This window comes from Pseudomonas sp. NFACC37-1 (genome assembly GCF_900101575.1).
GTDB classification, from domain to species: domain Bacteria; phylum Pseudomonadota; class Gammaproteobacteria; order Pseudomonadales; family Pseudomonadaceae; genus Aquipseudomonas; species Aquipseudomonas fluorescens_AA.
In genome coordinates this window covers 111,791-161,998 of the sequence record NZ_FMUZ01000010.1, presented here as the reverse complement: position 1 = coordinate 161,998, position 50,208 = coordinate 111,791, and the positions used below count along the sequence as shown (strand labels likewise).

General features: G+C 60.9%; 54 protein-coding genes and 1 pseudogene (1 of these 55 running past the window's edge). 28 read left to right on the top strand and 27 right to left on the bottom strand.

Features of this window, described 5'->3' with window-relative positions:
* The first annotated feature begins 597 nt into the window (after positions 1-597).
* Both rhtA and BLP82_RS14030 read left to right on the top strand, forming a co-directional pair.
* Positions 598-1,488, top strand: a complete 891-nt coding sequence (rhtA, locus tag BLP82_RS14035; RefSeq protein WP_092168732.1) for a threonine/homoserine exporter RhtA — start codon at positions 598-600, stop codon at positions 1,486-1,488.
* Between the two features lie 168 nt (positions 1,489-1,656).
* Positions 1,657-1,938, top strand: coding sequence for a hypothetical protein (locus tag BLP82_RS14030; protein ID WP_060741372.1), 282 nt, complete (start codon positions 1,657-1,659; stop codon positions 1,936-1,938).
* A 6-nt stretch (positions 1,939-1,944) separates the two neighbouring features.
* On the opposite strand, the gene BLP82_RS14025 is transcribed toward BLP82_RS14030, so the two are convergent.
* Complete coding sequence (locus BLP82_RS14025; protein ID WP_092168729.1) at positions 1,945-2,514, bottom strand: TetR/AcrR family transcriptional regulator; 570 nt, start codon at positions 2,512-2,514, stop codon at positions 1,945-1,947.
* A gap of 89 nt (positions 2,515-2,603) precedes the next feature.
* On the opposite strand from BLP82_RS14025, the gene BLP82_RS14020 reads away from it, so the two are divergent.
* On the top strand, positions 2,604-3,332 hold the full coding sequence (locus tag BLP82_RS14020) for an SDR family oxidoreductase (RefSeq protein WP_092168726.1): 729 nt from the start codon (positions 2,604-2,606) through the stop codon (positions 3,330-3,332).
* Positions 3,333-3,363: 31 nt separating this feature from the next.
* The gene (locus BLP82_RS14015; RefSeq protein ID WP_092168723.1) at positions 3,364-3,954 is read left to right on the top strand and encodes a 2-hydroxychromene-2-carboxylate isomerase; all 591 of its coding nucleotides are present in this window, start codon (positions 3,364-3,366) and stop codon (positions 3,952-3,954) included.
* 9 nt (positions 3,955-3,963) lie between these two features.
* Here BLP82_RS14015 and BLP82_RS14010 read toward each other — a convergent pair whose 3' ends face one another.
* The 5 genes from BLP82_RS14010 to BLP82_RS13990 all read right to left on the bottom strand — a co-directional run bounded on the left by BLP82_RS14010 (position 3,964) and on the right by BLP82_RS13990 (position 8,610).
* Positions 3,964-5,772, bottom strand: a complete 1,809-nt coding sequence (locus BLP82_RS14010) for an aminopeptidase P family protein (RefSeq protein ID WP_092168719.1) — start codon at positions 5,770-5,772, stop codon at positions 3,964-3,966.
* 45 nt (positions 5,773-5,817) lie between these two features.
* Positions 5,818-6,984, bottom strand: a complete 1,167-nt coding sequence (locus tag BLP82_RS14005; RefSeq protein ID WP_092168715.1) for a cysteine desulfurase family protein — start codon at positions 6,982-6,984, stop codon at positions 5,818-5,820.
* Between the two features lie 159 nt (positions 6,985-7,143).
* Positions 7,144-7,758 carry a LysE family translocator gene (locus BLP82_RS14000; RefSeq protein WP_092168712.1) on the bottom strand — a complete coding sequence of 205 codons (615 nt, stop codon included), beginning with the start codon at positions 7,756-7,758 and terminating at the stop codon, positions 7,144-7,146.
* Between the two features lie 103 nt (positions 7,759-7,861).
* Positions 7,862-8,128, bottom strand: coding sequence for a hypothetical protein (locus BLP82_RS13995; protein ID WP_053123631.1), 267 nt, complete (start codon positions 8,126-8,128; stop codon positions 7,862-7,864).
* Between the two features lie 116 nt (positions 8,129-8,244).
* Positions 8,245-8,610, bottom strand: a complete 366-nt coding sequence (locus BLP82_RS13990; RefSeq protein WP_060741364.1) for an antibiotic biosynthesis monooxygenase — start codon at positions 8,608-8,610, stop codon at positions 8,245-8,247.
* 96 nt (positions 8,611-8,706) lie between these two features.
* Here BLP82_RS13990 and soxR point away from each other — a divergent pair, with 96 nt between their 5' ends.
* The 10 genes from soxR (at position 8,707) to BLP82_RS13940 (ending at position 16,157) form a co-directional block, all read left to right on the top strand.
* The gene (gene soxR / locus BLP82_RS13985; protein WP_060741363.1) at positions 8,707-9,153 is read left to right on the top strand and encodes a redox-sensitive transcriptional activator SoxR; all 447 of its coding nucleotides are present in this window, start codon (positions 8,707-8,709) and stop codon (positions 9,151-9,153) included.
* Between the two features lie 109 nt (positions 9,154-9,262).
* Positions 9,263-9,724, top strand: a complete 462-nt coding sequence (locus BLP82_RS13980; RefSeq protein ID WP_092168709.1) for a VOC family protein — start codon at positions 9,263-9,265, stop codon at positions 9,722-9,724.
* A gap of 292 nt (positions 9,725-10,016) precedes the next feature.
* Complete coding sequence (locus BLP82_RS13975) at positions 10,017-11,213, top strand: PepSY-associated TM helix domain-containing protein (RefSeq protein WP_092168706.1); 1,197 nt, start codon at positions 10,017-10,019, stop codon at positions 11,211-11,213.
* Entirely contained in the window at positions 11,210-11,752 is a 543-nt protein-coding gene (locus tag BLP82_RS13970) for a thiamine pyrophosphate-binding protein (RefSeq protein ID WP_092168703.1), read from the top strand. Before BLP82_RS13975 ends, BLP82_RS13970 begins: the two co-directional genes overlap by 4 nt.
* Positions 11,749-12,075: a hypothetical protein gene (locus tag BLP82_RS13965; RefSeq protein WP_092168700.1), complete on the top strand. Its 327-nt coding sequence runs from the start codon at positions 11,749-11,751 to the stop codon at positions 12,073-12,075. The genes BLP82_RS13970 and BLP82_RS13965 overlap by 4 nt, the downstream gene beginning before the upstream one ends.
* A complete protein-coding gene (locus BLP82_RS13960) occupies positions 12,072-12,647 on the top strand; it encodes a DUF6162 family protein (protein ID WP_092168698.1) in 576 nt (191 codons plus the stop codon). Before BLP82_RS13965 ends, BLP82_RS13960 begins: the two co-directional genes overlap by 4 nt.
* A 35-nt stretch (positions 12,648-12,682) precedes the next feature.
* Positions 12,683-13,612 (top strand): metal ABC transporter solute-binding protein, Zn/Mn family, encoded by a 930-nt coding sequence (locus BLP82_RS13955; RefSeq protein WP_060741357.1) that lies wholly within the window; start codon positions 12,683-12,685, stop codon positions 13,610-13,612.
* On the top strand, positions 13,609-14,361 hold the full coding sequence (locus tag BLP82_RS13950) for a metal ABC transporter ATP-binding protein (RefSeq protein ID WP_092168695.1): 753 nt from the start codon (positions 13,609-13,611) through the stop codon (positions 14,359-14,361). Before BLP82_RS13955 ends, BLP82_RS13950 begins: the two co-directional genes overlap by 4 nt.
* Positions 14,361-15,260: a metal ABC transporter permease gene (locus BLP82_RS13945; protein ID WP_014339414.1), complete on the top strand. Its 900-nt coding sequence runs from the start codon at positions 14,361-14,363 to the stop codon at positions 15,258-15,260. Before BLP82_RS13950 ends, BLP82_RS13945 begins: the two co-directional genes overlap by 1 nt.
* Positions 15,261-16,157, top strand: a complete 897-nt coding sequence (locus tag BLP82_RS13940; protein ID WP_092168692.1) for a metal ABC transporter solute-binding protein, Zn/Mn family — start codon at positions 15,261-15,263, stop codon at positions 16,155-16,157.
* A gap of 131 nt (positions 16,158-16,288) precedes the next feature.
* Here BLP82_RS13940 and prpF read toward each other — a convergent pair whose 3' ends face one another.
* From prpF to BLP82_RS13915, 5 genes are all read right to left on the bottom strand, one after another.
* Complete coding sequence (prpF, locus tag BLP82_RS13935; protein ID WP_092168689.1) at positions 16,289-17,482, bottom strand: 2-methylaconitate cis-trans isomerase PrpF; 1,194 nt, start codon at positions 17,480-17,482, stop codon at positions 16,289-16,291.
* Positions 17,483-17,534: 52 nt separating this feature from the next.
* Positions 17,535-20,126, bottom strand: a complete 2,592-nt coding sequence (gene acnD, locus BLP82_RS13930) for a Fe/S-dependent 2-methylisocitrate dehydratase AcnD (RefSeq protein WP_092168686.1) — start codon at positions 20,124-20,126, stop codon at positions 17,535-17,537.
* A 180-nt stretch (positions 20,127-20,306) separates the two neighbouring features.
* Positions 20,307-21,434: a bifunctional 2-methylcitrate synthase/citrate synthase gene (prpC, locus tag BLP82_RS13925; protein WP_063325004.1), complete on the bottom strand. Its 1,128-nt coding sequence runs from the start codon at positions 21,432-21,434 to the stop codon at positions 20,307-20,309.
* A 136-nt stretch (positions 21,435-21,570) separates the two neighbouring features.
* Positions 21,571-22,455, bottom strand: coding sequence for a methylisocitrate lyase (prpB, locus tag BLP82_RS13920; protein WP_030137801.1), 885 nt, complete (start codon positions 22,453-22,455; stop codon positions 21,571-21,573).
* Positions 22,452-23,165 (bottom strand): GntR family transcriptional regulator, encoded by a 714-nt coding sequence (locus BLP82_RS13915; protein WP_053186063.1) that lies wholly within the window; start codon positions 23,163-23,165, stop codon positions 22,452-22,454. The genes prpB and BLP82_RS13915 overlap by 4 nt, the downstream gene beginning before the upstream one ends.
* A 283-nt stretch (positions 23,166-23,448) precedes the next feature.
* On the opposite strand from BLP82_RS13915, the gene BLP82_RS13910 reads away from it, so the two are divergent.
* The 4 genes from BLP82_RS13910 to pabB all read left to right on the top strand — a co-directional run bounded on the left by BLP82_RS13910 (position 23,449) and on the right by pabB (position 28,196).
* The gene (locus BLP82_RS13910) at positions 23,449-23,985 is read left to right on the top strand and encodes a retropepsin-like aspartic peptidase RloA (protein WP_053186065.1); all 537 of its coding nucleotides are present in this window, start codon (positions 23,449-23,451) and stop codon (positions 23,983-23,985) included.
* 5 nt (positions 23,986-23,990) lie between these two features.
* The gene (locus tag BLP82_RS13905) at positions 23,991-25,523 is read left to right on the top strand and encodes an osmotic stress tolerance membrane protein RloB (RefSeq protein WP_060741350.1); all 1,533 of its coding nucleotides are present in this window, start codon (positions 23,991-23,993) and stop codon (positions 25,521-25,523) included.
* Entirely contained in the window at positions 25,523-26,509 is a 987-nt protein-coding gene (locus BLP82_RS13900; protein WP_092168683.1) for an alpha-L-glutamate ligase-like protein, read from the top strand. The genes BLP82_RS13905 and BLP82_RS13900 overlap by 1 nt, the downstream gene beginning before the upstream one ends.
* A gap of 322 nt (positions 26,510-26,831) precedes the next feature.
* The gene (pabB, locus tag BLP82_RS13895; protein ID WP_092168681.1) at positions 26,832-28,196 is read left to right on the top strand and encodes an aminodeoxychorismate synthase component I; all 1,365 of its coding nucleotides are present in this window, start codon (positions 26,832-26,834) and stop codon (positions 28,194-28,196) included.
* 118 nt (positions 28,197-28,314) lie between these two features.
* On the opposite strand, the gene thrH is transcribed toward pabB, so the two are convergent.
* Positions 28,315-28,932 (bottom strand): bifunctional phosphoserine phosphatase/homoserine phosphotransferase ThrH, encoded by a 618-nt coding sequence (thrH, locus tag BLP82_RS13890; RefSeq protein WP_092168678.1) that lies wholly within the window; start codon positions 28,930-28,932, stop codon positions 28,315-28,317.
* A gap of 174 nt (positions 28,933-29,106) precedes the next feature.
* Between thrH and BLP82_RS13885 the strand changes: the two genes are divergently transcribed.
* From BLP82_RS13885 to BLP82_RS13875, 3 genes are all read left to right on the top strand, one after another.
* Positions 29,107-29,850, top strand: coding sequence for a phosphoadenylyl-sulfate reductase (locus BLP82_RS13885; RefSeq protein WP_092168675.1), 744 nt, complete (start codon positions 29,107-29,109; stop codon positions 29,848-29,850).
* Between the two features lie 452 nt (positions 29,851-30,302).
* The gene (locus BLP82_RS13880) at positions 30,303-31,832 is read left to right on the top strand and encodes an NCS1 family nucleobase:cation symporter-1 (RefSeq protein ID WP_092168672.1); all 1,530 of its coding nucleotides are present in this window, start codon (positions 30,303-30,305) and stop codon (positions 31,830-31,832) included.
* A 58-nt stretch (positions 31,833-31,890) separates the two neighbouring features.
* A complete protein-coding gene (locus BLP82_RS13875; protein ID WP_060741345.1) occupies positions 31,891-32,619 on the top strand; it encodes an aspartate/glutamate racemase family protein in 729 nt (242 codons plus the stop codon).
* Between the two features lie 146 nt (positions 32,620-32,765).
* Here the strand turns inward: BLP82_RS13875 and BLP82_RS13870 are convergent, their stop codons facing one another.
* A complete protein-coding gene (locus BLP82_RS13870) occupies positions 32,766-33,689 on the bottom strand; it encodes a LysR family transcriptional regulator (protein ID WP_092168669.1) in 924 nt (307 codons plus the stop codon).
* Between the two features lie 125 nt (positions 33,690-33,814).
* Between BLP82_RS13870 and BLP82_RS13865 the strand changes: the two genes are divergently transcribed.
* A complete protein-coding gene (locus tag BLP82_RS13865) occupies positions 33,815-34,561 on the top strand; it encodes a 3-oxoacyl-ACP reductase family protein (protein WP_060741343.1) in 747 nt (248 codons plus the stop codon).
* A 63-nt stretch (positions 34,562-34,624) separates the two neighbouring features.
* Here BLP82_RS13865 and BLP82_RS13860 read toward each other — a convergent pair whose 3' ends face one another.
* The 6 genes from BLP82_RS13860 to BLP82_RS13835 all read right to left on the bottom strand — a co-directional run bounded on the left by BLP82_RS13860 (position 34,625) and on the right by BLP82_RS13835 (position 40,073).
* Positions 34,625-35,320, bottom strand: coding sequence for an HAD-IA family hydrolase (locus BLP82_RS13860; protein WP_060741342.1), 696 nt, complete (start codon positions 35,318-35,320; stop codon positions 34,625-34,627).
* Positions 35,321-35,675: 355 nt separating this feature from the next.
* Positions 35,676-36,056, bottom strand: a complete 381-nt coding sequence (locus BLP82_RS13855) for a hypothetical protein (protein ID WP_092168666.1) — start codon at positions 36,054-36,056, stop codon at positions 35,676-35,678.
* A gap of 88 nt (positions 36,057-36,144) precedes the next feature.
* Positions 36,145-36,348 carry a hypothetical protein gene (locus BLP82_RS13850; protein WP_092168663.1) on the bottom strand — a complete coding sequence of 68 codons (204 nt, stop codon included), beginning with the start codon at positions 36,346-36,348 and terminating at the stop codon, positions 36,145-36,147.
* A gap of 69 nt (positions 36,349-36,417) precedes the next feature.
* Positions 36,418-36,591: a hypothetical protein gene (locus BLP82_RS31175; RefSeq protein ID WP_170842313.1), complete on the bottom strand. Its 174-nt coding sequence runs from the start codon at positions 36,589-36,591 to the stop codon at positions 36,418-36,420.
* A gap of 151 nt (positions 36,592-36,742) precedes the next feature.
* Positions 36,743-37,159, bottom strand: a complete 417-nt coding sequence (locus BLP82_RS13845) for a glycine zipper domain-containing protein (protein ID WP_092168660.1) — start codon at positions 37,157-37,159, stop codon at positions 36,743-36,745.
* Positions 37,160-37,883: 724 nt separating this feature from the next.
* Complete coding sequence (locus BLP82_RS13835) at positions 37,884-40,073, bottom strand: GAF domain-containing hybrid sensor histidine kinase/response regulator (RefSeq protein WP_092168657.1); 2,190 nt, start codon at positions 40,071-40,073, stop codon at positions 37,884-37,886.
* Between the two features lie 567 nt (positions 40,074-40,640).
* On the opposite strand from BLP82_RS13835, the gene BLP82_RS13830 reads away from it, so the two are divergent.
* On the top strand, positions 40,641-40,919 hold the full coding sequence (locus BLP82_RS13830; protein WP_092168654.1) for a short-chain dehydrogenase: 279 nt from the start codon (positions 40,641-40,643) through the stop codon (positions 40,917-40,919).
* Positions 40,920-41,046: 127 nt separating this feature from the next.
* Here BLP82_RS13830 and BLP82_RS13825 read toward each other — a convergent pair whose 3' ends face one another.
* The gene (locus BLP82_RS13825) at positions 41,047-41,670 is read right to left on the bottom strand and encodes a hypothetical protein (protein WP_092168651.1); all 624 of its coding nucleotides are present in this window, start codon (positions 41,668-41,670) and stop codon (positions 41,047-41,049) included.
* Between the two features lie 144 nt (positions 41,671-41,814).
* On the opposite strand from BLP82_RS13825, the gene BLP82_RS13820 reads away from it, so the two are divergent.
* Positions 41,815-42,492: a phytanoyl-CoA dioxygenase family protein gene (locus BLP82_RS13820; RefSeq protein WP_092168648.1), complete on the top strand. Its 678-nt coding sequence runs from the start codon at positions 41,815-41,817 to the stop codon at positions 42,490-42,492.
* Between the two features lie 99 nt (positions 42,493-42,591).
* Entirely contained in the window at positions 42,592-43,647 is a 1,056-nt protein-coding gene (locus BLP82_RS13815; protein WP_092168645.1) for an alpha/beta hydrolase family protein, read from the top strand.
* 95 nt (positions 43,648-43,742) lie between these two features.
* Here the strand turns inward: BLP82_RS13815 and BLP82_RS13810 are convergent, their stop codons facing one another.
* Positions 43,743-44,129 (bottom strand): Imm41 family immunity protein, encoded by a 387-nt coding sequence (locus BLP82_RS13810; protein ID WP_170842312.1) that lies wholly within the window; start codon positions 44,127-44,129, stop codon positions 43,743-43,745.
* A gap of 129 nt (positions 44,130-44,258) precedes the next feature.
* On the opposite strand from BLP82_RS13810, the gene BLP82_RS13805 reads away from it, so the two are divergent.
* Both BLP82_RS13805 and BLP82_RS13800 read left to right on the top strand, forming a co-directional pair.
* Positions 44,259-44,729, top strand: coding sequence for a hypothetical protein (locus BLP82_RS13805; RefSeq protein WP_092168639.1), 471 nt, complete (start codon positions 44,259-44,261; stop codon positions 44,727-44,729).
* 62 nt (positions 44,730-44,791) lie between these two features.
* Positions 44,792-45,466: an HD domain-containing protein gene (locus tag BLP82_RS13800; protein WP_092168636.1), complete on the top strand. Its 675-nt coding sequence runs from the start codon at positions 44,792-44,794 to the stop codon at positions 45,464-45,466.
* 47 nt (positions 45,467-45,513) lie between these two features.
* Here the strand turns inward: BLP82_RS13800 and BLP82_RS13795 are convergent, their stop codons facing one another.
* Both BLP82_RS13795 and BLP82_RS13790 read right to left on the bottom strand, forming a co-directional pair.
* On the bottom strand, positions 45,514-46,137 hold the full coding sequence (locus BLP82_RS13795) for an SMI1/KNR4 family protein (protein ID WP_092168633.1): 624 nt from the start codon (positions 46,135-46,137) through the stop codon (positions 45,514-45,516).
* A gap of 100 nt (positions 46,138-46,237) precedes the next feature.
* Positions 46,238-47,053 (bottom strand): suppressor of fused domain protein, encoded by an 816-nt coding sequence (locus BLP82_RS13790; protein WP_092168629.1) that lies wholly within the window; start codon positions 47,051-47,053, stop codon positions 46,238-46,240.
* 74 nt (positions 47,054-47,127) lie between these two features.
* On the opposite strand from BLP82_RS13790, the gene BLP82_RS13785 reads away from it, so the two are divergent.
* Positions 47,128-47,688, top strand: a complete 561-nt coding sequence (locus tag BLP82_RS13785) for a nucleotidyltransferase family protein (protein WP_092168626.1) — start codon at positions 47,128-47,130, stop codon at positions 47,686-47,688.
* Positions 47,689-47,821: 133 nt separating this feature from the next.
* On the opposite strand, the gene dapF is transcribed toward BLP82_RS13785, so the two are convergent.
* The 4 genes and pseudogenes from dapF to BLP82_RS13765 all read right to left on the bottom strand — a co-directional run.
* Complete coding sequence (dapF, locus tag BLP82_RS13780) at positions 47,822-48,625, bottom strand: diaminopimelate epimerase (RefSeq protein ID WP_092168623.1); 804 nt, start codon at positions 48,623-48,625, stop codon at positions 47,822-47,824.
* Positions 48,616-48,981: a VOC family protein gene (locus BLP82_RS13775; protein ID WP_092168620.1), complete on the bottom strand. Its 366-nt coding sequence runs from the start codon at positions 48,979-48,981 to the stop codon at positions 48,616-48,618. Before BLP82_RS13775 ends, dapF begins: the two co-directional genes overlap by 10 nt.
* A gap of 14 nt (positions 48,982-48,995) precedes the next feature.
* Positions 48,996-49,226 (bottom strand): annotated as a pseudogene (locus tag BLP82_RS13770) (transcriptional regulator); the annotation flags it as partial.
* A 245-nt stretch (positions 49,227-49,471) separates the two neighbouring features.
* Positions 49,472-50,208, bottom strand: the 3' portion of a protein-coding gene (locus BLP82_RS13765; RefSeq protein WP_092168617.1) for a PDZ domain-containing protein. 424 nt of this gene lie beyond the right edge of the window; 737 of the gene's 1,161 nt are visible here — the last part of the coding sequence; its start codon lies beyond the right edge, outside the window — the gene reads right to left on this strand; it ends in the stop codon at positions 49,472-49,474.

Sequence of the window (50,208 nt, the reverse complement as noted above, 5' to 3'; positions counted from 1 at the left end):
GATGCTGATAATCTGTTGACTAGCAGTCTGACTCCACAAGCACCCACACGAATTGCTTGATTCAGTTGTTAAAGAGCGGTTGGCTGAGTCTTTCGTCTCAACCGAGGCGCGCATTCTACAGCGCCCCGTGTATCTGTCAAGCGGTTATTTTAAGAAGTTTTCAAAGTTTCGCTTCGGAAACCTCAACAACTTCAACCACTTGCGCTTCCGATCTCTCGTTAGCGGGAGGCGAATTCTACAGCGTTACTCGCTGCTGTCAACACCTCTTTTTCACCGCTTTCGACCGAGAAGATCGAACCGCACATAGAGCCAAACAACACCGCTCTACCTGCTTCTTCCGGACTTCGATGAACTGAAGCCCTGCGCCTTCGAAACCTACTTAACTCATTGAATTTCAAGGAGTTTTCCGTTTCGACTGCGCCGGAAGTGGGGCGAATTATAGACTTCCAGAATCTGCCGTCAACCCTTAATTTCGCTTTTCTATCTTTAGCCCCACATGACACTTAAATATGCCCTGCATATAGACGGAATCGCTGCATATGCGCAATATACTGCTCAACGCAGCTTCCTCGCCTTTATTCTGGACGACACTTCGTAATGACGCTCCCCCCACATCGCAGCCTGGCCTCCACCCTCTACCCGGTTGCCCTGCTATTGATAGCCATGGCTTCCATTCAAACGGGAGCCTCCCTCGCCAAAAGCATGTTCCCGGTAGTGGGTGCACAAGGCACTACGACGCTGCGACTCATTTTTGCCAGCCTCATCATGCTGTTAATGCTACGCCCCTGGCGCGCCAAGCTCACCGGTCAATCCCTGCGCACGGTGATCGTTTACGGCATGGCACTGGGGGGTATGAACTTCCTCTTCTATATGTCCGTTCGCACCGTTCCACTGGGCATTGCCGTAGCGTTGGAATTTACCGGGCCTCTGGCAGTCGCCATTTACGCCTCGCGCCGGGCGATCGACTTTCTCTGGATTGCCTTGGCAGTGGTTGGCCTGCTGCTGCTCATACCGACCGGCGCGACCAGTGCCGGTATCGATCTGGTTGGCGCCGGCTACGCGCTGGGCGCCGGTTTCTGCTGGGCGTTGTACATCCTGTTCGGCCAGAAAGCCGGAGCGGACAATGGCGTACAGACTGCCGCACTGGGCGTCATGATCGCGGCCCTGTTCGTCGCGCCTATCGGTATTGTCCACGCTGGCGCCGCACTGCTCACACCAAGCCTGATTCCAATCGCCATCGGCGTGGCCATCCTGTCCACAGCCCTGCCCTACACGCTGGAAATGATCGCCCTGACTCGAATGCCCGCGCGCACTTTCGGCACCCTGATGAGCGTCGAACCGGCAATCGCGGCCTTGTCGGGGCTCGTCTTTCTCCAGGAATACTTGTCCCTGGCCCAATGGATGGCCATTACCTGCATCATCCTCGCGTCGGTGGGCGCAACGCTGACCATGGCCAGCACCGCAAAGCCTGCTGTCGCGGTAGATTGAATCAGGATTTAACGAAGGTCTGGCATTTGCCGCGCATTTAGGCCATGTTTAGGCCAGTAACCTAATGCCAGACATGGATTTTTTCATACAGGACGTCATGAACGCTTCAAGCCAGAGCGAACACGATCGCACGCAGACATAAGATCCGCGGCGGTCATAAGGACGGGAATGAAACGAATTTTGATACTGATCGCCGTACTTGCAATAGCGGGCTGTGCGGCAACCTCGAAAAGTGAAGTCAAACGCGGCAAAAAGGGTCTGCACATCAACTGCTCCGGCCTGTCCTCATCCTGGGACCAGTGCGCTGCCAGTGCCGCCAATTCATGTGCTCCCAAGAGTTACAAGGTCATTGCCAAGTCCGGCGACGCCGTCGAAGAACCCGGGGATTATCCCTTCGGGCTCAATCCCGCCGGCTACACGAGCCGCAGCATGATCGTCATCTGCAAATAAATCACCTTAACCGAGCCCCTGCTCGGCGATTCGACGACTGATTTCCTCATGGCTGGACCTGAGGACGTCACGCTGGACCTGCGGCGTGACCAGCATCCGCGCGACAACCAACGCCCCCACGCATTGAGACAGAATGGCCCAGGCCAGGCTGTCGCTTCCCAATATCCGTGCCCAGCTTTCGTGCAAACGACAGATCCATGTTTGCGCCGCCTCCCTCACCTGGGCATCCGATCGTGCGATCTCAGCGCCCAGTACCGGTAACGCACATCCTGCCTCGGGCTGCTCGACATGGCTCATGCTCAAGTACTGCTTGAGGCAGCGCTCCAGTTTCATCGAGTCCATGGCGCCGTCGCCGCTCAAGCGATCCAGGCTCTGAGCCAACTCCCGCTCAACAATGGCCTTGAAAAGCTCATCCTTGGACGAGAAATGGCTATAGAACGCACCGCCACTCAACCCGATCGCCTTCATCAGACCGTCGACACCGACCGTAGAGAAACCGGATTTCTTGGCGGAGACGGCACTGCTGGCGAGCAGTTTCTCGCGGGTTTCCATTTTGTGATTGGCTGAATAACGCATGGTCCTGCCCCTGATTGCTCACCTTGACGCTTGCCGGACCTTAGCATAACGTCCGTTTAGTTAACGATCGTTTACCCATGAGGCTGACCATGAATAACAAGAAGGTCGTACTGGTTGTTGGCGCGGGCGATGCCACCGGCGGAGCGATTGCCAAACGCTTTGCGCAGGAAGGTTTCGTGGCCTGTGTTACCCGTCGCAGCGCTGACAAACTCCAGCCGCTTGTGGATGGAATCCGCGCTCAAGGCGGCGAAGCCCACGGGTTTGCCTGTGATGCACGCAAAGAAGACGATGTGATCGCACTCATCGAGCAAATCGAGAACCAGATCGGCCCGATCGAAGCCTTTGTGTTCAACATCGGCGCCAACGTTCCCTGCAGCATCCTCGAAGAAACCGCACGCAAGTATTTCAAGATTTGGGAGATGGCCTGTTTCTCAGGTTTTCTCAATGCACGGGAAGTGGCCAAGCGCATGGTCAAGCGCCAACGCGGAACCATTCTGTTTACCGGGGCGACGGCGGGATTGCGCGGCGCTTCAGGGTTCGCTGCATTCGCAGGCGCCAAACATGGCATCCGCGCACTGGCCCAAAGCATGGCCCGGGAGCTGGGGCCGCTGAATATTCATGTGGCCCATGTGGTGGTGGACGGCGCCATCGACACTGACTTCATCCGCGATCATTTCCCGGAAAAATATGCCACCAAGGATCAGGACGGCATCCTGAATCCTGAACACATCGCCGACAGCTATTGGTATCTGCATAGCCAACCTCGCGACGCCTGGACCTTCGAGCTGGACCTGCGCCCCTGGAATGAACGCTGGTAAACCCTCCCCGTACAACAAGAGAGCAGATACCATGAGCAAATCAGTGGAGTTTTACTTCGATCTCGGCAGCCCGACCACGTACCTGGCCTATACCCAGTTGCCGGCGTTGTGCGCACAGACAAACAGCCAGTTGATCTATCGTCCGATGTTATTGGGCGGCGTCTTCAAGGCAACCGGCAACGCATCACCGGCGACAGTGCCAGCCAAGAACCCTTACCTGTTCAAGGATCTGAATCGCTTCGCCAAGCGCTACGGTGTCGCCTTCCAGTTCAATCCACACTTCCCCGTCAATACACTGCGGCTGATGCGAGCGGTGACCGCCATGCAACTGCGCCATCCCGAACGCTTCGAGGCCTTCGTCGATTGCCTGTTCCGCGCCTTTTGGGTGGACGCCCGTAACCTCAATGACCCCGCGACTGTCGCAGCGGTCCTGAACGAAGGCGGTTTCGACGCCGACCATGTGCTGGCCCTGACGAACGACGAGCAGGTCAAGCAAGCACTCAAGAGCGCCACCGAAGACGCCATCGGACGCGGCGTGTTCGGTGCCCCGAGCATGTTTGTCGGTGACGAGCTGTTCTTCGGCCAGGATCGGCTGGACTTCGTCCGTGAAGCCCTCGCCTGATCCTCTACCTCAAATCGCCATCGTCCGGGTGTTGAGCCACTGCAGCGCGGCACCGTCCAGCAACGGGCTCAATCGACGCTGAACCTCGGCGTGGTAGGCGTTGAACCAGTCTTTTTCATCCTGGGTCAGCAGCGAAGGCTCCAGGCAACGGGTGTCGATCGGGCACAGCGTGAGGGTTTCGAACTCAAGGAACTCGCCGAACTCGCTGCTTCCGGCTTCGCGATTCAACACCAGGTTCTCGATGCGCACACCCCAGCGGCCGGGACGATAAGTGCCCGGCTCGATCGAGGTGATCATGCCGGCCTGCATCGCCGTTTGCGGCGCGGCAGCGGCTTGATAGGCAATCACCTGCGGGCCTTCGTGGACATTGAGGAAATAGCCGACACCATGGCCGGTACCGTGGCCGTAATCGACTTGCTCCGCCCAGATCGGCGCACGGGCGATGGCATCCAGCAAGGGCGAAAGAATGCCCCGCGGAAATTTGGCCCGGGACAGGGCAATCACACCCTTGAGCACACGGGTGCAGTCACGTTTCTGCTCGGCGGTGGGTGTTCCGACCGGCACCATGCGGGTGATGTCAGTGGTGCCCCCAAAGTACTGGCCCCCGGAATCGATCAGCAACAGGCCATCACCTTCGATGACGGCATGGGCCTCTTGCGTGGCGTGGTAATGGGGCATCGCGCCGTTGGCGTTAAAGGCGGCGATGGTATTGAAGCTTAAGGAAACGAAATCCGGCCGACGTGTGCGGGCGGCAGTCAGGTGCTCGTCGATGGTCAACTCGGTGATGCGCTCGCGCCCCCAGGCCCCTTCCAGCCAGGCGAAGAATTCACAGAGCGCCGCGCCGTCCTGCTCCATGACCCGACGGATGTGTTCGGCGTCGGCCAGGCTTTTACGGGACTTGGCCAGCGTCGTTGGATTGAGGCCTTCGATCAGCTTCACGCCACTGCCCAGGTTATCCAGCAAACCAACCGTCACCCGCGCTGGATCGACCTGCAGATTTGCGCCGTCCGGCACTTCGCGCAACGCGGCGGCGGCTTCGCTGTAATCGCGCAGGGTCACGCCGTCCTGCTCCAGAATCGCCCGCAGCGCTGCGTCAACCTTGTCCAGGGCCACGAACAACGTTGCTTGCTGCTGGCTGATCAAGGCAAAGGAAACGAACACGGGGTTGAACGACACATCTGCTCCGCGCAGGTTGAACAACCAGGCGATGTCATCCAGCGTGGCGATGAAATGCCAGTCGGCACCACGCTCCTGGAGGGATTCGCGCAGCTTGGCGAGTTTTTCGACCCGGCTGACGGTCGCCTGGGGCGGCAAATGGGCGTAGACCGGTTGATCCGGCAAGCCTGGACGATCGGTCCAGACGTCCTTGAGCAGGTCGATGTCGGTGCGCAACCGCGCGCCGCGTTCGGCGAGCTTGCCGCCCAGGGTGCGGGCCGATGCCACGGCCATGACCGCACCGTCGACCGCAACCACTGCGCCTTCAGGCGTTTGTTCGGCCAGCCAGTCCAGGGGACCGGGCTGGCCTGGAATCAGCTTGACCAGCTCGATACCACTGCCCTCCAGCTCCTTGGTGGCCTGCTCCCAGTAACGGCTGTCGGCCCAGACGCCGGCGAAACTGCCGGTCACGATCAAGGTACCCACCGAACCATGGAACCCCGACAACCATTGCCGCCCCTGCCAATAACCCGGCAAGTATTCAGACAGGTGCGGGTCGGCCGATGGCACCAGCAGCGCGTGAATACCCTCGCGGCTCATCAGTTGGCGGATTCGGGCCAGGCGCTGGGGAACCAGTCCATGGGGCAAAGGCTCGGTGCTCATTGTTTCTCCTGCTCATTGATATTGTTGTTCGATGCCGAATTCGGCTTATGGGGTCGTGGCCCAGAACGCCGGCGCAGTCGCGCACGCCGCCTTGATCAGCCGCACCGCCTCGTCGATATCCTGCTCGGTGGTAAAGCGCCCCAGGCTCAAGCGGATGGTCCGCCCGGCCGCACGGGCATCGTGCCCCAGGGCCAGCAGCACGTGGGACGGGGTGTTGTGCGCCGAATTGCAGGCCGAGGTCGCGGAAAATGCAATCGATGCGCCCAATGTCGCTGGGTTGAACTCACCTTCGTTGAACGTCAGGCTCAGCGTGTGGGGAATCCGCCGGCTCGCACTGCCGTTTATGCGCACACCAGGCAACGCCAGCAGCGGCTCGAGCAAACGATTGCGCAACCGGGCGATTTTAGCGAGTTCTTCGTCGAATGCCGCGGCTGCCAGTTCGAATGCGGCGCCCATGGCTGCAATCTGGTGGGTCGCCAGGGTTCCGGAGCGCAAACCGCCCTCATGTCCACCGCCATGGATCTGCGCCGCTAGCCGTGGCCGGGCACGGTCGCCGACGTAGAGCGCACCGATGCCCTTGGGGCCGTAGATTTTATGCGCGGAAAAGGACATCAGGTCCACCGGCCAGCGAGACAGGTCGATCTGCACCTTGCCAGCGCCCTGGGCCGCGTCCACATGGAACAACGCACCGTGCTCGCGAACGATCTCGCCGATGGCGATGACGTCGTTGACGGTGCCCAGTTCGTTGTTCACCAGCATCAGCGAGACCAGGAACGTGTCTTCGCGCAACGCCTCGCGAACCGCTTGCGGGCTGATCAGGCCCTCGGCGTCCGGCGCCAGCCAGGTAACCGCGACGCCACTTTCCTCGAGCTGGCGCGCGGTATCGAGAATCGCCTTGTGCTCGATCAGGCTGGTGATGACATGGCCGGCGGAACCACTGCGTGCCTGGGCCACACCCTTGAGGGCCAGGTTGTTGGATTCGGTGGCGCCGGAAGTCCAGACGATCTGTTCGGGCTGGGCCCCCACCAATTGCGCCACCTGCTGGCGGGCACGCTCCACCGAGCGCCGGGCCTCCTGGCCGAAGGCATGGGAACTGGACGCCGGGTTGCCGAAGTTGCCGTCAAAACCCAGACACTCGACCATGACCCGGATGACCCGCTCATCCACCGGCGTGGTGGCGGCGTAATCGAAATACAAAGGACGTTTATTCATAGGAAACTCGCAGAGCCTGCTCCGGGATCAGGCGCCCTCGTTGGGTTCGAGACAAGCAATACCTGATCAAAGACCTTAAAGAAGTCGGACTTCGTTTAAAAGTGCGTAGGAACGCTCCTGAACAGCGAGCTTAGCAGGCATCGCCTCGAAGCTCAGCCCTCAACTGATGCTTTCGAGCAACAACGGATACATCGACGCGACCAACAACAGCGCCATGCCCCAGTTGAACACGCGCAGCCAGCGACGATCACGCAACAGGTTGCGCAACAGGCTGCCGCACACCACCCACAGGCTCACGCTTGGCAGGTTGATCAAGGCAAACACCGCCGCAATCACCAGCACATTGAAGAAATAACCCTGGAGTGGCGTGTAGGTACTGATGGCGCCGATGGCCATGATCCAGGCCTTGGGATTGACCCATTGGAACGCCGCTGCGCCCCAATAGCTGATCGGCGTATTGTTCCCCGGCTGGCTGTCCGAAACCGGGCCGGAGTGGGCTATTTTCCACGCCAGGTAAAACAGGTACGCCGCGCCGATGTAGCGCAACGCGGTATAGAGCAGTGGATAAGTCTGGAACACCGCGCCCAGGCCAAGGCCCACCGCCAGCACCAGGGAAAAGAAGCCGCAGGTAATACCCAGCATGTGCGGAATGGTGCGGTTGAAACCGAAATTGACACCCGAGGCCAGCAACATGGTGTTGTTAGGACCTGGCGTGATCGAAGTCACCAGGGCAAACAGGGCGAAGCCCAGCAGCAGGTCAAGCGAAAGGGTCATGTCAGGTCAGTCCATCAGGGGCGGTCAGTCAAGTCATGACCCTACCCCACGTCCCTACCCAAACCCACGGACAGTTGGGCAAAACTTTGAGCGGTACAGTCCCTCAGCTAGACCGGCCAGGCTGTTGCACGACCTGCTCGGCACTCATCTGGCCCTGATCGTCGAACCCCACGTTTTTCTGCGACGAGCCAAGTAGCTCGGCTTTTTTCGCGTGGTATTCCTCGAACGAAAGGCCACGGCGATTCAAGGCTTCAAGGGCCAGCTCGCGGGTCTCATCGGCAGTGTAGGGGCGCAGTTCCGGGGAAGAGCTGGCGCAGCCGCCCAGGAGGGTGGCGGTCAAGAGCAACAAAACGGCAAAGGTACGGTTCATGGCGGGTGTCCGGTGTTCTGGAGTTGGGCGATGAACAAAGGCTACTCGCCGGTCCTGCGCGGCAGAAATCAACCCTCTCGATAGTGGGTATTGCCTGCCTGGATCAGCCGTTGCGCTTAATCGACCAACTGGCAATGCAGCGCGTTGTCCAGGCTGCGCTCGATGTTGCGCAACACCTGGAACGAAGCGAACGTCACGGCCTTGGCGCGGTGAGCCTGGATCAGCCGCCAGAAACCCTGCTCGCCCTTTTCGACACTTCGAAGTGCCGCCTCGCCTGCCTCGCGGGTCTGCCACTGCAAATAGTTGAGCACGCGGCGACCATCGTCGCTGGCCTGGATACTGGCACTCAGGAACCCCTGGTGGTCCCGGGCCAGGCGCTCGGTCTGTTCCGACAAGGCGGTTACCAGCGCCTGCTGCCATTGAGGTTCGATGTCGAATTCCATGAGTTGGGTGAAACTGCGATTGTTCCTTGGCGATTGCATGAAAGGTCCCCTATGCAGGTCAGGCGAATCTTGCGATCCGAAGGCGTGCAGGGTAAAACCTCTACTTAACTTGAGGTCAAGCAGTGAATTGAAACAATGGCGCAAATCGATATCCACAAGGAACTCACCGTCGGCCAAGTGGCGGCCCGCAGCGGCGTGGCGGTCACCGCCCTGCACTTCTACGAATCCAAGGGGCTGATCAAAAGCACGCGTAACCCGGGTAACCAACGTCGTTACCCACGGGCAGTATTGCGTCGCGTGGCATTGATCAAGGTCGCCCAGCGCCTGGGCATTCCGTTGGCGGAAATCGGCGAGGCGTTGAACAACCTGCCAGACAACCGCGCCCCGACGGCCGCCGACTGGCAAACCCTGTCGGCGCAGTGGAGTCGGGACCTGGACGAACGCATCAACCAATTGGTGGCGCTGCGTGATCGACTCAACGGTTGCATCGGCTGCGGATGCCTGTCGATGGAAGCTTGTCCGCTGCGCAACCAGGGCGACGTACTGGGCCAACGCGGGCCGGGGGCTCATCTGCTGGAATAGCCTTAGCGTTCGTCGGCCCCTGCGTCCAGCCAGGGTCGCTGGCCTATAGTGGAGGAGCGCAAATCGACGAAGACTCTCTTCGCCTCCCTATAACAAAAGGAGAAACGTCATGGGCGTCAATGCCATTCCCGAAGGTTTCCATAACATCACGCCCTACCTGGGCATTCAAAAAGCTGCCGCAGCCATCGACTTCTACAAAAAAGCCTTCAATGCCACCGAGGTCATGCGCCTGGCCATGCCCGACGGGGGCATCGGCCATGCCGAGCTGCGGATCAACGGTTATCCGATCATGCTCGGTACGCCTTGCGATCAAGGCCCCCTGAGCAATCCGGATCAATCGCCATCGGTCGGCCTGCATTTATATGTCGAGGATGTGGACCGCGCATTTGCCCAGGCCATTGCCGCCGGCGGCACGGTGATTTCCGAGGTCAAAGACCAGTTCTACGGAGATCGCAGCGGCACCCTGAAGGATCCCTATGGGCATCTGTGGTTCCTCGCGACGCGCAAGGAAGACCTGAGCCAGGAACAGATCGAGCAACGGGCCAGGGAGATGTTTCAACAGCAAGGCTGACTTGTCCCCGCGCTCACCGGGTCGCCCTGTAGGAGCTGCCGAGTGCAACGAGGCTGCGATCTTTCCCCTGACACTTGAGTCCCAAGGGGAAAGATCAAAAAATCGCAGCCTTCGGCAGCTCCTACCACGCGAAACATTTTCTTTCATCTTCCCCTTCAGGATTACGATCGCTCGTTCGTCTTAATTAGATGCAGCAGGCCGCGTCGGCAAAAGCCACGGCCTGCCTTTTTTGGGTTCACGGTGTTGCAAAGCCCGCAATACGGAACCTTTCATCGAATCAAGACGTTCAATCATGTCGAAGAAATCCCGCTCCAAACTCTGGTTCCTGGTCCATAGCTGGCTGGCATTGCCCATCTGGTTCTTCGTACTCATCGTCTGCGTCACCGGCACCCTGGCGGTGGTCAGCCAGGAGATCGTCTGGCTGGCCAACCCCGACATGCGGGCCAACAAGCCCTCGGACGAGGCCACGTCACTCAGCTATGACCAGGTGATCGCCGCGATCAAGCAGGCCCAGCCGCAAACCCAGGTGCAAAGCATCATCCGTCCGGACGAGTCGCATTTTGCGCTGGAAGTCGGCGTGACCTACCCCGACGGACGCCCCGACACGGTGTACGTCAACCCGTACAGCGGCGTCATCCAGGGCTCGGCGCCGACATTCAATTTCCAGGCGTTCACCCGCGCCCTGCATGGCTGGTGGCTGGTACCGTTCACCAACGGCTACAGTTGGGGCTGGTACCTGGTGTCGTTCCTGGGCCTGCCCTTGCTTGCGTCCCTGGTGACCGGGCTGGTGGTCTACAAGCGTTTCTGGAAAGGCTTCTTCCGTCCTACCCTGCGGATTCGCCATGGCGCACGGATTTTCTGGGGGGATTTCCACCGGCTCAGCGGTATCTGGTCGATCTGGTTCATCGCGGTCATCTCCGTCACCGGCACTTGGTTCCTGATCCAGGCCTTGCTGGGCGACAACCAGATCTCCATTTCCAGCGAACCGGTCATCCCGGTGGTGGCCCGTGAAAACGTGCCGTTGTCCGTCGACGGCCAGGCGCCACCGCAGTTGAACCTGGACCGGGCCATCGAAATCGCCCAGCAACGCATCCCGGGACTGGAAGCGAGTTTCATCAGCCTGCCCGGCAATGCCTACAGCCATCTGGAAATCGGTGGCCGCGGCTGGTATCCGCTGATGTTCCAGACCGCCACCATCAATCCCTACAACGGCGACGTGGCGGCCTCCCGGTTGCTGTCGGACCGCACGACCCTGGAGTTCGTCACCGAATCCATGCGGCCCTTGCACACAGGGGACTTCGGCGGCCTCTGGATCAAGCTCATCTGGTTTTTCTTCGGTCTAGTCCTGAGCATGATGGTCCTCAGCGGGCTGCTGATCTGGACCAAACGCACGGCCCTGGCCACCGCCAATGCCTTCAAGCGTAGCCAGAAACCCACCCGTGGCGCCCGAATCGCGCAGGCACTGCAATCGTCGGAGGGCAGCCTGTGACCCCGTCCAATGCCGCTTCATCACCGTCACGCCTGAGTCTGTTCTGGCATAAATGGCGTTTCCATCTCAACGTGTTGTTGCTGCTGATTCCCCTGGGATTCATGCCCAAATACCTCTCCGAGGCCGCCCTGTTCCGCGGTGATGCAGGGCTTGGCGAGCGGGACATCGGCGAAGTCCAGGTCGGTCCCTGGAGCCTGCGCCTGGCGGAGTTTCGCAACGAAGCCCCACGGACCCAAGGGCCCGCCGGGCCGATGAAGCACTTCAACGCGGCCCTGTGCCAGAGCTGTATCGGCCAGGTCAAGGCCACCTACCTGCGCATTGGCAAACCCCGCAGCCTGCGCGCCGCCGGGGTGATTTTCTTTGGCTCGCCCTATCGTATGGGCGCCTTGTTGCCGGTCCCGCCAAAGACCCAGCCCGATGCCGAACTGTGGATAACCCTCGAGGGTTGGGACGGTTCGATGCATCAGGCCTCCATTCCCCTGAGCCAGGCCTCCCCGGCCACCCTCGCCTGGCTGAAGAACCAAGGACCCAAACCATGACCCTCCGCGTTTTATCCAAGGGCCTGGCGCTGTTGCTCTGCGCAGGCGCAAGCACCAGCGTCCTGGCCCACAACCCGATGTGCGAGTGCAAGGCCATCGACGCCGAACAGATCCAATGCACCGGCGGTTTTTCCGACGGCAGCGGCGCACCCGGAGTGACCCTGGACGTGATCGGTTATGACGAAACCATCCTCGTCCCGGGCAAGCTCGGCGCCGACTCGAAGCTGACCTTCAAGAAACCGAACGCTGAATTCTACGTGCTCTTCGACGCCGGCCCCGGCCACGTGGTGGAAATCGACCAAGCCGACATCGAGGCCCCATGAGCAACGCCACGACTCAAGTCATCCGCCCCGCTGGCGCGGGCCATGAAACCCTGTATGTGTTGCTGCTGTGCCTGGTCATCGTACTGGTGGCCGGGTCCGTGGTGGCCTGGCATGGCAAGGCCGAGGACACGCCTCACCTGGCCTCGAACCAGCTCGACGCCCGCCGCGACCTCAGCGCCGCCGAGCAAGGCATCTATGCCGACCTGCGGGTGACCCTGGATGAAATCCGCTTGCTGCGCGAAGACCAACAAACCCTGCCCGCCCCGCAAACCTTGGCCGAAGAAGGCTTCGCGCCGTTCGCCCAGGACGCCAGTTCCGTCAGCCGGGGCGGCCATGCCTGGCAACAACTCCAGGACCAGGCCTACTTCGGCGCCAGTGCCAATCCGTCGGTGGCCGGTTCGTTTCTGATGCGCATCGGCGAAGCGTCCGACGCCGCCCCGGACATCTGGCTCAACCGCGGCACTGGCCTCGCGACGCCCACCGCCCTGGACGATGCGGCGTTGTCCGCCGCCGGCTGGCAACAGATCGTCGCGCAATTCGATGCCGGCGTAACCCGCCAGCACCGGCACTGACCCCACGCCCTCATTCGAGAGAAGACCGTTTGCCCATGCCTATTGCATCCCAACGCCGACCCTTGCTGCGCTTGCTGTTGATCGGCCTGCTGGCCTGCCTGTTCACCTCGCCGGTGAGCGCCGAAACCGCCAAGCGCCTGCGCATCGGCATCACCTTGCACCCGTATTACAGCTACGTGGCCAACATCGTCGGCGACAAGGCAGAGGTCGTGCCGCTGATACCGGCGGGTTTCAACCCCCACGCCTATGAACCACGGGCCGAAGACATCAAGCGCATCAGCGGCCTCGACGTGATCGTGCTCAACGGCGTGGGCCATGACGACTTCGCCGACCGCATGATCGCCGCCAGCGAAACCCCGAACGTGAAAGTGATCGAGGCCAACGAAAACGTGCCCCTGCTGGCCGCCACCGGCACGGCGGCACGAGGCGCGGGCAAGGTGGTGAATCCGCACACCTTCCTGTCCATCAGCGCCTCCATCGCCCAGGTCAATAACATCGCCCGGGAATTGGGCAAGCTCGACCCGGACAACGCCAAGGCCTACACCCAGAACGCCCGTGCCTATGGCAAACGCCTGCGGCAGATGCGCGCCGCCGCCCTGGCGAAGCTGACCCAGGCCCCCAATGCCGAATTGCGGGTCGCCACGGTGCACGCCGCCTACGACTACCTGTTGCGCGAATTCGGCCTGGAAGTGACCGCCGTGGTCGAGCCGGCCCATGGCATCGAACCGAGCCCCAGCCAATTGAAGAAAACCATCGACCAACTGCGGGAGCTGGACGTGAAGGTGATCTTCTCGGAGATGGATTTCCCCTCCACCTACGTCGATACCATCCAACGTGAGTCGGGCGTGAAGCTGTACCCGCTCTCGCACATTTCCTACGGCGACTACAGCGCCGAGAAGTACGAAAAGGAAATGGCCGGCAACCTCGACACCGTGGTCCGGGCGATCCAGGAGTCCGGCGCATGACTGTCCCAGAACCCCTCACCCTGCAACGCGTCGGCCCCTTGATCGAGTTCGCCGAGGTCAGCCTGAACCTGGGTCGCACCACCATTCTCGACAACGTGGCCTTTCAGGTGGTGCCCGGCAGCGTCCATGCCCTGGTCGGTCCCAATGGCGGCGGCAAGAGTTCGCTGATCAAGACCTTGCTGGGGCAGATGCCGCACCAGGGACGCTTGAGCCTGCAATGGCCGGGCGAACCCGGAGTGATCGGCTACGTACCCCAGGCGCTGGAATTCGACCGGGGCCTGCCCATGACCGTGGATGATTTCATGGCGGCGATGTGTCAGCGGCGGCCGGCCTTTCTCGGCTTGAGCAAGCATTACGCCGGCGCCATCGGCCAGGCCCTGGAGCGGGTCGGCATGCAGGACAAGCGCAAGCGGCGCATGGGCGCGCTGTCCGGCGGCGAGCGCCAGCGGGTGTTGCTGGCCCAGGGGTTGATTCCCTCGCCGCAATTGCTGGTGCTGGATGAACCGATGTCGGCCCTGGACGAGGCCGGTATCCAGGTGTTCGAACGGTTGCTGCAGGACTGGCGCCAGGCCGGGATCACCGTGCTGTGGATCGAACATGACCTGGAAGCCGTCGGACGCCTGGCCGACCGTGTCACCGGCCTGAATCGCCGCGTGCTGTTCGACGGCCCGCCACGCCAGACCCTGACCCCGGAACGGCTGCTGACGCTGTTTTCCACCCATCCACGCACGAACGGGAGCGCGGCCTGATGAGTTATGAAGCCTTTCGTTTGATGGTCCAAGGCTGGGCCTCGGCCGGTTACCTGCCTGAAGCGCTGGCCTATGGGTTCGTGGTCAATGCGCTGTTGGCCGGGCTGTTGATCGGCCCGGTGCTGGGCGGCCTCGGCACGCTGGTGGTGGTCAAGCGCTTCGCGTTTTTCTCCGAGGCGGTGGGCCATGCGGCGCTCACCGGCGTGGCCATCGGCATCCTGCTCGGCGAACCCTACACCGGGCCTTACGGCAGCCTGTTCGGCTACTGCCTGTTGTTCGGCATCCTGCTCAATTACCTGCGCAACCGCACCGGCCTGGCGCCCGACACGCTGATCGGCGTCTTCCTGTCGGTGTCCCTGGCCCTGGGCGCCAGCCTGCTGTTGATCCTGGCGGGCAAGATCAATGTGCACATCCTGGAAAACGTACTGTTCGGCTCGGTGCTGACGGTCAATGGCAATGACCTGCTGGTGCTGGCGGTGGTCGGCTCGCTGGTGATGGCCCTGGCCTTGCCGCTGTACAACCGCATCATGCTCGCCAGCTTCAACCCGCAACTGGCGGCGGTGCGCGGGGTGGCGGTCAAGACCCTGGACTACCTGTTCGTGGTCCTGGTGACGCTGATCACCGTGGCGGCGGTGAAAGTCATCGGCGCCATCCTGGTGGGCGCGTTGCTGGTGATTCCCGCCGCGGCGGCGCGCTTGCTCAGTCAATCACTGAAAGGCTTTTTCTGGTGTTCAGTGCTGATCGCCACCGTCAGCACTTTGTGCGGGATCCTCGCGCCGATTGTGTTCGACCTGCCGATCCCGTCCGGCGCCGCGATCATCCTGGTGGCCGGCATCGCTTTCGCCCTGAGCGCCATCGCCCGTGGTGTCGTCCCCAGCCTCAAAGGGAATCTTGGATAAATGGTTTTTTCATTGCGACAACTGACCCTGGCCGTCGCGTTGTGCGGCGTGGCCGTCACCTCGTCATTCGCCAGCGAAAAGATTCGCCTGCTGGCATCGCTGCCAGTCACCTATGGATTGGGCGAAGCTTTGCTCAAGGGCACCGAGGTCAGCCTGGAACGGGCCGCGCCCGCCAATCTGCCCGGCACCCGCCAGAGTGCCTACTTCAGCGGTCGTGGTGCGCCGGCCTTGAGCAAACTGGCGAGCGCTGCCGATGGGGTGATCGGCCTGCGCTCCCTATGGCCGGACGATCCGCTGTACCCCATGGCCCGACGCAGCAATATCCGCATCGTCGAAGTCGATGCCGCGCGCCCGGTGGACGGCGCCCTTCCCGGTATCGCCGTGCAACCGGGCATGGCCGATGGCCTGGCGAGCCAGCCGTGGATGGCCAGCCATAACCTGGGGCGCATGGCCGACGTGATCGCCGCCGACCTGGTGCGCCTGGCCCCGGCGGACAAACCGAAAATCGACGCCAACCTGGCGGCACTCAAGCAGCGCCTGCTCAAACTCAGCGCCGACAGCGAAAAACGCCTCGCCAGCGCCGATAACCTGAGCGTGGTCAGCCTGAGCGAGCATTTCGGCTACCTGATCAGCGGGCTCAATCTGGACGCCATCAGCACCGATACCCGGCCCGATGCCGAGTGGACCGCCGAAACCCTCAAGCAATTGAGTACGACGTTGAAGGACAACGACGTGGCGCTGGTGCTCCATCATCGCCAGCCTTCGGATGCGCTGAAGGCAGCCATTGCCGAGGGCGGCAGCCAGTTGCTGGTGCTCAGCATCGATGCCGACGACCCGGTGGCGGAACTGGAGAGTAATGCAGGGCTGGTGGTCGCGGCGCTGACGAAGAAGGGCTGATTGCAGAAACGCAATCCCTGTGTGGGAGCGGGCTTGCTCGCGAAGACGGTGTGTCAGTCGCCATAAAAGTTGACTGTATGATCGCATTCGCGAGCAAGCCCGCTCCCACAGGTTTCACTTGAGGCTGGCTGTCAGCCCAAAACATCCCCCGGCACCCGCACGACCCCTTCCATCAACACCCGCGCGCTGCGGCTCATGATGGCTTTTTTAACGGTCCATTCGCCGTTGACCACGCTGGCCTCGGCGCCGACGCGCAGGGTGCCGGACGGGTGGCCGAAGCGTACAGCGTTACGCTCGATGCCGCCGGCGGCCAGGTTCACCAGGGTGCCGGAAATCGCTGCGGCCGTGCCGATGGCCACCGCTGCGGTGCCCATCATGGCGTGGTGCAGCTTGCCCATGGACAACGCCCGCACCAGCAAGTCGACATCCCGCGCCGCCACGGCTTTTCCGCTGGAGGAAAGGTAATCCGCCGGCGGCGCGACAAACGCCACTTTCGGTGTGTGCTGGCGCTGGGCCGCTTCGTCCAGGTGCTTGATCAAGCCCATGCGCAAGGCACCGTGGGCGCGAATGGTTTCGAACATCGCCAACGCCTTGGGATCGCTGTTGATCGCCCCCTGCAATTCAGTGCCGGTGTAGCCGACATCGCGGGCATTGATGAAAATCGTCGGGATCCCCGCGTTGATCAGCGTTGCCTTGAAGGTGCCAACACCGGGCACTTCCAAGTCATCCACCAGGTTGCCGGTGGGAAACATCGAGCCACCACCGCCCTCCTCCTCGGCCGCCGGGTCCATGAATTCCAATTGCACTTCGGCCGCTGGAAAGGTCACGCCGTCGAGTTCGAAGTCCCCGGTTTCCTGCACCACGCCCTCGGTGATCGGCACATGGGCGATGATGGTCTTGCCGATGTTGGCCTGCCAGATCCGTACCACGGCCACGCCGTTTTGCGGAATACGGTCAGGCGCCACCAAACCACTGCTGATGGCAAACGACCCCACCGCCGCCGACAGGTTGCCGCAGTTGCCGCTCCAGTCCACGAACGGCTTATCGATGGACACCTGGCCGAACAGGTAATCGACATCGTGGTCGGCCCGGGTGCTCTTGGACAGGATCACGGTCTTGCTGGTGCTGGACGTTGCGCCGCCCATGCCATCGATCTGTTTCTCGTACGGGTCGGGGCTGCCGATCACCCGCAGCAGCAGGGCATCGCGGACCGGGCCAGGAACGCGAGCCGCTTCGGGCAGGTCTTGCAAACTGAAAAACACGCCTTTGCTGGTGCCGCCACGCATGTAGGTCGCGGGGATCTTGATTTGAGGCGAGTGAGCCATGTGCTCTAACTCCTGAAAAAGGGGCGGCCAGAGAACGGGCCACCCAAGCGATTTAAACAGCCACCGCCGATTCCAGGAAGTCCTGGGCAAAGCGTTGCAACACGCCCCCGGCTTCGTAGATCGACACTTCTTCGGCGGTATCGAGACGGCAGGTCACCGGTACTTGGATGCGCTCGCCGTTCTTGCGAGTGATGACCAGGGTCAGCGTCGCCCGCGGCGTGCGTTCGCCGATCACGTCATAGACTTCGCTGCCGTCGATGCCCAGGGTCTTGCGATCGGTGCCGGGCTTGAACTCCAGCGGCAACACGCCCATGCCCACCAGGTTGGTGCGGTGGATGCGTTCGAAACCTTCGGCGGCGATCGCCTCGACACCGGCCAGGCGCACGCCCTTGGCCGCCCAGTCCCGGGACGAACCCTGGCCGTAGTCGGCGCCGGCAATGATGATCAGCGGCTGCTTGCGCTCCATATAGGTCTCGATGGCCTCCCACATGCGCATGACCTTGCCTTCCGGCTCGACGCGGGCCAGGGAGCCCTGCTTGACCTTGCCGTTTTCCTGGACCATTTCGTTGAACAGTTTCGGGTTGGCGAAGGTGGCGCGCTGCGCGGTCAGGTGGTCGCCGCGGTGGGTCGCGTAGGAGTTGAAGTCCTCTTCCGGCAGGCCCATTTTCGCCAGGTACTCGCCAGCGGCGCTGTCCAGCATGATGGCGTTGGACGGCGACAAATGGTCGGTGGTGATGTTGTCCGGCAACACCGCCAGCGGACGCATGCCCTTGAGCGGCCGAGCACCGGCCAGCGCCCCTTCCCAGTACGGCGGACGACGAATGTAGGTGCTTTGTGGGCGCCAGTCGTACAGCGGCGTCACTTTCGGCCCGGTGTCTTCCTGGATGGCGAACATCGGAATGTATACCTGGCGGAACTGCTCCGGCTTCACCGAAGCCTTGACCACCGCGTCGATTTCTTCGTCGCTCGGCCAAATGTCCTTGAGACGGATCTGGCGACCGTCCACCACGCCCAGCACATCTTTTTCAATGTCGAAGCGGATGGTCCCGGCGATGGCATAAGCGACCACCAGGGGTGGCGAGGCCAGGAACGCCTGTTTGGCGTACGGATGAATACGCCCGTCGAAGTTGCGGTTGCCCGACAACACGGCGGTGGCGTACAGGTCGCGGTCGATGATTTCCTGCTGGATCATCGGGTCCAGCGCGCCCGACATGCCGTTGCAGGTGGTGCAGGCAAATGCCACCACGCCGAAGCCCAGCTTCTCCAGTTCGGACGTCAGGCCGGCCTCATCCAAGTACAGCGCCACGGTTTTCGAGCCCGGTGCCAGGGACGACTTGACCCACGGCTTGCGGGCCAGGCCCAGGCGATTGGCGTTACGCGCCAGCAGGCCTGCGGCGATCACGTTGCGCGGGTTGCTGGTGTTGGTGCAACTGGTGATGGCGGCGATGATCACCGCGCCGTCGGGCATTTGCCCGGGCACATCGTCCCACTGGCCGGAAATGCCTTTGGCGGCCAGCTCCGACACCGCGACGCGGGCGTGGGGGTTGCTCGGGCCAGCCATGTTGCGCACTACCGAGGACAGGTCGAAGGTCAGGCCACGCTCGTACTGCGCGCCCTTGAGGCTATCGGCCCACAGGCCCACGTGCTTGGCATAGGTTTCCACCAACTGCACCTGGGTGTCTTCGCGTCCGGTGAGCTTCAGGTAGTCGATCGTCTGTTGATCGATATGGAACATCGCCGCCGTAGCGCCGTATTCCGGGGCCATGTTGGAAATGGTCGCACGGTCGCCCAAGGTCAGGGCACTGGCGCCTTCACCGAAAAACTCCAGCCATGCCCCGACGACTTTTTGCTTGCGCAGGAACTCCGTCAGCGCCAGCACCATGTCGGTCGCGGTGATGCCCGGCTGCAGCTTGCCGGTCAGCTCGACGCCGATGATTTCCGGCAGGCGCATCCACGAGGCGCGACCGAGCATGACGCTTTCGGCCTCCAGGCCACCGACGCCGATGGCAATCACGCCCAAGGCATCGACGTGGGGGGTGTGGCTGTCGGTGCCGACGCAGGTGTCGGGGAACGCCACGCCGTCACGCTGCTGGATCACCGGCGACATTTTTTCCAGGTTGATCTGGTGCATGATCCCGTTGCCCGGCGGAATCACATCGACGTTCTTGAAGGCTTTCTTGGTCCAGTTGATGAAGTGGAAGCGGTCTTCGTTGCGGCGGTCTTCAATGGCGCGGTTCTTGGCGAAGGCTTGCGGATCGGCACCACCGCTTTCCACCGCCAGGGAGTGGTCGACGATCAGTTGGGTCGGCACCACCGGATTGACCTGCGCCGGGTCACCGCCTTGCAGGGCGATGGCGTCGCGCAGGCCGGCCAGGTCCACCAGGGCGGTCTGGCCAAGGATGTCATGGCACACCACACGGGCCGGGAACCAGGGGAAATCCAGGTCGCGCTTGCGCTCGATCAGTTGCAGCAGCGACTCGCGCAGCGTGGCCGGGTCGCAGCGACGCACCAGGTTTTCCGCCAGCACGCGGGAGGTGTACGGCAGGCCGTCGTAGGCGCCGGGGCGGATGGCCTCCACGGCCTCGCGAACGTCGAAATAATCCAGCGAAGTGCCAGGCAGCGGTTTGCGAAATTCTGTGTTCATCGTCAGGACTCGGTCACGGTGGTTTCAGAAAGGCGCTTGCCACGACCATGATCGTTCCCACGCTCTGCGTGGAAACGCATCCAGTGACGCTCTGCGTCACAGGGACGCGGAGCGTCCCGGGCGGCATTCCCACGCAGAGCGTGGGAACGATCACAGCAATTAGCGTCAGCGCCCTCCAGCTCAGCGTTGCTCGATTGGCACGAACTTGCGCTGTTCGACGCCGGTGTATTCGGCGCTCGGTCGGATGATGCGGTTGTTGGCGCGTTGTTCGAACACGTGGGCGGCCCAGCCGGTCAGGCGCGAGCAGACGAAGATCGGCGTGAACAGCTTGGTCGGGATGCCCATGAAGTGGTACGCCGAGGCATGGTAGAAATCGGCGTTGGGGAACAGCTTCTTCTGTTCCCACATGGTCTTGTCGATGGCTTCGGACACCGGGAACAGCACGGTATCGCCCACTTCGTCGGCGAGTTTTTTCGACCAGCCCTTGATCACCTCGTTGCGCGGGTCGTTGTCCTTATAGATCGCGTGGCCGAAGCCCATGATCTTGTCCTTGCGCGCCAGCATGCCGAGGGTGCCTTCGATGGCCTCCTGCGGTGAGCTGAAGCGCTCGATCATTTCCATCGCCGCTTCGTTGGCACCGCCATGCAACGGGCCACGCAGCGAGCCGATGGCGGCGGTGATGCAGGAGAACAGGTCCGACAGCGTGGAGGCGCAGACCCGGGCGGTGAAGGTCGAGGCGTTGAATTCGTGCTCGGCGTAGAGGATCAGCGAGACATTCATCACCTTGACGTGCAGCTCGCTCGGCTTCTTGCCGTGCAGCAAGTGCAGGAAGTGGCCGCCGATGGACACTTCGTCGGTCACGCATTCGATGCGCTGGCCTTGGTGGCTGAAGCGATACCAGTAGCACATGATCGCCGGGAACGCGGCCAGCAGGCGATCGGTCTTGTCATGTTGCTGGGAAAAATCCTGCTCGGGTTCCAGGTTGCCCAGGAACGAGCAGCCGGTGCGCATCACGTCCATCGGGTGGGCGTCGGCGGGAATGCGCTCCAGCACTTCCTTCAAGGCTTGGGGCAGGTCGCGCAGCTGGCGCAGCTTACCGGTGTAGGCGTCCAACTGTGCCTGGGTCGGCAGTTCGCCGTACAGCAGCAGGTAGGCCACCTCTTCGAATTGCGCATCTGCCGCCAGGTCGCGAACATCGTAGCCGCGATAGGTCAGGCCGGCACCCGATTGGCCCACGGTGGACAATGCGGTTTGCCCGGCCACCTGGCCACGGAGCCCGGCGCCACTGAGTACTTTTGCTTCGGCCATTTGCTGTCTCCATTTTTTAGATTTGTAGAGAATGGGGGGGAAAGATCGCAGCCTCGTTGCACTCGACAGCTCCTACACAGCTCCTACGCGGCCCAACTCTGTAGGAGCTGTCGAGCGAAGCGAGGCTGCGATCTTTTCATTTTTTCGCCGCGAACAACGCATCGAGCTTCTGCTCGAAGGTGTGGTAATCGATGCGATCGTAAAGCTCCATGCGAGTCTGCATGGTGTCGATGACGTTCTGTTGCGTGCCGTCGCGGCGGATCGCGGTATAGACGTTCTCGGCCGCCTTGTTCATGGCCCGGAAGGCCGACAGCGGGTAGAGCACCAGGGACACGTCGGCACCGGCCAACTGTTCGGTGGTGTACAGCGGGGTCGCGCCGAATTCGGTGATGTTGGCCAGGATCGGGGCTTTCACGCGGCTGGCGAACAGCTTGTACATCTCAAGCTCGGTGATGGCTTCGGGGAAAATCATGTCCGCACCGGCCTCGATGCACGCGGCGGCGCGGTCCAGGGCCGATTCCAAGCCTTCCACCGCCAAGGCATCGGTACGGGCCATGATCACGAAACTGTCATCGGTACGGGCATCGACGGCGGCCTTGATGCGGTCGACCATCTCTTGCTGGGAGACGATTTCCTTGTTCGGACGATGGCCGCAACGCTTGGCACCGACCTGGTCTTCGATATGAATCGCCGCGGCGCCGAACTTGATCATCGACTTGACCGTGCGCGCCACATTGAACGCCGAGGAACCGAAGCCGGTGTCCACGTCCACCAGCAGCGGCAGGTCGCACACATCGGTGATACGCCGTACGTCGGTCAGCACGTCATCCAGGCCGGTGATGCCCAGGTCCGGCACGCCGAGGGAACCGGCCGCCACGCCGCCGCCCGACAGGTAGATCGCCTTGAAACCGGCGCGCTTGGCCAGCAGCGCGTGGTTGGCGTTGATCGTGCCCACCACTTGCAGCGGATGCTCGCTGGCGACCGCATCGCGGAAACGCTGGCCTGGAGTGCTGTTGCTCATGACTCACCTCGTTCAGTGGCGGCGCTGTCCTGGAAATGACGCGCGATATTGCGTTTGGAGGCGCCGATGTGCCGGCGCATCAATAATTCAGCCAGTTCGCCGTCACGGTCGGCGATGGCGTCGAGTATCCGGTGGTGCTCGGCAAAGGCCTGGCGCGGACGGTTGGGCGTGGTGGAGAACTGGATCCGGTACATGCGCACCAGTTGGTACAGCTCGCCGCACAGCATCTGCGTCAGGGTGCGGTTGCCGCTGCCCTGGATAATCCGGTAATGAAAGTCGAAATCGCCTTCCTGCTGGTAATAACCGACACCGGCCTGGAACGCCGCATCGCGCTCGTGGGTTTCCAGCACCCGGCGCAGTTCGTCGATTTCTTCCAGGGTCATGCGTTCGGCCGCCAGGCGGCAGGCCATGCCTTCGAGGGATTCACGGATTTCGTAGAGTTCCAGCAGTTCGGCGTGGCTCAGCGACACCACCCGGGCACCGACGTGAGGCACCCGCACCAGCAGGCGCTGGCCTTCCAGGCGGTGAATGGCCTCGCGCAGCGGCCCGCGGCTAATGCCGTAGGTACGCGCCAGCTCAGGCTCGGAGATCTTGCTGCCGGGGGCGATCTCGCCCTTGACGATGGCGGCCTGAATACGCCGGAAGACGTTCTCGGACAGGGTCTCCGAGTCGTCCTGGACCATCACCGGGGTTTCGAGCTGATCGAGCATATTGTCGACACCTTGAAAATCAATATGGCAAAAACTAACCAAATACGACCTTTACGTCAAAACAAAAATCAACATTGTCGACAATCGTCTAATAAACGCCCTGGAGATAACCTTGTTGCATGAAGACTCGTAGCCTCCGGCCAGCGGTGGCGTCAGAAAACCACCGTGCTAGAATGCCGCGGTTATTCGCCGCTCTCCTTTTATTAGAGAAAGGCTGCCTAGGGAGCTTGTGCAGTAATGCCAGGGCCTGAACCGATAAACGGAACGCTGCGCACCAGGATCTATGACACTCAAGCCCTTATCTGCCGCTTTCTACTTCATGTGCCTGCCGGGGCTTGCCGTGGCGGGTGAAAAAACCGTGTACGGCCTCAACGAATACGCCGCCCTGCAGGGTATCGACCTGGAGGTCGCCGCCAAGCTCGACACCGGCGCCAAGACCGCCTCCCTCAGCGCCCGGGACATCAAGCGCTTCAAGCGCAATGGCGAATCCTGGGTGCGTTTTTACCTGGCCATCGACGCAGCCCACTCGCACCCCATCGAACGTCCGCTGGCCCGGGTCAGCAAGATCAAGCGCCGCGCCGGTGACTACGACCCGGAAGAAGGCAAGAAATACACGGCCCGGCCGGTCATCGAACTGGACATCTGCATGGGCTCGGCCCTGCGCAGCATCGAAGTGAACCTGACCGACCGCAGCGCCTTCCAATACCCGTTGCTGATCGGCTCCGAGGCGCTCAAACGCTTCGACGCGCTGGTCGACCCCAGTCTTAAATACGCTGCCGGCAAACCCGCCTGCGCCAATGCCGCTCAAACCGCAGAGTAATTCCAATGCGCTCCCTTACCCTCCATTTGAAAATGCTGATCGCCATCCTGGTGGTGCTGGGCCTGTCGGTGACGGCCTATCAGATTTTCGTGCTCGGCATCCCGGTCACCGAAGACGCCACCGACGATTTGTGGAACATCGACGCCAAGGTCGAATTCGTGCCCAACGCCAAGGATCCGGTGAAGATCCAGATGTTCGTGCCGCCCCTGAGCCGCGACTACGTGAGTCTCAACGAGAGTTTCATTTCCAATAATTACGGCGTGGCGGTGAACCGGGTCGACGGTAACCGCAAAGTGACGTGGTCAGCCCGTCGCGCCAAGGGTAACCAGACCCTGTATTACCGCCTGGTACTGACCAAGCGCTACAGCGCCGAGAAAACCAAGGTCAAGGGCCCGACCTTCCGCGACAGCATCGCCGTCGAAGGCCCGGAGAAACTGGCCGCCGAAGCCCTGCTTGCGCCGATCCGCCAACATTCGGCCGACGTCGAGACGTTCATCAGCGAAGCGATCAAGCGGGTCAACAACCTCAACGACGACAACGTCAAGCTGTTGCTGGCCGGTGATCCTTCCTCGGCCAACAAGGCGCGCATCGTCGAATTGGTGCTGTCCATCGCCCACGTGCCGGTGGAAAAGGTCCACACCATCCGCCTGGTGGCCGATCAGCCGCAGACGCCCGAACTGTGGCTGCGCAGCTTCAACGGCACCGACTGGCTGTATTTCAACCCGGACTCCGGCGAACAGGGCCTGCCCACCGACCGCCTGCTGTGGTGGACCGGCGATGAAAACCTGATCACCGTCGATGGCGGCAAGAAAGCCACCGTCACCTTCAGCATGAACAACAGCGAAATGAACGCCATCCGCCTGGCCAAGCTGACGGACGAGAACACCGACGCCAACTTCCTCGAGTACTCGCTCTACGGCCTGCCGCTGCAAACCCAGCAAACCTTCATGATCATGGTGATGATCCCGATCGGCGTGCTGGTGATCCTGATCCTGCGCAACCTGATCGGCCTGCAAACCCTCGGGACCTTTACCCCGGTGCTGATCGCCCTGGCCTTCCGTGAAACCCAATTGGGCTTCGGCATCATCCTGTTCACGGTGATCACCACGCTGGGCCTGTCGCTGCGTTCGTACCTGGAGCACCTCAAGCTGCAGATGCTGCCAAGGCTCTCGGTGGTGCTGACGTTCGTGGTAGTGCTGATCGCCGCCATCAGCCTGTTCAGCCACAAGCTGGGCCTGGAGCGCGGCTTGTCGGTGGCGCTGTTCCCGATGGTGATCCTGACCATGACCATCGAACGCCTGTCCATCACCTGGGAAGAACGCGGCGCCGGCCACGCGATGAAAGTCGCCATCGGCACCTTGTTCGCCGCGTCCCTGGCGCACCTGATCATGAGCGTGCCGGAACTCGTGTACTTCGTGTTCACCTTCCCGGCGATCCTGCTGATCCTGGTGGGCTTCATGCTGGCCATGGGACGTTATCGCGGCTACCGCCTGACCGAGTTGGTCCGGTTCAAGGCCTTCCTCAAGGCAGACTCCTGATGTTCGGCTTCTGGAAGACCTGGAAGGCCCTGGAAGCGCGGGGCATCATGGGCATCAATCGGCGTAACGCCGACTACGTGCTCAAGTACAACAAGCGCAGCCTGTACCCCATCGTCGATGACAAGATCATCACCAAGGAACGGGCGATTGCCGCCGGCATCCATGTGCCGGAGCTGTACGGGGTGATCTCCACCGAGAAAGAAATCGACAAGCTCGACGACATCATCGGCGGGCGCACCGACTTCGTGATCAAGCCGGCCCAGGGCGCGGGCGGCGACGGCATCATCGTCATCGCCGACCGCTTCGAAGGCCGCTACCGCACGGTGTCCGGCAAGATCATCAGCCATGAAGAAATCGAGCACCACGTTTCCAGCATCCTCACGGGCCTGTATTCCCTGGGTGGACACCGTGACCGGGCGCTGATCGAGTACCGCGTGACGCCGGACCAGATCTTCAAGAGCATCAGCTACGAGGGCGTGCCGGACATCCGCATCATCGTGCTGATGGGCTATCCGGTGATGGCCATGCTGCGGCTGCCAACCCGGCAGTCCGGTGGTAAGGCCAACCTGCACCAGGGCGCCATCGGCGTGGGCGTCGATCTCGCCACGGGCCTGACCCTGCGCGGCACCTGGCTGAACAACATCATCACCAAACACCCCGACACCACCAACGCGGTGGACGGCGTGCAACTGCCCTACTGGGACGGTTTCATGAAACTGGCCGCCGGTTGCTATGAACTGTGCGGGCTGGGCTACATCGGCGTCGACATGGTGCTGGACCAGGAGAAAGGGCCGTTGATCCTGGAACTGAATGCCCGACCGGGCCTGAACATCCAGATCGCCAACGACTGCGGCCTGACCCTGCGCACCCACGCGGTGGAAGCCCGCCTGGAAGAACTCAAGGAACGGGGCGTTATCGAAACCGCGGAAGAACGCGTGGCGTTTGCCCAGGAGTTGTTTGGGCATATTCCGCCGGTTGAAGGGTGATCTCTCTAAACCTGCACACTGCAAATTGTTTGGACCGGGGACATTGTGGACTTGTGGCGAGGGGATTTATCCCCGCTGGGTTGCGAAGCGACCCCAAACAGGCAGATGCAACCAACCTGATGTACCGGGGTGGCAGATTTTAGGGTTGCTACGCAACCCAGCGGGGATAAATCCCCTCGCCACAGAATGTTCTCATCACAAATGTTTCCCCCCAGTCATCTTCGACAGCCCCAGACGTGCTCATCTCCGACATCCCCCTAGGAGCAAATCCTACAGGGGATTACAATCGCTCCCCCGCCTGAATGGCTGACCCGCCCCGCCCATGCCAACCTGCTCCGTACACCCGCTGCCCTACCGTACCAATCCCGCCGAGTATTTCGCGGCGATCCGTCATGCCCCGGGCAGCGTGCTGCTCGACAGTGGCCGGCCGAGTGCCGAGCGTGGGCGTTACGATCTGCTCAGCGCCTGGCCGCTGGCACAATTGGCGGTGTTGCCGAACGAGAGCGGCAGCGATTTCCTGCAACGCCTGCGCATCCAGCTGACGCAACTGGGCGATGCGGCGCTGCCGGCCACGGTACAGTTGCCCTTCGCCGGCGGCCTGATCGGCTACTTGAGCTACGACTTCGGCCGACACCTCGAAACCCTGCCGTCCCACGCCCAGGACGACCTGCAACTGCCCGACGCGCGTTTTGGCGTGTACGACTGGGCTTTGATCAGCGATCACCAGGCGGGCACCAGCCAACTGGTGTTCCATCCCCATTGTGGCGAAGGCGAACGCCAGCGCCTGATCGCGTTGTTCAGCCAACCGACCACCGCAACCGCTCCCTCGTTCAGCCTTGAAGGCCCGATGACGCCGGACCTCAGTGCCGAAGCCTACCGACAGGCGTTCGAACGTATCCAGGCATACATCCAGGCCGGCGACTGCTATCAGGTCAACTTTGCCCAACGCTTCCGCGCGCCCTGCCAGGGTGATGCCTGGGCCGCTTACCAGGCGTTGCGGGCGGCTTGCCCGACGCCGTTTTCCGGCTTCCAGACCCTGCCGGAGGGCGGCGCGGTGCTGAGCCTGTCCCCGGAGCGCTTCGTCAAAGTCAGCGAAGGCCAGGTGGAAACCCGGCCGATCAAAGGCACCCGCCCCCGCGGCACAACGCCCGAGGAAGATGCGGCCCACGCCGCCGAGCTGCTGGCCAGCCCCAAGGACCGGGCGGAAAACCTGATGATCGTCGACCTGCTGCGCAACGACCTGGGCCGCACCTGCCGTATCGGCTCGGTGCGGGTGCCAGAGTTGTTCAGCCTGGAAAGCTACCCGAACGTGCATCACCTGGTCAGCAGCGTGACCGGCGCACTGGCCGACGACAAGGACGCCCTGGACCTGATCGCCGGCAGCTTCCCCGGCGGTTCGATCACCGGCGCGCCGAAAATCCGCGCCATGCAAATCATCGACGAACTCGAGCCGACCCGGCGCGGGCTGTATTGCGGCTCATTGCTGTACCTGGACGTGCGCGGGGAAATGGACAGCTCCATCGCCATCCGCAGTTTGCTGGTCAAGGATGGGCAGGTGTGCTGCTGGGGCGGCGGCGGGATTGTCGCGGATTCGGACTGGGAGGCCGAGTATCAGGAGTCGATTACCAAGGTTCGGGTGTTGCTGGAAACCTTGCAGAACCTCCGAACAACTCCTAGGCCTCACTGATCGTTCCCACGCTCCGCGTGGGAATGCATTTAGTGACGCTCTGCGTCACAAGCGGACGCAGAGCGTCCAAGGGGCGGCATTCCCACGCGGAGCGTGGGAACGATCAACCCGCTCTGGTTTACAGGCTGAGATCGCGGTTCGAAGCCTTGAGGAATTCCTGCTTCAACTCGGCAAACGTGTGCACCGCCGGGAATTGCGGGAATTCACGGATCACGTTCTCCGGCGCATGGAACAGAATCCCGGCGTCGGCTTCGCCCAGCATTGTGGTGTCGTTATAAGAATCGCCCGCCGCAATCACTCGGTAGTACAGGCTCTTGAAAGCCAGAACCGACTGGCGCTTGGGATCTTTCTGACGCAACTGGTACCCCGTCACCCGCCCGCTGTCATCGGTAATCAAGCGATGGCAGAGTAAAGTCGGGAAGCCCAGCTGGCGCATCAACGGTTGGGAAAATTCGTAGAACGTGTCGGAAAGAATCACCACCTGGAAGCGCTCGCGCAGCCAGTCGACGAATTCGATGGCGCCGTCCAGCGGCTGGAGGGTGGCGATGACTTCCTGGATGTCGGAGAGCTTGAGGCCATGCTCATCAAGGATGCGCAACCGTTGCTTCATCAACACGTCGTAGTCGGGAATGTCCCGAGTGGTTGCCCTGAGGGATTCAATCCCGGTTTTTTCGGCGAAGGCGATCCAGATCTCCGGGACGAGCACACCTTCCAGGTCGAGACAGGCAATTTCCACAAGACACTCCCATTTTTTCTGATGTTTATCGGTTGAGCGGACAAAAGGCCTGCCGACTCTAGCCATTCGCCAGTGCCCGCGCAACGCACAGGAGCGCGCCAGCCCCGACAGCTTTTGTTACCATCAGCCCCATATAGAGCGCCCAGCGCCACCGACCTGTAGGAAACCGCCCTGATGAGCCCATCGTTCGACGTCGTGGAACTCGCCACGACCTATGCCAACAAGTCCCCCCAGGACATCCTCAAGCTGGCCTTCGCCGAGTTCGGCGACGACCTGTGGATATCGTTCAGTGGTGCCGAAGACGTGGTGCTGGTGGACATGGCCTGGAAACTGAACAAGAACGTCAAGGTGTTCAGCCTCGACACCGGTCGCCTGCACCCGGAGACCTATCGCTTCATCGATCAGGTGCGCGAGCACTACAAGATCGACATTGAACTGGTCTCGCCGGACTACACGAAACTTGAACCCTTCGTGAAGGAAAAAGGCCTGTTCAGCTTCTATAAGGACGGTCACGGCGAGTGCTGCGGCATCCGCAAGATCGAGCCGCTGCGCCGCAAGCTGAACGATGTCCGTGCCTGGGCCACCGGCCAGCGCCGCGACCAGAGCCCCGGCACCCGCAGCCAGGTGACCGTGTTGGAAATCGACACGGCGTTTTCCACCCCCGAGCGCACCCTGTACAAGTTCAACCCCCTGTCGCAGATGACCAGCGAAGAAGTCTGGGGCTACATCCGCATGCTGGAACTGCCCTACAACAGCCTGCATGAACGCGGCTTCATCAGCATCGGCTGCGAACCCTGCACCCGCCCGGTGCTGCCGAATCAGCACGAACGCGAAGGTCGCTGGTGGTGGGAAGAAGCCACGCAGAAAGAATGCGGGCTGCACGCTGGGAATATCATTGCCAAATCCAAGACCGTCTAAGCGGTCGTCGTCCTCTGTACACAAAAATGTCACCACAAGTGGCATTTTTGTGTGCACTTATGTCGTCACTGCCCCGAAAAGTTACACCCAATTCCCCGCTCCACCTGGCCTCCTTCCTCCACTGGCGTTCGCCAAAAAATAAATACCTGTTTAAACGGTCAGCTTTAAATCGCCGTATTTCAGCTAGTTACTCAAAGACCATAACGAAACGAAATTAGCGTCACCTTGGATAGATCCGTAAGTGGCATAAATCTGGCTTGAGTCGACAAGTGTTTTGTATACAACATTCATAAAACATACACACACTTTAGATCCGCAAGCCTGAAGCGCCCTATCCCGTACAGGCTGCAGATGCCCCGTAACCAATGATGCTCGCCCGCCGCGACGAAGATTTGTCGAGCCCCGCGCTCATGCACAGTCATCGCAGCGCCGAGAATCAGGAGCCTGCCGGAATGCGTACAAGTCTCTCCAATAACATCGCGCTGGATCTGCCCTCCTCCACCCCTGCCCCCGATGACAACGCCGCAGCGTCCCTGGCCTTGAGCCCGCGGCTGCACAACAAGGACCTGGCGCCCACCAAGGCCGAAGGTCGCCGCTGGGGCCGCTACAGCATCTTTGCCCTGTGGACCAACGACGTGCACAACATTGCCAACTATTCCTTCGCCATCGGCCTCTATGCCCTGGGGTTGGGTGGCTGGCAGATCTTGCTGTCCCTGGGGATAGGCGCGGCATTGGTGTATGGCTTCATGAACCTGTCCGGCTACATGGGGCAGAAGACCGGCGTACCGTTCCCGGTGATCAGCCGGATCAGCTTCGGGATCCACGGCGCGCAAATTCCTGCGTTGATCAGGGCGGTCATTGCGATTGCCTGGTTCGGGATCCAGACCTACCTGGCGTCGGTGGTGTTCCGCGTGTTGCTGGTGGCGATCCACCCGGGCTTCGCCGACTACGATCGCGACTCGATCCTGGGCCTGTCGAGCCTGGGCTGGGTGTGTTTCGTGGCGATCTGGTTCGTGCAACTGGTGATCCTGGCCTACGGCATGGAGACGGTGCGCCGTTATGAAGGTTTCGCCGGTCCGGTGATCCTCGTGACCGTCGCGGCCCTGGCCGGTTGGATGTATACCCAGGCCGGCGCCACCATTGCCTGGTCGATCCGCGAGCCGCTGACCGGTGGCGAAATGTGGCGCAATATCTTTGCCGGCGGCGCGCTGTGGCTGTCGATCTACGGCACCTTGATCCTCAACTTCTGCGACTTCGCCCGCTCCTCGCCGTGCCGCCGAACCATCATCGTCGGCAATTTCTGGGGCCTGCCGGTGAACATCCTGGTGTTTGCCGGGATCACCATCCTGCTCTGCGGTGCGCAGTTCCAGATCAACGGGCAAATCATCGAAAGCCCGACCCAGGTCGTCGCCTCGATCCCCAACACGTTCCTTCTGGTGCTGGGCTGCCTGGCCTTCCTGATCGTCACCGTGGCGGTGAACATCATGGCCAACTTCGTCGCCCCGGCGTTCGTGCTCAGCAACCTGGCACCCAAATACCTGACCTTCCGCCGCGCCGGGCTGATCAGCGCCGCCATTGCCGTGCTGATCCTGCCGTGGAACCTGTACAACAGCCCGCTGGTAATCGTGTATTTCCTGTCCGGCCTCGGCGCCCTGCTCGGGCCGCTGTACGGGGTGATCATGGTCGACTACTGGCTGCTGCGAAAAGGCCGCATCAACGTGCCGCAACTGTACAGCGAGGACCCAAACGGTGCGTATTTCTACAGCAAGGGCGTCAACCTGCGTGCGGTGGCGGCGTTCATTCCGGCCGCGCTGATCGCGATCATCCTGGCCCTGGTGCCCGGCTTTGAAGCCGTTTCACCCTTTTCCTGGCTGATTGGCGCTTCGATTGCAGGGCTGCTGTACCTGATCATCGCCAAGCGCGAACCGTATTACGAGGACGTCAGCGGCGAATCCATCGCTGTGGATAACGTTCATCATTGATCCGTCACGGCCCGACCGGTACGGGCCGCTTACTTTCATGCATCAAGGAGGACAGCTCATGCGAATTCTCGTGGTCAACGTCAACACCACCGAATCCATCACCCAGGCCATCGCCCGCCAGGCCCAGGCCGTGGCTGCGCCGGGCACCGAGATCGTCGGGCTCACGCCGCATTTCGGTGCCGATTCCATCGAGGGCAACTTTGAAAGCTACCTGGCGGCCATTGCGGTGATGGACCGGGTGATGTCCTACGACCAGCCGTTCGACGCAGTGATCCAGGCCGGCTACGGCGAGCATGGCCGCGAAGGTCTGCAAGAACTGCTGAACGTGCCAGTGGTGGATATCACCGATGCCGGCGCCAGCACCGCCATGTTCCTCGGCCACGCTTATTCGGTGGTCACCACCCTGGACCGCACCGTGCCGCTGATCGAAGACCGGCTCAAGCTGTCCGGCCTGTTTGACCGCTGCGCCTCGGTACGGGCCAGCGGCCTGGCGGTACTGGAACTGGAGCAAGACCCGCAACGGGCGGTCGAGGCCATCGTGCGCCAGGCCGAACTGGCGGTCAGCCAGGACAAGGCCGAAGTGATCTGCCTGGGCTGCGGCGGCATGGCCGGGCTTGATGAGCAGATCCGCCAGCGCACCGGGGTGCCGGTGGTCGATGGCGTGACGGCGGCGGTGACCATTGCCGAGTCGCTGGTGCGGCTGGGGTTGTCGACCTCGAAAGTACGCACCTACGCCACGCCTCGGCCCAAGACCATCATTGGCTGGCCGGGGCGGTTTGGGCGGTGAGTTCACAGGCTTGGACCGAGGTGCCTTGAATCGCGAGCACGCTCGCTCCCACAGGGTTTATGGTGTTCACGAAACTGCTGATCAGCCCCTCCAACTGTGGGAGCGAGCTTGCTCGCGATTGAGGCCAACGCGGTCCAGAGCCAAACTCAAACCGCACTGAACCGCCGCGCCAACCCCTGCTCGGCAAACTGCTCGATGATGAAATCCACGAACGCCCGGGTCTTGCCCGGCAGCAACTTATGCTCGGCGTAGTAAATGGAGATATTGCCGTCATCGATGTACCAGTCCGGCAGCACCCGTTGCAGCGCGCCGGACTCCAGATAGGGCACGGCCACCGGCATGCTCACCAGCCCGATGCCCAGCCCTTGGGCCGCGGCCGCGCAGTCGGCTTCCGAATCGCTCATGGTCATGCGGGTCTTGAGCATGAGCGGGCTGTGTTGCTGGGTTCGGCTGGTCAGTTGCCAGGAACGCACGCGGCCGGTTTGTGGCGAGCGAATCAGGATGCCCTGGTGCTGCGCCAGATCTTCCGGCTCCACCAATGCAGCGTGGGTGTTCAGGTAGTCCGTGGATGCAACCAGCACCCGATGGGCCACCGTCAACTTGCGCGCCACCACGCCCTGGGGCAGCTCGAAACCACCGCCGATGGCAGCATCGAACCCCTGGCCGATCAGGTCTACCTGGCGGTTATCGAAATGCCAATCGGGGTTGATCGCCGGGTAACGTCGCAGAAACTCCCCCAGCAGCGGCACGACATACAGTCGACCGAACGCCGTGCCCATGCTCACCTTCAGCGTTCCCGCCGGTTGCCCACCGGCGCTGGCCAGGTTGGCGACGGCGTTCTGGATGGTGTTGAAACTGCTGCCGACTTCCCTCAGAAACAACTGGCCGGCTTCGGTCAGCCTCAGGCTGCGGGTGCTGCGCTGGAACAGGCGCACTCCCATTCGCGCCTCCAGCTTGGCGACGCTTTTACCCACCGCCGCCGGGGTCACGCTCAAACGTCGCGCCGCTTCGGCAAAGCTGCCGACTTCGGCGCTGCGCACAAAGCATTCGATACTGTTGAAGGTCTCCATGAGCCCCACTCTAAACTTTTGGTTTAGACAGACTATAGCAATGACGGTCTACACAGCCCATGACCTCTTCTTGATACTCGCTCCATCACCGCGGCACTTCGCCCCGGCACTTTTTGGAGAACATCATGAGTACCCAAGCACTGAACGGTAAAGTCGCCTTGATCCAGGGCGGTTCTCGCGGCATCGGCGCCGCCATCGTCAAACGCCTTGCCGCAGAAGGCGCCGCCGTGGCCTTCACCTACGTCAGCTCTGGCGCAAAATCAGAAGAATTGCAGAACAGCATCACCGCAGCGGGCGGCAAGGCCTTGGCAATCAAGGCGGACAGCGCCGACGCCGACGCCGTTCGTAACGCCGTCGCCGCCACCGTCGAAGCTTTTGGACGGCTGGACATCCTGGTCAATAACGCAGGCGTGCTGGCCATGGGGCCGCTGGATGAATTCAAACTCGAAGATTTCGACCAGACCCTGGCCGTCAACGTGCGCAGCGTGTTCGTCGCCACCCAGGCGGCAGCGCGGCACATGGGCGAAGGTGGACGGGTCATCAACATCGGCAGCACCAACGCCGACCGCATGCCCTTCGTCGGCGGCGCGACCTACGCCATGAGCAAATCCGCGCTGGTGGGCCTGACCAAAGGCCTGGCCCGCGACCTCGGCCCGCGCGGCATCACCGTCAACAACGTGCAGCCCGGCCCGGTGGACACCGACATGAACCCGGCCGACAGCGACTTCGCCTCCAGCCTGTTATCGCTGATGGCCGTCGGGCGCTACGGCAACGTCGATGAAATCGCCAGCTTCGTCGCCTACCTGGCAGGGCCGGAAGCCGGTTACATCACCGGCGCCAGCCTGACCATCGACGGTGGTTTTGGCGCCTGATCCGAGCCGATCATTGTGGCGAGGGAGCTTGCTCCCGCGGGGCTGCGCAGCAGCCCTTCGCTGTCAGGCCCACTCCAGCTCCGGCAGACCGCAAAGGCTCGGCTGGAACATTTTCAAGGAGCGGATGATCCCGTCGGCATGGGCGTATTTTTCGTCCGCCATGGCCGAATCCGGAATGGCAATGGCGGTCATGCCGGCGGCTTTCGCGGCTGTCACGCCGAACGGCGAATCTTCGAACACCAGGCAGTCACGGGGCTCGACACCCAGGCGCCGGGCGGCGGTGAGGAAGATATCCGGTGCCGGTTTCGCCGCACCGACCTCCGGGTCGTCCGCCGTCACAATGCAATCGAACAGCGCGAACCAGTCCCGGTGCAATGTGGTTTTCAGCGCGAATGTAGGGCTCGACGAACTGGTGCCCACCGCAATGGGAATGTTGTGAGCCTTGAGATGCCGCACCAGTTCCTCGGCGCCGGGCATGCCCAGGGCGTGAGGAAAACGCTCGCGCATCAAGGGCTCGCGGATGACCAGGAATTCCTGGGGGGTGATCGGCAACTCCAGGGCCTGGACGACATAATTGGCCAGGTCCGTGGCCCCGCGCCCGATGATGTTTTGCTTGACGCTCCAATCGAACGTGCGCCCGTAGCGCTCGGCGATGATGGAGGTGACCTCGGTGTAGATCCCCTCGGTGTCCAGCAACAGCCCATCCATGTCGAAAATCACAGCCTTGATCGGGCCAAACTCTTTCAGCGGTGCATTCATCGCATCTGATCCGTTATCAACACAACATTCCAGGGATGGCTCAGGTGCGGCCAGGGCAGCGTGTTCGCCTTAAAGGATTCAGCAGGATAACGAAGGGGACTTGGAACCGGCAATGGGAAATCGAGTGGCTTACGGCTCGGTTGTGCACTGTAGGAGCTGCCGAAGGCTGCGATCTTTTGATCTTTCGCTTTCTTTCGCTTGAGATTTAAGTGTCTGGGGAAAGATCGCAGCCTCGTTGCACTCGACAGCTCCTACACAGCTCCTACACGGCTCCTACGCAGCGCCTATGGGACCCAGCGGGGGCGAGTTTTCTCTCAACACGGAGGTGGATCGGTGTCGGATGATGACGGGACGGCTACTGGCTTGAGCTGCCGGAGCCGCCCGAGCCCGAACCACTGCCGCCCGAGCTGCCACCGCTGTCACTGGTACCGGTTCCGCCGTTGGTCCCACCGCCCGCATCGGCACCGCCCATCGTGCTGCCGCCACTCATCGAACCGCTGCCCGTGCCGGGGCTGGTGCTGCCGCTGGCATCACCGCCATTGCCGCCGCCAATAGAACCCGGAGGCAAGGCGTTCCCGCTGGCACCGGACTTGGAGCCGGCTTCCATTTCCGAGGAAGGTGGCATTCCGCCCTTGTCCACGGGGGGCGTGCCGCTCGAAGATTGTGCGAAAGCGGCCAATGAACTGACGGAAAGAATTCCGGCGAGTGTCAGCGCTGTCATGTTGGATTTCATCATGGTGAGTCTCCTTTTCAAGATACTTACCTGATGTCTGGCACCCGTGGCGGGGCGATGGTGCCACTGAATCGACAAGCGGGCCCGTCGATCAGCTCGGCGTGCCAGAGGCGTCGTCACCGGCGATGTCCGGATCATCCGGAGTCGCTTCAACATCTTCGTCGTCGCTGGGCACCTGCTCGACACCCACCTCATCATCGGGCGGGAGCTGGTCGCGGCTCAACGGATTGGTGGGCGATGGCAGCGGATATTCCGGGGTTTCTTCGTCATCGGGAACGGGGGAATCGGCAGTCATAGAGTCTCCTGACAGGTGCACGCACCTGTCCTGCAGCCTAGGGAACGCGGGCGATCAGTTTGAGCGCCTTCACTCGTAGGATTCGTCCTCGAGTTCAGCGTCTTCATCGTCGAGCAAGGGCACCTGGGCGTCATCCATCAGGGAACCGGGGTCTTCATTGCCCGGGTCGTTGGGGCCCGGATCGTTGATGAAGGGCACGCCCGTCGGGCCTTTTTCTTCCTTGCCTTCGGTTTCCGGCGTCATGGCACACCTCTCGCGATTGCTGATGGTTGTATGAATTTGAGGTGGGGGGGCGGTAATCGTTCCTGAGAAATGTTCAGGGACCTGTTCACGGGAATGGCAGGTCAATAAAAAACCCGGCACAGAGACCGGGTCTTTTCATGCAAGCATCCGCTTAACGATGATTTCTCTTGTGCTTATGCTTGTACTTCTTGCCGCCGGAGTGACCGTCGTTGTCATTGGACAGGTTGCTGCCCAACGCGCCACCCGCTGCGCCGCCAACGCCAGCACCGATGGTGGAGCCGGTGGAGCCGCCCAGACGGTTACCGACGATCGAACCACCGGCCGACCCCAGGCCACCGCCGATGGCGGCTTCCGTGCGGCTGCCCTTGCGCGCGCCCACGGCACTGCCGGCTGCGCCGCCGACACCCGCGCCGATCGCGGCGCCTGTGCTGCCGCCCATCTGCTGGCCGACCACGTTGCCCAACACACCGCCCAGACCGCCGCCGACTGCAGCGGTACCGTCACCGGCAGCCATCGCGCCCTGGGCAACCACCAGCCCCAGTACCAAGGTGGACAAAGTCAAACGCATGATAGAAACCTCAAGAATGCCGCATCGGGGAGAAATGGCCAGTGCGCGCGGGCGCGAGTGTACGCCAAACGCGTCAGCCATGACGGTTGGACAACGAAACGGCGGATTATTTTATGACAGGCAAAAAAAAGCCCGCTGGGGAAACGGGCAGGTACTGCTTTCTAACGGATGAGCTGAGAGTACGTACCTGCTTGTGAAAGAAACGTGAAAGAAACCGCCGGTTGAGAAAATATGAAAAATATTTACGCAAAGACCGGAATGCTCCCCGTAGGAGCTGCCAAAGGCTGCGATCTTTTATCTTTCGCTTTGGATTCAATCGACAGGGGAAAGATCGCAGCCTCGTTGCACTCGACAGCTCCTACGCAGCCCGGTGGGAACCTGTCACTTCTTGACCGGGACCCTGGGCAAGAACTTGGCCTTCTCACCTCGCTGCACTTTAGCCACCTTCGTCCTGATGGACTTGATCGGCTCGTCGCCAAAGTCCGCATGGTAGGTCGACTGGCCACACTGCAATCCTTCATTGATCGGATACGCGGCTCCGTGCTCCTCGCTGTACGATGCTCCCATTGCCTTTCCCCTTTTCATTGAGGTCCATACCGGCAACAACCGGTTGCCTGACAATATCGACCTTCACGACAATGAGACTAGTCGGTCAGCAACAGACTGTTGATTCGACAAAGCCCTTCGCCGACGAGTGGAACTCACTGTTTCAAAAAGGAAACACTCATTCAGCGCCCAGTATCGTCCGGTTCAAAACCCGGGAAACCTGGTCGGCTGAATAGGGTTTGGACAAGAACTCAAAGCCTTCATGACCACTGTGGGCCAACTCTTCGCTGTAGCCGGAAGTAAGCACCACCGGCAGATCCGGGCGACGCTGGCGCAGTTCCCGGGCCAAGGCGATACCACCGATGCCTGGCATTACCACGTCAGAAAATACCGCGTCGAATGCCATCGCATCCGGCCCGACCATTTCCAGCGCCTCTTCGGCGTTGGTCGCCCAGGCGGTTTCGTAGCCCAGGTCCTGGAGGATCTGGTTGGCGAAACGCCCCACCTCCAAGTTGTCTTCCACGATCAACACCCGGCGCTTGCCCTTTTCCAGCACCAGGTGCGCGACTTCTTCCCTGACCGGCTCGTGGTTTTGCTCGGGCGCCACTTCCGGAAGGTACAACGTGAACACCGTGCCCTCGCCCACCACGGTCGAAACATCGACGTTGCCACCGGACTGCTTGGCAAAACCGAACACCTGGGACAAGCCCAGCCCCGTGCCCTTGCCCACTTCCTTGGTGGTGAAGAAGGGTTCGAAGATGTGCTCGAGCACTTGCGAGTCAATGCCGGTGCCGGTATCGGCCAGGGCAATGGCGGCAAAGGATTGCCCAGCCCCGGCATGACCACGGATCGGCGGCATGCCACTGCCGCAACTGAGCCGAAGCCACAGCGTGCCCTGACCGTTCATGGCATCCCGGGCATTGAGGGCCATGTTGATCAACGCCGTCTCGAACTGGCTCAGGTCCGCGCGGATGTAACAGGGCCGATCGCACAATTCGACGTTGACCTGGATCCGCGCCCCGGTGACGGTTTGCAGCATGTCCCCCAGGCTCTGCACTTGCTTGCCCACATCAATGACCTCTGGCTTCAACGGCTGGCGCCGGGCAAACGCGAGCAACTGGCTGGTCAACTTGGAGGCGCGCTCCACCGTTTCCGAAACTGCCGTCATGTAGCGTTGCCGGCGCTCTTCGGACAAGTCGGGCATGCGCAGGAAGTCCACTGAAGAACGGATGATCGTCAGCAAGTTGTTGAAATCATGGGCCACGCCGCCGGTGAGCTGGCCGATGGCTTCGAGTTTCTGCGACTGGCGCAGCGCCGCTTCGGTCTGTTTCAAACGCGTGGTGCGTTCCTCGACCCGTTCTTCCAGCGTCGCGTTCAATTCGGCCAGGGCCGCCAAACCTTCGCGCACGGCAGCGTCGGCACGGGCACGCTCGATGTGGGCCCAGGAGCGCTCGGTGACTTCCATCAGCAGCGCCAGATCGTTGGATGACCAGACCCGCGGCGTTTTGTCGTGAATGGCCATCAGCGCGGTCAAGCGCCCGCCCTTGATCAACGGCACGCAAATGGTGGCCGCGATACCAATGGCCTGGAACGTTGCCGCTTCCTCCGGCGCCAGTTCCTTGAGGTTATCGTTGATCACCAGCGGCTTGCCGGCCCGCAGGTTGGCGACGGCCAGCCGCCCAAAATCAGCCAGCCGATAATGCCCGAGGATATGGGGCGACCCCGCCCTGGCCCAATCGCCGCGAATGGTGAAGCCGTCCTCGTCCTCATCCATGTCCGCATAGGCACAATTGGACAGGTTCAAGTGCGCCGCCAGAATCCGCGTGGTGGTCGCCATGATGGCCTGCGGGTCGGTGGCGTTGGCCACGGCATTGCCGATAGCATCCAGCACCGCCAGCCGTTGGGTCATGAACACCGTGGACGTGGTCTCGGTGACCGTATCCAACATGCCCACCACCGTGCCGAACTGGTCACGGATGGGGCTGTAACAGAACGTGAAGTAAGCCTGCTCAGGACCGCCGCCGCGCTCGATGACCAGGGGGAAGTTCTCTATATAAGTGGCTTGCCCATCGAAGGCCGCGCGCACGATCGGCCCGATATCGTTCCAGACCTCCCGCCACACCTCATCGAACCGCCGCCCCAGCGCCTCGGGCTTGCTGCCGAGGATCGGCAGGAACGCATCGTTGTACAACGTGATCAGGTCCGGCCCCCAGACGATAGCCTGGGGAAAATGCGAGGCGAGGCTCAGCGCCACCGTGGTCTTCAACACATCAGGCCACTGCGAAGGCGGCCCAAGCGGCGTGTCCCCCCAAGGATGGCGCCGAACCCGTTCAGCCATTTCTCCAGAGCTCTGAAGCCAATCTGTCATTGCGTTCGATCCTTCTGAGACGCCAATACCAACGAGGGGGGAAACGCTTGTGACCCCAGGCAGGGCCGTATTATCCCGCGACGGGTGGGAATGCGCGATTGGATTGTGGGAGGCGTCGGGGGGCAAATGGGGGGTGAAGGGCGGAAATCGGGGGTTAGGCTACAGAAATGTCTTACAAATCGCTGGGAATGGGCTTGATGTAGGGAAGGAGACTGCCAAGTTGTAAGACGTACAGCTCGGATGCTTACGACGATGGCAACGTCCTACATATGATTGGGAAACCCCTTCGCTATCAATCCCTTGCGTATTTTTTGCGGTGACGTCTATAGTTTTGGCGTCGCCCAAATGGCGACCGGGTTTGGCGACTCGATTGATACAAGTGCAACGGTGCTTTCTGCTGTGGTAGAAGCACACTCGTGCTCACAGAAACTGCTTTATGGCAGCTGTGCGCGGGAGACCTTCGGGTCTGCCGGCTCCTTGTGTCTCCGGTTCGCCAACCTGCGTACAGCTGTCACCCTTTGTTTGGCGACAGAGTGTGGCAGTTCATTCATGACACAAGGAATTGATATGAACCGATACATGAGCCTTACCAGCAACGCCGACGACCAACCCCTCTACGTCGATACCACCGCCCCGCTACACATCCTGCTCGACTCAGCCGCTTATCGAATCCGTGCCGCCACCCAATTCCTGGAGAACCTGGCGATGCGTGATGAACTGACCATCGATCCCGCGACCTTGCAAGATCTGGCACAACTTTGCTGCATCCCGCTGCGTGATGGGTGTGACGTGATGGATGTGATTGCACGACGATTGGATGCGGCACCGGCAGGCTCCCCGCTATAAGCCTGTCCGCCGACAACCTGTGGCGAGGGAGCTTGCTCCCGCCGGGCTGCGCAGCGGCCCCTTTTGTGAGCGCTGCGCACTCAAGCGGGAGCAAGCTCCCTCGCCACAGGTGCATCGTCGACCTGAACTACTCGACAATCCCGTTATAAACAACAGTCGCACCGCCCTCTTTCTTGACCATGAGCTTGTTCCCTTCCGCCATGGCCTCGACCAACTCAGAACACCCCTCCACTTCACGCTTGCCATCAACGCGCTCGGCCTGGGTGTCGAAACTGAATACATAAGTGGACGCAGGGCAAGCATTGCCGCCCTCGCCCGTGGAAACCACCAGCACATACTTGCTCGGGCCAAACGTGTAAGCCTTTTCAATCGTCACATAACCGGTGTACTCGGCCTGCTCGACAACGGATTCCATGACGTTCATCACACCCGCTCGCGATTGATAATTCAGCGCAGTTGCCATCGCTTCAGTCTGAGTCGTGAAAGGTCCGGCACGCTCGGTATTGACGGGCAGCGGTTGATAGGCAACGCCCGGCGGCGCGGGAGGTGCGGCTTGAGTCTTGGCGGTGGTTTTTGCAACAGGGCTTCGCTGGAGTTGAGGGCTGTCGCATTGGCCGTTTTTGCAGATGAAATCGCCTTGGCAATCGATGTCTTCCGAGCACGAGTTCGTTTCTTCGAAGGTGCTCTGATCGGCCTTGGCGTAACCGACGACGGCCAGTGTCAGGAGGGTGCAGGCGAGCAAACGCTTCATCGGTGAAGTCCTTTTCTTGGATGGTGGCTGGATGATAATTGCAAAACATTCCGGGATTGTCTCTGTCGCCTTCGTTTTCCAGTGTCCGGTGGCCCCACTTTGGTTTACAGGCTAGCCTTCCAAATGCCCGCACAAGGATGAACCATGGCTGACCGCACACAACTCCACCAAGACGGCTACGCCCTGCTCCGTCGAGCGATCCCGAACGAGTGGCTGGCTGACTTGCGTAGCGTGTTCGATGCAGGCGTGCGACCGTCGGATCAATGGCCAGTGCCCCGTGGCATGGACTGGCGCTATTCGATGCTGGACGATGATTCGAGGATTCAAGCTGTGTGTCGTCTACCCCAGCTACTGGCGGTGGCAGGTGAGTTGATCGGCGAGCAATTCTTCCTCTCCCAAGTGGAAGGCCGCGAGCCCCTTGCCGGTGGCGGCCAGCAACCACTGCACCGCGATCTGTCGGCCCAACGACCAGGCGACATCGCCATCGCCCTGGCATTCTTCGACGATTACGGCCCCAAGAACGGCGCGACACGGATCGTCCCCGGCAGCCATCGCCCCGAGCCGGATGCGCCACCCTTCGACTTCAATGACGAGTCACGCGCTGTACAGCTTTCAGGCAGTGCCGGTGACATCCTGGTGTTCGATGTGGACCTGGTGCACGCGGGCAGCCTGAACGCGATTGGCGCACGCCGTCGCTCCATCCTGATCAGCTACTTCTCGGAATCGCTCTACGCGTCACACCTGGAAACCGTGGCGCTGCGCAATATTCGCATGGACACCCGCGATCGATTCGCCCCCTCGGCGTTTACTTTCGAGGGCTAGTTTTTTGGGTCGATGAAAGTTGTGCGCAACGGTTCGAATCTGAGCTTTAATGCCCGTGCTTTTTGAAAACCCCATTCGTCTGATCAAGGAAGAACGACATTGAAAACAGCTTTCGGCACCCTGTTGTTGGCCTGCCTGACAACGACCGCGTTGGCTGACGAAGCCCCCATCGGTTTTCAATCTTCCACCCTACCGGATCCGCACAATGGCCGCGCACTGGAGATGGTTGTCTGGTACCCGAGCGCAACCACCGCGGCCCCGCAACTGATCGCCGATAATGCGGTGTTTGTCGGCGCGTCCGCCGTGCGTAACGCGCCGCCAACTGCGGGCGAACACCCACTGGTGGTGCTCTCCCACGGCTACAGGGGTAACTGGAGCAACCAGATTTGGCTGGCCAGCGCCTTGGCCCAGAAGGGTTACATCGTCGCAGCCATCAACCACCCCGGCAGCACCACCCATGACCGCAGCCCCCAAGCAGCGGCGCAGTTATGGCAGCGACCCGTCGACCTGCGCCGAGCCATCGATGCGGTCACGACTCAACCTGAAAAATTTGGTCGGGTCGCCGATGATCGAATTGCAGCCGTGGGCCATTCACTCGGCGGCTGGACCGCCCTGGAGATCGCCGGCGCTCGCTTCGATCCAGAGCGCTTCGCCCAGGACTGCAAAGCCCATTTGCAGTTATCCAGCTGCACGGTTTACAAACAAATGAACCCCGCCAGCACCTCAGAAGCAAAGACCGAACTGGCCGCCGATTGGCGCGATAAACGTGTTACTGCGGTGGTGACATTGGACCTGGGCCTTTCGCGGGGCCTGACCGATAAAAGCCTGGCCGCACTGCCGGTCCCCGCCTTGGTGATCGCGGCCGGTGTACCGTCGCAAGAGCTTCCCGCTGAGTTGGAATCTGCCAACCTGGCCAAGCGCCTGCCCCCAGCGTCAAGCCGTTACGTCGAGATCAGCGATGCGAGCCATTTCAGCTTCATGTCGATGTGTAAGCCTGGTGCGCAGGAAATGCTTGAGGAGGAAGTGCGAGGGGATGGGATCATTTGTCGCGATGGTGATGGTGGTCGTGCTCGGGGGGTGATTCAGCAGCAGGTTGCATCGCTGATCGCAGCGTTTTTGGCGCAGTCATCGGGTTATAAAGAAGGTAGCTTGTAATCGGGTGGTACTGACTTAAAGCGGTTCGAAGAAGGCCTGGGGAGCCATTTTTGCGCCCAGACTCATCAGCGACTATTAATCCCGTCCGGTCGGAATCACCGAGCCCCTACGAGCCACGGATTGGGTTCGTCAAAGCGAGCTGGTGTCGGCATTTCTCCTGCGAAGAAGCCCTCAAAAACCATCTGGAATCTCTCGCGAAAATCATAGATCTGCTTTCTTTTTAGATTTCGGATCTTGAAGAGATCCTTGCGATCAAAGTGGCACCCGAATAACAGAAAGCTGTAGCTGAATATCTCGAACACCCTATGTGAGAGCGCTTGGCTGAAGCTTGCCTCTGTTGCGATTTGATAAAGTGCCCATTCCAGTAGCCAGTATTCGTCACGATCCCAGAGTCCTGCTTCGTGTAACCGTCCGATGAACGAGGCGTCTTCGTATGCTTCGCACCCGACGAAATTTCTGGCGATCAGAGCGTGCGCATCCATGTTAATGATTTCCATATCAGATAAGGTCGACAGCGTACCGAGTTGACATTCTCGGATAATATCCCGAAAAACTCCCGCGCCCTCCCCAACGGAGCTGTTGTCCAGCCATCCACCTTACGGAACCAGGAAATGCCTGCTTTTGAAATTTTACCGCTCGAAGCTATTGGTCCTGTGCGTCTTGGTGTAGCACGCTCTGTAGCGAGGCAAGCAATGGCCGCCATTGGGTTCCCGCTCGAGCATTCCCGGAACAGCGTCGATTATTTTTGCGAGTCCTGCATGCAGGTTTCCCACGGACCAAACGATGAAGTCAGCTTCATTGGTGTCTCTGGAAACCCGAACGTCACGTTCGTCTTCAAGGGCATCGATGTCTTCAGGCACTCTGCCATCGACGTGTTTTCGCTGATGGCTGCTTCGGACAATTCCGGTTCGCATGAATTCTCAAGATATGAATACCTATTTCCTAACCAAATCCTGACGCTATGGGATGCGGATGAACAATACGACCGTCAAGGAGGAGAGAGTCGCAAGGTCTGGGGTCAGGTCGGAATCGGAAATAGCGCTTACCTAGCAGCCATTAGCGCCATCAAAACAAAAATGTGATGAGCCATCCTCTCTTCCAATGAGAAAATTTACAGGGACAGCTTCGAAACGCAGGAGAAACTATGACGAACTCGCCAGAAGGGAGTGCTCTGTTTCCGGCCGACCTCGACGTGGCTGATGCCACGGGTTTCGCTGCCTGGGCTCGCGTCTGGGCGGAGCTTGGCGTCGGATGCGCGCCCCAAGAGACGTACGAAGCACTCATTCGACGCTACGGCGAGCCGCATCGCGCTTACCACACCCTCCAGCATCTGCAGGAATGCCTTCAGGTGCGCCGGTTCGTCAACGCGGCCTGCCCGGCCCCCGCCGAAGTCGACCTCGCGCTATGGTTCCATGATGCGATCTACGATCCTCTTCGCAGCGACAACGAGCTGCGCAGTGCCCAATGGTTGGATGATGTGGCACGTGATAACGGCCTGGGCGATGAAACGCGCCAAAGGCTTTACGAGCTGGTGATGGTGACGCGACACGACGCTGCTCCGGCGTCGGCAGACGAAGCGGTGCTGGTGGACACGGATCTGGCGATCCTTGGGGCAGCGTTCGAGCGGTTCGAGGAATACGACCAACAAATTCGCCGCGAGTACCAATTTGTACCGCTGCCTGCGTACCGCCAAAAGCGCCGCCAGGTCCTTGAAGGTTTTCTGGCGCGCGGGCGCATTTATACGAGTGCACCGTACTTCGACGCATTCGAGCAGCAGGCACGGGCCAATCTTGCACGCGCCATCGACCGTCTCGACTGAAGACCGGCGTCATTCGGGACATCGGGTTTCAGCCATCGGATCAGGCTTCAGATCAATCGATCCACAACCCTCGCATTCCACAACTCCCGATACCGCTCCCGCCACCCCGGACTTCCCTTATCCAGCCACTCCAACGTCGCCTCAATACTTTCAGGGCTGATGATGAAGTGATTGATATGCTCCTCGATCCGCTCGTGCGATAGATGCAACGCGTCCAAGTAACCATTGAAAGAGTCAGCCAGCACCACATACTCATCGCCCTGCTGACGGCGCCCGGTCCAGGCCGGTAAGCCCGCCACCATCGCCGCCACGTCCTGGCGCCCTTCACGCAAATCCAGCAGCAAGATACTCGCGCCGCCGTCGCGCCCGATCGGCAACAATCCCGTCGCGGGGAAGCCGGGCTGAGCCCGCAGTTGCTCCAGTTCGAAGGGGTTGGATTCATACTCTTTGTCCGGGTCCAGCCCGTACAGTGAAAAGCTGAGCAACTCCTCATCGCCATTGGCGAGCGTGGCCAGCACATCGTATTCCAGGTAGGCGCCGTTGCAGGTCTTGAGGAACTGGCGATAGTCGTCCGGCAAGCGGGCAGCCAGGCTGGCTTCCAGTTGCGCGATGGCAAGGTCGGTGGCGCCTTCACGGGTGTCTTCGAGGATAAGTCCACGATAGTCAGTCATTGATGTCTCGAAAGGATATTGGATGGGACGCGGTATCAATCGATCTTACAAAAAAGCAACTATTCACTGAGGTTGTTTTTTGGCCGACAGCCCTCCGGCCTCACACCACACTCGCCCGATGCAGACTGCTCATATGCCCAACGCCCGCCGCCTTCAAGCGGCTCACCAGGTCTTCCCGCGCCGCTCGTCCACCGGAACGGACATACTCCAGTTCCGCCGCGGTTATCAATACCACCGGCACCAACCTGACCGGGGACAAGGGCATATCATCCAGTTGGGTAGGGAAATCCGGCAGTGGGGCGCCTAGCAGAACGCCCGTGGAGTCGTCATCGGTCACGAAGAGTTTGGGCAGTTGATCGCTCATGTGATGCGATTGGCTCAGCCCGGGAAGTTCAAGGGATAGCGCCCCATGCTGGTCGAGTTGGTGGGTGATGCCACCCGCGTCGGCCACCGTTTTGGCGACGTGTTCCACCAGCTCGAATGCCCAGCTGCGTTTGAAAGGGTCGACCTCTCCCACCGGGCCATAAGCATGCTCGGGTATATCCGCGGTTTCGACGAACAACTCCATTTCGAAGCCGTTGCCCATTCCTTCCGTATCATCGAACGGATCGGACAGGCCTTCAGTGGCGAGAATGATCGTGTCGCCACGGCGCACCACGCGGTAGGCCTGGCGGGTCGAAGGCCAGTACGGGCCGCCGGAAAAGGTCGGGCTGATCAGGTAGGCAAGGACATCCCGCTCGACCGTGCCGACAGCGCTCCAATGACGATCCAGGCACGCTGCGCCAGCTTCCCGGACGGCCAGATTGGCGGCTTCAGCCTCGGTCAGGTCGCCAAGCTCGTGGGACTGCGGCGCGGGCTGGTCGTTTTGGGTTTCAGGGGTTTTCGATGAACCGAAGAGTTTCTTGAAGAAATTCATGGGCGTTCCTATCCGAAAATTGCAATTGATGTAGGCTCAGTCACTACGCTTGGATCGATTTCAAAAGGATGAATATGACGTTGACGGTCGAAAGTTTGGTCAGCATAGCAATGACCAATCCAATCAACGGGCAAATCACTTCGCGCTTGCCTTCACTCGGTTTGAATCAATGCATGCTCACGGCTGGCTGCCTGTTCCAAGCCGTCTGGAATCATCAGTCGCAGCGCCCACCCGCCTGGGGCGTGAAGGACTACGACGTTTTTTACTTCGACCCCGACCTGTCTTGGGAGGCCGAGAATGAAGTGATCAGCGCCGCCCAGCGTCTGTTCCAGGACCTCGACGTCAACATCGAGATCAAGAACCAGGCGCGCGTCCACCTTTGGTACGGCCAGCGGTTTGGCAAGCCGTATCCTCAGTTACAGTCGGCCAAGGATGGCATTGATCGTTACTTGATCGCGGGTACGTGTATCGGGCTGGATGTTGAAACCGGTGAGGTCTATGCGCCCTATGGCCTGGACGATGTAGAGCAAGGCGTCCTTCGCATGAATCCAAGAAATCCCCAGCCGGATTTGTTTGATGAGAAGGCGAAAAGTTATCAGGCTCGCTGGCCGTGGCTCAGCATTATGGAGAAATGAAGCAAACCGCCATAATCCTGTGGCGAGGGATCTTTAAGACTATGTATGTCACTTGCTGCCGCCTTCGCGAGCAAGCTCGCTCCCGCAGGAGATTGGCGGTGGGCACTGGTTCTGTGGAGTTCATCCTATCCACTCAGCCTTGACTCATCGTCCCCGAAAAACTCGCCTCCACCGGCCCGATGAGAAAGACCGCGCCCAGGCCATCCCATCGCACCGTCACGCTGCCGCCATCACATTCAACCTCGACGATGCTGTCTAACAAACCACGACGAATCCCGTTGACAACCGCACCGCAGGAACAGGACCCCGACCCCAGCGCAATACCCGCCCCGCGCTCCCAGATGCGCAACCGAATATGTGTGCGATCAATGATTTGGACAAAATGAACGTTGGTCTTGAGCGGGAACAGCGGGTCGATTTCGATGGCCGCTCCGATCGTCGCGATATCAACGCCAGCCAGATCATCGACAAAATAGGTGCAGTGGGGATTTCCCATGCTGCACGTGGCCGGGCTACCGGCAAGTGGCAGGATGGCGGTGTCCAGCTCTTGCGCCAAGGGAATGTCCGACCAGCCGAAAAGCGGCACGCCCATGTCGACGGAAATATCGCCGGTGGGGGTACGTTCGCAAGTAAGCAAACCACGGTTAGTGCGCAGCACCAGCGAAGTCACATTTGCTTCGCCCATGAGCAGGTCCGCCGCACCTCGTGTCGCGCTGCCGCAAACATCCAGTGCGGAGCCATCTGCGTTCCAGAACATCACCCGCGCATCGGCATCGTCGCAATCGAGCAACACCGCGAGTTGGTTGAAGCCTATGCCCCGGTTCCGATCCCCCATCCGCTGGGCCATGGCGCTCGTCACCGCACTGGCCGAATTTCGCGAATCGACAATCACGAAGTCATCGCCATTGGCATGCATCTTATGAAAGCTCAGTTGCATGCAAACGCCCTGCTGGAGATAGAAATGGAATTACCGTCAGGGTCTTTGGCGTTGGCAAAAGAGTAACCGTCTGCCCTGTGCGTCGCGCCAAACTTCAGGCCCTGGGCCAGGCACTTTGCCTTGAAACCTTCTACATCCTGGAGATCAAAAACAAGCTTTACGGTGACTTGCCCCGTTTTAACGGCCTTCCCCGCAGGGTGAACCATGAGGATCGCGCCACCGTTTGCAGGGCTCAATTCGGTGACGCGGTCATCGACTTTTCTTTCACTGGTAAAACCGAAGTGACGCTCATAAAAAGTGCAGGTCGCTTGAACGTCCCGGACATACAGCATGATTCGATTGAGTGACGGTTGCATGGGGTCTTCCTTGATCATTGTGAGTGTTGCGCTTGCTCATATGCCTTGGTCATGACCTCCCAGGTCTTGGCATCGGCAGGAATCAGATGCTCGATACGCAATGAGCTCATGGTGATGTCGAGCGGCATGCCGAAGGTTGTGAACGTTGACATGAACGTCAGCTCCCCCTGGGGAGAGTCGACTCGTGTCAGCAACAGCGGAGGCAGTTCGTTCGCCAGCGCGGAATTGTTCAAGGCTTCCCGAGTAATCAGTGCGCAGTCCAGTTGACTCAATCCGGTCTGCTGGTGCAAGTGACGCAGTGCGCACCCGCCGAGATTGACGGCGTCGTTCGAGAAAAAGGTCGACTGGTCATCCGTTGACTCTGGTGACAGGTACTCCCGATTACCCACCTCTTTAAGCAACGCACCACAGCGTCCCCATCATGCGCATGCCTCCAGGGCACTCCAGCACTTCAAAGCGCTGGATCATAACCGCAGAAAACGATTGCCGCTCAAGGCCAATCAACAAGCACCGCCTTCGGATCGCCCTGGCGCATCTGGGCCAGTTCGGCATCCGCCTTGGCTTGCGTCGCGTGGCAGAACTCGAAGGCGTTCTGGGTCTTGCCGCTCGGCCCCTTGGCCTCGGCCATGCACACCACCGCACCCGGTGCACAAACAGCGCTGTTAAGTTTGAAATCCCCCCAAACGCCAGGTTGTTCCTGCTTCACCTTGGCGATGTAGTTTTTGAGCGAGGGTTGCATGTCGCTCGCGGCTCCGGGGATCAATTTGACCGGGCTGACGCTAGCGCCGTAAGTATGCTGGGTGGACAGTACGGCGGTGCAATACAGTGCATCGGCCGGAACCGCAGCAGCTACGCCGTTCGCCATCACCGTCGGCGTCATCGATACTTGAGTCCCGCCAGGCCCCACCAGAACCGGCACGATGCTGAACGCGTTGTTGCGCCATACCTTCAGGTTCACCCGCGAACCAATTGGCGCTTTTGCAACGGCCACCCTGAAATCGATTGAATCGGCGATAAGCCCGTTATCCACCGCCACGATCACGTCTTGAGGCAAGATCCCGGCCTGTTGCGCACCGCTCCCCGGAACGGTCGCCAGCACCACAACCCCGGCCGGGGGAATTGACAGGGCCATGGCCCGCTTCGGATCGATGGTGTCGATGCTGGCGCCGATCCGGCCGCGAGGTAAATTGGCGGGCTGGCAAGCTTTTTCCAGCCATACCTGGCTGG

What these genes read in the sequence shown, in the direction of transcription:
- BLP82_RS13820 (WP_092168648.1), top strand. Translation starts at nt 41,815, where the DNA reads ATGGCTGACCGCACACAACTCCACCAAGACGGCTACGCCCTGCTCCGT.
- BLP82_RS13950 (WP_092168695.1), top strand. Translation starts at nt 13,609, where the DNA reads ATGACTGTCCCAGAACCCCTCACCCTGCAACGCGTCGGCCCCTTGATC.
- BLP82_RS13865 (WP_060741343.1), top strand. Translation starts at nt 33,815, where the DNA reads ATGAGTACCCAAGCACTGAACGGTAAAGTCGCCTTGATCCAGGGCGGT.
- BLP82_RS13850 (WP_092168663.1), bottom strand. Translation starts at nt 36,348, where the DNA reads ATGACTGCCGATTCCCCCGTTCCCGATGACGAAGAAACCCCGGAATAT.
- rhtA (WP_092168732.1), top strand. Translation starts at nt 598, where the DNA reads ATGACGCTCCCCCCACATCGCAGCCTGGCCTCCACCCTCTACCCGGTT.
- BLP82_RS13795 (WP_092168633.1), bottom strand. Translation starts at nt 46,137, where the DNA reads ATGACTGACTATCGTGGACTTATCCTCGAAGACACCCGTGAAGGCGCC.
- BLP82_RS13855 (WP_092168666.1), bottom strand. Translation starts at nt 36,056, where the DNA reads ATGATGAAATCCAACATGACAGCGCTGACACTCGCCGGAATTCTTTCC.
- BLP82_RS13870 (WP_092168669.1), bottom strand. Translation starts at nt 33,689, where the DNA reads ATGGAGACCTTCAACAGTATCGAATGCTTTGTGCGCAGCGCCGAAGTC.
- BLP82_RS13800 (WP_092168636.1), top strand. Translation starts at nt 44,792, where the DNA reads ATGACGAACTCGCCAGAAGGGAGTGCTCTGTTTCCGGCCGACCTCGAC.
- BLP82_RS14025 (WP_092168729.1), bottom strand. Translation starts at nt 2,514, where the DNA reads ATGCGTTATTCAGCCAATCACAAAATGGAAACCCGCGAGAAACTGCTC.
- soxR (WP_060741363.1), top strand. Translation starts at nt 8,707, where the DNA reads ATGGCGCAAATCGATATCCACAAGGAACTCACCGTCGGCCAAGTGGCG.
- BLP82_RS14000 (WP_092168712.1), bottom strand. Translation starts at nt 7,758, where the DNA reads ATGACCCTTTCGCTTGACCTGCTGCTGGGCTTCGCCCTGTTTGCCCTG.
- pabB (WP_092168681.1), top strand. Translation starts at nt 26,832, where the DNA reads ATGCCAACCTGCTCCGTACACCCGCTGCCCTACCGTACCAATCCCGCC.
- BLP82_RS13945 (WP_014339414.1), top strand. Translation starts at nt 14,361, where the DNA reads ATGAGTTATGAAGCCTTTCGTTTGATGGTCCAAGGCTGGGCCTCGGCC.
- prpC (WP_063325004.1), bottom strand. Translation starts at nt 21,434, where the DNA reads ATGGCCGAAGCAAAAGTACTCAGTGGCGCCGGGCTCCGTGGCCAGGTG.
- acnD (WP_092168686.1), bottom strand. Translation starts at nt 20,126, where the DNA reads ATGAACACAGAATTTCGCAAACCGCTGCCTGGCACTTCGCTGGATTAT.
- BLP82_RS13885 (WP_092168675.1), top strand. Translation starts at nt 29,107, where the DNA reads ATGAGCCCATCGTTCGACGTCGTGGAACTCGCCACGACCTATGCCAAC.
- BLP82_RS13910 (WP_053186065.1), top strand. Translation starts at nt 23,449, where the DNA reads ATGACACTCAAGCCCTTATCTGCCGCTTTCTACTTCATGTGCCTGCCG.
- BLP82_RS13860 (WP_060741342.1), bottom strand. Translation starts at nt 35,320, where the DNA reads ATGAATGCACCGCTGAAAGAGTTTGGCCCGATCAAGGCTGTGATTTTC.
- dapF (WP_092168623.1), bottom strand. Translation starts at nt 48,625, where the DNA reads ATGCAACTGAGCTTTCATAAGATGCATGCCAATGGCGATGACTTCGTG.
- BLP82_RS13995 (WP_053123631.1), bottom strand. Translation starts at nt 8,128, where the DNA reads ATGAACCGTACCTTTGCCGTTTTGTTGCTCTTGACCGCCACCCTCCTG.
- BLP82_RS13785 (WP_092168626.1), top strand. Translation starts at nt 47,128, where the DNA reads ATGACGTTGACGGTCGAAAGTTTGGTCAGCATAGCAATGACCAATCCA.
- BLP82_RS14030 (WP_060741372.1), top strand. Translation starts at nt 1,657, where the DNA reads ATGAAACGAATTTTGATACTGATCGCCGTACTTGCAATAGCGGGCTGT.
- BLP82_RS13965 (WP_092168700.1), top strand. Translation starts at nt 11,749, where the DNA reads ATGACCCTCCGCGTTTTATCCAAGGGCCTGGCGCTGTTGCTCTGCGCA.
- prpF (WP_092168689.1), bottom strand. Translation starts at nt 17,482, where the DNA reads ATGGCTCACTCGCCTCAAATCAAGATCCCCGCGACCTACATGCGTGGC.
- BLP82_RS13830 (WP_092168654.1), top strand. Translation starts at nt 40,641, where the DNA reads ATGAACCGATACATGAGCCTTACCAGCAACGCCGACGACCAACCCCTC.
- BLP82_RS13975 (WP_092168706.1), top strand. Translation starts at nt 10,017, where the DNA reads ATGTCGAAGAAATCCCGCTCCAAACTCTGGTTCCTGGTCCATAGCTGG.
- BLP82_RS13905 (WP_060741350.1), top strand. Translation starts at nt 23,991, where the DNA reads ATGCGCTCCCTTACCCTCCATTTGAAAATGCTGATCGCCATCCTGGTG.
- BLP82_RS13940 (WP_092168692.1), top strand. Translation starts at nt 15,261, where the DNA reads ATGGTTTTTTCATTGCGACAACTGACCCTGGCCGTCGCGTTGTGCGGC.
- BLP82_RS13990 (WP_060741364.1), bottom strand. Translation starts at nt 8,610, where the DNA reads ATGCAATCGCCAAGGAACAATCGCAGTTTCACCCAACTCATGGAATTC.
- BLP82_RS13915 (WP_053186063.1), bottom strand. Translation starts at nt 23,165, where the DNA reads ATGCTCGATCAGCTCGAAACCCCGGTGATGGTCCAGGACGACTCGGAG.
- BLP82_RS13810 (WP_170842312.1), bottom strand. Translation starts at nt 44,129, where the DNA reads ATGGATGCGCACGCTCTGATCGCCAGAAATTTCGTCGGGTGCGAAGCA.
- BLP82_RS13900 (WP_092168683.1), top strand. Translation starts at nt 25,523, where the DNA reads ATGTTCGGCTTCTGGAAGACCTGGAAGGCCCTGGAAGCGCGGGGCATC.
- BLP82_RS13980 (WP_092168709.1), top strand. Translation starts at nt 9,263, where the DNA reads ATGGGCGTCAATGCCATTCCCGAAGGTTTCCATAACATCACGCCCTAC.
- BLP82_RS14020 (WP_092168726.1), top strand. Translation starts at nt 2,604, where the DNA reads ATGAATAACAAGAAGGTCGTACTGGTTGTTGGCGCGGGCGATGCCACC.
- BLP82_RS13805 (WP_092168639.1), top strand. Translation starts at nt 44,259, where the DNA reads ATGCCTGCTTTTGAAATTTTACCGCTCGAAGCTATTGGTCCTGTGCGT.
- prpB (WP_030137801.1), bottom strand. Translation starts at nt 22,455, where the DNA reads ATGAGCAACAGCACTCCAGGCCAGCGTTTCCGCGATGCGGTCGCCAGC.
- BLP82_RS13845 (WP_092168660.1), bottom strand. Translation starts at nt 37,159, where the DNA reads ATGCGTTTGACTTTGTCCACCTTGGTACTGGGGCTGGTGGTTGCCCAG.
- BLP82_RS31175 (WP_170842313.1), bottom strand. Translation starts at nt 36,591, where the DNA reads ATGACGCCGGAAACCGAAGGCAAGGAAGAAAAAGGCCCGACGGGCGTG.
- BLP82_RS13955 (WP_060741357.1), top strand. Translation starts at nt 12,683, where the DNA reads ATGCCTATTGCATCCCAACGCCGACCCTTGCTGCGCTTGCTGTTGATC.
- BLP82_RS14005 (WP_092168715.1), bottom strand. Translation starts at nt 6,984, where the DNA reads ATGAATAAACGTCCTTTGTATTTCGATTACGCCGCCACCACGCCGGTG.
- BLP82_RS13875 (WP_060741345.1), top strand. Translation starts at nt 31,891, where the DNA reads ATGCGAATTCTCGTGGTCAACGTCAACACCACCGAATCCATCACCCAG.
- BLP82_RS14010 (WP_092168719.1), bottom strand. Translation starts at nt 5,772, where the DNA reads ATGAGCACCGAGCCTTTGCCCCATGGACTGGTTCCCCAGCGCCTGGCC.
- BLP82_RS14015 (WP_092168723.1), top strand. Translation starts at nt 3,364, where the DNA reads ATGAGCAAATCAGTGGAGTTTTACTTCGATCTCGGCAGCCCGACCACG.
- BLP82_RS13835 (WP_092168657.1), bottom strand. Translation starts at nt 40,073, where the DNA reads ATGACAGATTGGCTTCAGAGCTCTGGAGAAATGGCTGAACGGGTTCGG.
- BLP82_RS13960 (WP_092168698.1), top strand. Translation starts at nt 12,072, where the DNA reads ATGAGCAACGCCACGACTCAAGTCATCCGCCCCGCTGGCGCGGGCCAT.
- BLP82_RS13825 (WP_092168651.1), bottom strand. Translation starts at nt 41,670, where the DNA reads ATGAAGCGTTTGCTCGCCTGCACCCTCCTGACACTGGCCGTCGTCGGT.
- BLP82_RS13775 (WP_092168620.1), bottom strand. Translation starts at nt 48,981, where the DNA reads ATGCAACCGTCACTCAATCGAATCATGCTGTATGTCCGGGACGTTCAA.
- BLP82_RS13790 (WP_092168629.1), bottom strand. Translation starts at nt 47,053, where the DNA reads ATGAATTTCTTCAAGAAACTCTTCGGTTCATCGAAAACCCCTGAAACC.
- BLP82_RS13880 (WP_092168672.1), top strand. Translation starts at nt 30,303, where the DNA reads ATGCGTACAAGTCTCTCCAATAACATCGCGCTGGATCTGCCCTCCTCC.